Annotated in this window: 37 protein-coding genes, 1 tRNA gene and 2 pseudogenes (2 of these 40 cut by a window edge); 17 read left to right on the plus strand and 23 right to left on the minus strand. The window is 72.1% G+C overall.

Features of this window, described 5'->3' with window-relative positions; genetic code table 11:
• Window positions 1-2,185, minus strand: partial view of an alpha-xylosidase gene (gene yicI / locus SNR22_RS06020; protein ID WP_320065458.1) — the 5' portion only. The gene continues 95 nt to the left of window position 1, outside the view; only the first 2,185 of its 2,280 coding nucleotides appear in the window; the start codon lies at window positions 2,183-2,185; its stop codon lies off the left edge, out of view.
• Window positions 2,186-2,547: 362 nt separating this feature from the next.
• Between yicI and SNR22_RS06025 the strand changes: the two genes are divergently transcribed.
• Window positions 2,548-3,834 (plus strand): glycosyltransferase, encoded by a 1,287-nt coding sequence (locus SNR22_RS06025; RefSeq protein WP_320065459.1) that lies wholly within the window; start codon window positions 2,548-2,550, stop codon window positions 3,832-3,834.
• A gap of 100 nt (window positions 3,835-3,934) precedes the next feature.
• Here the strand turns inward: SNR22_RS06025 and SNR22_RS06030 are convergent, their stop codons facing one another.
• Together SNR22_RS06030 and SNR22_RS06035 are read right to left on the minus strand one after the other, a co-directional pair.
• A complete protein-coding gene (locus SNR22_RS06030) occupies window positions 3,935-4,744 on the minus strand; it encodes a metal-dependent hydrolase (RefSeq protein WP_320065460.1) in 810 nt (269 codons plus the stop codon).
• Between the two features lie 220 nt (window positions 4,745-4,964).
• Window positions 4,965-6,908 (minus strand): amylo-alpha-1,6-glucosidase, encoded by a 1,944-nt coding sequence (locus tag SNR22_RS06035; protein ID WP_320065461.1) that lies wholly within the window; start codon window positions 6,906-6,908, stop codon window positions 4,965-4,967.
• A gap of 42 nt (window positions 6,909-6,950) precedes the next feature.
• On the opposite strand from SNR22_RS06035, the gene SNR22_RS06040 reads away from it, so the two are divergent.
• Window positions 6,951-9,671 (plus strand): MGH1-like glycoside hydrolase domain-containing protein, encoded by a 2,721-nt coding sequence (locus SNR22_RS06040; protein ID WP_320065462.1) that lies wholly within the window; start codon window positions 6,951-6,953, stop codon window positions 9,669-9,671.
• Between the two features lie 519 nt (window positions 9,672-10,190).
• Here the strand turns inward: SNR22_RS06040 and SNR22_RS06045 are convergent.
• The 3 genes from SNR22_RS06045 to SNR22_RS06055 all read right to left on the minus strand — a co-directional run bounded on the left by SNR22_RS06045 (window position 10,191) and on the right by SNR22_RS06055 (window position 12,011).
• Window positions 10,191-10,466, minus strand: coding sequence for a hypothetical protein (locus tag SNR22_RS06045; protein ID WP_320065463.1), 276 nt, complete (start codon window positions 10,464-10,466; stop codon window positions 10,191-10,193).
• Between the two features lie 203 nt (window positions 10,467-10,669).
• Window positions 10,670-11,344 (minus strand): VOC family protein, encoded by a 675-nt coding sequence (locus tag SNR22_RS06050; RefSeq protein WP_320065464.1) that lies wholly within the window; start codon window positions 11,342-11,344, stop codon window positions 10,670-10,672.
• Between the two features lie 88 nt (window positions 11,345-11,432).
• Complete coding sequence (locus tag SNR22_RS06055) at window positions 11,433-12,011, minus strand: DsbA family protein (protein WP_320065465.1); 579 nt, start codon at window positions 12,009-12,011, stop codon at window positions 11,433-11,435.
• Between the two features lie 203 nt (window positions 12,012-12,214).
• On the opposite strand from SNR22_RS06055, the gene SNR22_RS06060 reads away from it, so the two are divergent.
• Complete coding sequence (locus tag SNR22_RS06060; RefSeq protein WP_320065466.1) at window positions 12,215-13,762, plus strand: N-acetylmuramoyl-L-alanine amidase; 1,548 nt, start codon at window positions 12,215-12,217, stop codon at window positions 13,760-13,762.
• 111 nt (window positions 13,763-13,873) lie between these two features.
• A complete protein-coding gene (locus tag SNR22_RS06065) occupies window positions 13,874-14,035 on the plus strand; it encodes a hypothetical protein (RefSeq protein ID WP_320065467.1) in 162 nt (53 codons plus the stop codon).
• A 19-nt stretch (window positions 14,036-14,054) separates the two neighbouring features.
• On the opposite strand, the gene SNR22_RS06070 is transcribed toward SNR22_RS06065, so the two are convergent.
• Together SNR22_RS06070 and SNR22_RS06075 are read right to left on the minus strand one after the other, a co-directional pair.
• The gene (locus tag SNR22_RS06070; RefSeq protein WP_320065468.1) at window positions 14,055-15,197 is read right to left on the minus strand and encodes a winged helix DNA-binding domain-containing protein; all 1,143 of its coding nucleotides are present in this window, start codon (window positions 15,195-15,197) and stop codon (window positions 14,055-14,057) included.
• A 96-nt stretch (window positions 15,198-15,293) separates the two neighbouring features.
• A complete protein-coding gene (locus tag SNR22_RS06075; RefSeq protein ID WP_320065469.1) occupies window positions 15,294-16,013 on the minus strand; it encodes a YsnF/AvaK domain-containing protein in 720 nt (239 codons plus the stop codon).
• Between the two features lie 192 nt (window positions 16,014-16,205).
• On the opposite strand from SNR22_RS06075, the gene SNR22_RS06080 reads away from it, so the two are divergent.
• Window positions 16,206-16,601 carry a DUF4190 domain-containing protein gene (locus tag SNR22_RS06080; protein WP_320065470.1) on the plus strand — a complete coding sequence of 132 codons (396 nt, stop codon included), beginning with the start codon at window positions 16,206-16,208 and terminating at the stop codon, window positions 16,599-16,601.
• A gap of 139 nt (window positions 16,602-16,740) precedes the next feature.
• A complete protein-coding gene (gene wrbA / locus SNR22_RS06085) occupies window positions 16,741-17,361 on the plus strand; it encodes an NAD(P)H:quinone oxidoreductase (RefSeq protein ID WP_320065471.1) in 621 nt (206 codons plus the stop codon).
• 68 nt (window positions 17,362-17,429) lie between these two features.
• Here wrbA and SNR22_RS06090 read toward each other — a convergent pair whose 3' ends face one another.
• A complete protein-coding gene (locus tag SNR22_RS06090) occupies window positions 17,430-19,382 on the minus strand; it encodes a chorismate-binding protein (protein WP_320065472.1) in 1,953 nt (650 codons plus the stop codon).
• Window positions 19,383-19,660: 278 nt separating this feature from the next.
• On the opposite strand from SNR22_RS06090, the gene SNR22_RS06095 reads away from it, so the two are divergent.
• The 3 genes from SNR22_RS06095 (at window position 19,661) to SNR22_RS06105 (ending at window position 24,187) form a co-directional block, all read left to right on the plus strand.
• Window positions 19,661-21,073, plus strand: a complete 1,413-nt coding sequence (locus SNR22_RS06095; protein ID WP_320065473.1) for an FGGY family carbohydrate kinase — start codon at window positions 19,661-19,663, stop codon at window positions 21,071-21,073.
• Between the two features lie 211 nt (window positions 21,074-21,284).
• On the plus strand, window positions 21,285-23,768 hold the full coding sequence (locus SNR22_RS06100; protein ID WP_320065474.1) for an ATP-binding protein: 2,484 nt from the start codon (window positions 21,285-21,287) through the stop codon (window positions 23,766-23,768).
• Window positions 23,769-23,773: 5 nt separating this feature from the next.
• Window positions 23,774-24,187 carry a roadblock/LC7 domain-containing protein gene (locus tag SNR22_RS06105; RefSeq protein ID WP_320065645.1) on the plus strand — a complete coding sequence of 138 codons (414 nt, stop codon included), beginning with the start codon at window positions 23,774-23,776 and terminating at the stop codon, window positions 24,185-24,187.
• 104 nt (window positions 24,188-24,291) lie between these two features.
• Here SNR22_RS06105 and SNR22_RS06110 read toward each other — a convergent pair whose 3' ends face one another.
• Complete coding sequence (locus SNR22_RS06110) at window positions 24,292-25,779, minus strand: GH1 family beta-glucosidase (RefSeq protein WP_320065475.1); 1,488 nt, start codon at window positions 25,777-25,779, stop codon at window positions 24,292-24,294.
• 929 nt (window positions 25,780-26,708) lie between these two features.
• Between SNR22_RS06110 and SNR22_RS06115 the strand changes: the two genes are divergently transcribed.
• On the plus strand, window positions 26,709-29,606 hold the full coding sequence (locus tag SNR22_RS06115) for a glycoside hydrolase family 48 protein (protein ID WP_320065646.1): 2,898 nt from the start codon (window positions 26,709-26,711) through the stop codon (window positions 29,604-29,606).
• Between the two features lie 305 nt (window positions 29,607-29,911).
• Here SNR22_RS06115 and SNR22_RS06120 read toward each other — a convergent pair whose 3' ends face one another.
• Window positions 29,912-30,688: a DUF3159 domain-containing protein gene (locus tag SNR22_RS06120; protein WP_320065476.1), complete on the minus strand. Its 777-nt coding sequence runs from the start codon at window positions 30,686-30,688 to the stop codon at window positions 29,912-29,914.
• A gap of 85 nt (window positions 30,689-30,773) precedes the next feature.
• Between SNR22_RS06120 and SNR22_RS06125 the strand changes: the two genes are divergently transcribed.
• Window positions 30,774-31,661 carry a phosphatase PAP2 family protein gene (locus SNR22_RS06125; protein WP_320065477.1) on the plus strand — a complete coding sequence of 296 codons (888 nt, stop codon included), beginning with the start codon at window positions 30,774-30,776 and terminating at the stop codon, window positions 31,659-31,661.
• 10 nt (window positions 31,662-31,671) lie between these two features.
• On the opposite strand, the gene SNR22_RS06130 is transcribed toward SNR22_RS06125, so the two are convergent.
• Complete coding sequence (locus SNR22_RS06130; protein ID WP_320065478.1) at window positions 31,672-32,124, minus strand: YbhB/YbcL family Raf kinase inhibitor-like protein; 453 nt, start codon at window positions 32,122-32,124, stop codon at window positions 31,672-31,674.
• Between the two features lie 96 nt (window positions 32,125-32,220).
• Between SNR22_RS06130 and SNR22_RS06135 the strand changes: the two are divergent.
• Window positions 32,221-32,433, plus strand: a pseudogene (locus tag SNR22_RS06135) (maleylpyruvate isomerase N-terminal domain-containing protein); the annotation flags it as partial.
• Between the two features lie 164 nt (window positions 32,434-32,597).
• Here SNR22_RS06135 and SNR22_RS06140 read toward each other — a convergent pair.
• On the minus strand, window positions 32,598-33,443 hold the full coding sequence (locus tag SNR22_RS06140; protein WP_320065479.1) for a DUF1028 domain-containing protein: 846 nt from the start codon (window positions 33,441-33,443) through the stop codon (window positions 32,598-32,600).
• 92 nt (window positions 33,444-33,535) lie between these two features.
• On the opposite strand from SNR22_RS06140, the gene SNR22_RS06145 reads away from it, so the two are divergent.
• Together SNR22_RS06145 and SNR22_RS06150 are read left to right on the plus strand one after the other, a co-directional pair.
• A complete protein-coding gene (locus tag SNR22_RS06145; RefSeq protein WP_320065647.1) occupies window positions 33,536-34,510 on the plus strand; it encodes an LLM class F420-dependent oxidoreductase in 975 nt (324 codons plus the stop codon).
• Entirely contained in the window at window positions 34,507-35,298 is a 792-nt protein-coding gene (locus tag SNR22_RS06150; protein ID WP_320065480.1) for an SDR family oxidoreductase, read from the plus strand. Before SNR22_RS06145 ends, SNR22_RS06150 begins: the two co-directional genes overlap by 4 nt.
• A gap of 73 nt (window positions 35,299-35,371) precedes the next feature.
• Here SNR22_RS06150 and SNR22_RS06155 read toward each other — a convergent pair whose 3' ends face one another.
• The 5 genes from SNR22_RS06155 to SNR22_RS06175 all read right to left on the minus strand — a co-directional run bounded on the left by SNR22_RS06155 (window position 35,372) and on the right by SNR22_RS06175 (window position 44,691).
• Entirely contained in the window at window positions 35,372-37,810 is a 2,439-nt protein-coding gene (locus SNR22_RS06155) for a transglutaminaseTgpA domain-containing protein (RefSeq protein ID WP_413775599.1), read from the minus strand.
• On the minus strand, window positions 37,786-39,075 hold the full coding sequence (locus SNR22_RS06160) for a DUF58 domain-containing protein (RefSeq protein ID WP_320065481.1): 1,290 nt from the start codon (window positions 39,073-39,075) through the stop codon (window positions 37,786-37,788). The genes SNR22_RS06155 and SNR22_RS06160 overlap by 25 nt, the downstream gene beginning before the upstream one ends.
• Before the next feature lie 16 nt (window positions 39,076-39,091).
• The gene (locus SNR22_RS06165) at window positions 39,092-40,093 is read right to left on the minus strand and encodes a MoxR family ATPase (RefSeq protein WP_320065482.1); all 1,002 of its coding nucleotides are present in this window, start codon (window positions 40,091-40,093) and stop codon (window positions 39,092-39,094) included.
• A 27-nt stretch (window positions 40,094-40,120) separates the two neighbouring features.
• Window positions 40,121-42,751, minus strand: a complete 2,631-nt coding sequence (locus SNR22_RS06170; RefSeq protein ID WP_320065483.1) for a fibronectin type III domain-containing protein — start codon at window positions 42,749-42,751, stop codon at window positions 40,121-40,123.
• A gap of 152 nt (window positions 42,752-42,903) precedes the next feature.
• Entirely contained in the window at window positions 42,904-44,691 is a 1,788-nt protein-coding gene (locus tag SNR22_RS06175) for a fibronectin type III domain-containing protein (protein WP_320065484.1), read from the minus strand.
• A 220-nt stretch (window positions 44,692-44,911) separates the two neighbouring features.
• On the opposite strand from SNR22_RS06175, the gene SNR22_RS06180 reads away from it, so the two are divergent.
• Window positions 44,912-44,995: transfer RNA gene (locus SNR22_RS06180), tRNA-Leu, on the plus strand.
• A 22-nt stretch (window positions 44,996-45,017) separates the two neighbouring features.
• On the opposite strand, the gene SNR22_RS06185 is transcribed toward SNR22_RS06180, so the two are convergent.
• Together SNR22_RS06185 and SNR22_RS06190 are read right to left on the minus strand one after the other, a co-directional pair.
• A complete protein-coding gene (locus SNR22_RS06185; protein WP_320065485.1) occupies window positions 45,018-46,388 on the minus strand; it encodes a recombinase family protein in 1,371 nt (456 codons plus the stop codon).
• A gap of 679 nt (window positions 46,389-47,067) precedes the next feature.
• Complete coding sequence (locus SNR22_RS06190) at window positions 47,068-52,179, minus strand: hypothetical protein (RefSeq protein WP_320065486.1); 5,112 nt, start codon at window positions 52,177-52,179, stop codon at window positions 47,068-47,070.
• Window positions 52,180-52,272: 93 nt separating this feature from the next.
• Here SNR22_RS06190 and SNR22_RS06195 point away from each other — a divergent pair, with 93 nt between their 5' ends.
• The gene (locus tag SNR22_RS06195; protein WP_320065487.1) at window positions 52,273-52,479 is read left to right on the plus strand and encodes a hypothetical protein; all 207 of its coding nucleotides are present in this window, start codon (window positions 52,273-52,275) and stop codon (window positions 52,477-52,479) included.
• 168 nt (window positions 52,480-52,647) lie between these two features.
• Here SNR22_RS06195 and SNR22_RS06200 read toward each other — a convergent pair whose 3' ends face one another.
• The 3 genes and pseudogenes from SNR22_RS06200 to SNR22_RS06210 all read right to left on the minus strand — a co-directional run.
• Window positions 52,648-56,193, minus strand: coding sequence for a hypothetical protein (locus tag SNR22_RS06200; protein WP_320065488.1), 3,546 nt, complete (start codon window positions 56,191-56,193; stop codon window positions 52,648-52,650).
• 30 nt (window positions 56,194-56,223) lie between these two features.
• A complete protein-coding gene (locus tag SNR22_RS06205; protein WP_320065658.1) occupies window positions 56,224-56,601 on the minus strand; it encodes a hypothetical protein in 378 nt (125 codons plus the stop codon).
• Window positions 56,602-56,679: 78 nt separating this feature from the next.
• Window positions 56,680-56,805, minus strand: a pseudogene (locus SNR22_RS06210) (IS5/IS1182 family transposase); the annotation flags it as partial.
• A 315-nt stretch (window positions 56,806-57,120) separates the two neighbouring features.
• On the opposite strand from SNR22_RS06210, the gene SNR22_RS06215 reads away from it, so the two are divergent.
• Window positions 57,121-57,671: the beginning of an AAA domain-containing protein gene (locus SNR22_RS06215; protein ID WP_320065489.1), read on the plus strand. 3,850 nt of this gene lie beyond the right edge of the window; 551 of the gene's 4,401 nt are visible here — the first part of the coding sequence; its start codon is at window positions 57,121-57,123; its stop codon lies off the right edge, out of view.

Genomic DNA, 57,671 nt, shown 5'->3' on the forward strand with positions numbered 1-57,671 from the left:
CAGCCACCAGTTCGGCGGCAGCCGCGCCGTCGGCGTAGCGGACCTCGAACTCCGCGCCGGGGCCGTCGCCGGGCGAGGGCACCCGCACCCGGGTCCGCTGCCCCGGCCCGGGCGCGAAGAGCCGCAGCCGTATGCCGTCGGCCCACTCGTAGTCGGGCCGGTCGTCGGTGGCGCCGAACGGGATCACCGAGCCGGGGCGGGCCAGCACCGGCAGGCTGTCGAAGGCGTGCTTCTCGGTCACCCAGGCCGGCCCGGTGAGCTGCTCGCCGGTGACCAGGTGGGTCCAGGTGCCGGCCGGCACGTAGAACGTCACCTGGTCGTCGGCGCTCAGCACGGGCGCCACCAGCACGTCGGGGCCGAGCATGTACTGCCGGTCCAGGTAGGCCGCGGCCGGGTCCTCGGGGAACTCCACCACCATCGGGCGCATCACCGGCACCCCGTCGCGGTGCGCCTCCTCGGCCGCCGCCGCGAGGTACGGCATCAGGCGCAGCTTGAGCCGGGTGAAGTGGCGCAGCACCTCGACGGCCTCGTCGTCGTACGCCCACGGCACCCGGTACGAGCCGGAGCCGTGCAGCCGGGAGTGCGAGGAGAGCAGCCCGAACGCGATCCACCGCTTGAACACGGCCGGATCGGGGGTGCCCTCGAAGCCGCCGATGTCGTGGCTCCAGTAGCCGAACCCGGACGCGGACAGCGACAGCCCGCCACGCAGCGACTCGGCCATCGCCACGAAGGTGGACTCGCAGTCGCCGCCCCAGTGCACCGGGAACTGCTGGCCGCCGGCGGTGGCCGACCGGGCGAACACGACTGCCTCGCCGACCCCGCGTTCGGCCTCCAGCAGCGCGAAGACCGCCCGGTTGTAGAGGTGGGTGTAGTAGTTGTGCATCCGCTGCGGGTCCGACCCGTCGTGCCAGACGACGTCGGTGGGGATGCGCTCGCCGAAGTCGGTCTTGAAGCAGTCCACGCCCATGTCGAGCAGGGCTCTGAGCTTGCCGGAGAACCAGGCCACCGCGTCGGGGTTGGTGAAGTCGACCAGCGCCATGCCGGCCTGCCATTTGTCCCACTGCCACACCGACCCGTCCGGGTTGCGCACCAGGTATCCGGCCTGGCGGCCCTCCTCGAACAGGTGGGAGCGCTGGGCGATGTACGGGTTGATCCAGACGCACACCCGTAGGCCGCGCTCGTGCAGCCGGCGCAGCATCCCCTCCGGGTCGGGGAAGGTCGCCGGGTCCCAGACGAAGTCGACCCAGTGGAACTGCCGCATCCAGAAGCAGTCGAAGTGGAACACCGACAGCGGCAGGTCCCGCTCGGCCATCCCGTCGACGAACTCGGTGACGGTCTTCTCGTCGTACGAGGTGGTGAACGACGTCGACAGCCACAGCCCGTACGACCAGGCCGGGACGCGGGCGGGCCGGCCGGTCAGCGCGGTGTAGCGGCGCAGCACGTCCTTCGGGGTGGGCCCGTCGATGACGTGGTAGGTCAGCGACTGGCCCTCGACGCTGAACTGGGCCTGCGACACCACCTCCGAGGCGACCTCGAACGACACGTGTTCCGGGTGGTCGACGAAGACGCCGTACCCGGCGCTGCTCAGATAGAACGGCACGTTCTTGTACGCCTGCTCGGTGGCGGTGCCGCCGTCGGCGTTCCAGATGTCGACGGCCTGCCCGTTCTTGACGAACGGACCGAAGCGCTCGCCGAGCCCGTACACCGTCTCGCCGACCCCCAGCGCCAGCCGCTCGTGGACGAAGGTGCGGCCCGCGCCGTCGGTGACGATGCCGATGCTGCGCTCGGTGGACGAGGTGACCGGGTGGCCGCCGCGCAGGAAGTCGACCCGCCACCGGTCGACGAGGGTGACCCGGGCGGTCAGTTCGCCGGTGGTCAGCGACGCGCTGGCCCCGGTGACCGCCACGGTGACCGGGTGGTCGTCGCCGGCCGAGAGCGCGAAGCGGGGCTGCTCCGGGGGCCCGCCGAGGTGGTGGCCGATGCTCACCCCGACGACGCCGGGGGCGGGGGAGAAGAACCGGACGGTGACGACCGGCATGTTGAGGGTGTCGCCCCGCCCGGTGATCCGACCCGTCGGCGCGAAGACGGTGAAGCCGCGGGCGTCCGGCTCCACCGATTCGACCGTGCCGGGGCGCAGCACGCTGACCCCGGGTCGCAGTTGCCAGTACCCGTCGGTGAACTTCACGTCTCGGCTCCTGCCGTGATGCCGCGGTTCAGCGTGCGCACGCTCTGGACGACGGTGCAGGCGATGATCACCACCGTCGCGGCGGTGGTTCCCGGACCGCTCGAAACGCCCAGTCGAAGCGTTTCGACAGACCGTAGGCCACCCGTTACGAAGGCGTCAACAGTCGATGGCGAGCGGGGTCGCCGGTGCGGTCCGACGCGGCGTTTCGGACCTCCCGGGAGGGCAATGCGGAAAGTTGGGGATGACCGGATTCGGCCCGGCCGCAATCGTCGTGGAGAGAAATGAAAAAATCCTCACGTATGATGTTCCGGGCGTTCGGCGGCAACTAGATTTTGACGCCCAACCACAGTGGAGCCGCCACGATGCCAACTGGCGCCGCAACGCCGTTGATCTCCGTGATCATTCCGACCTACAACCGTTCCCGCCTGCTGCACGACACCCTGACGGCCCTGGCCGACCAGCGGATATCGGCGGACGCCTTCGAGGTCATCGTCGCCGATGACGGTTCGACCGACGAGACCCGACAGACGGTGGAGGCCTTCCGCGACCGGCTTCGCCTGCGGTACCACTTCCAGGAGGACCTGGGCTTCCGGGCCGCCGCCGCCCGTAACGCCGGCGCCCGCCTCGCCGTCGGCCCGATCCTGGCCTTCGTGGACAGCGGCATTCTTCCCGGCCCCGACTTCGTGGCCGGGCACCTGGCCGCACACCGCGAACCCGGCGCGGCGCGAGTGGTGCTCGGCTACACCTACGGCTTCCGTCCCGACGACCCGACTCCCGGGTTGGCGGAGATCCTGCGGACCCACACACCCGAGGAGACCGTCCGCGACTACGGGGCTGTTGCGGCGTTCCAGGACTCCCGGCACTCACTCTTTGTGGAAAACCGGTTCAGCCTCTCCCGCACCATGCTGCCCTGGCAGCTCTTCTGGACGTGCAACGTCTCCGTTGCGGCCAGCGACTTCTGGGCCGTCGGCGGATTCGACGAGGATTTCCGCTCCTGGGGCTCCGAAGACACCGAGCTGGGACTCCGCCTGTTTCGGCAAGGCCTGTCGTTCGAAGTCAGCCGCGAGGGTTGGGCGGTTGACACCCCGCACCCGCGGCGATCGGAGCCGGACCTTAGCGACAATCGCAGCAACATGCTCACGTTCCTGCACAAGCATCCCGAGCCGGTGCTGGAACTGCTGTGGGCCTGGTACTCCCGGCACCTGCCGCAGCTCGAAGACAGCCGAGCCTGGCACGTCAGACTGGAGCTACCGTCCATCCGGCGGGCGGTCAACCGGGCCCGCAGGGTGGACGTCACGGCGGAGCTGGCACACCTGCGCGACACCGTGCCGCTGGGCACCCGGATCGCCGTGTTCGGCTGCGGCGGCGACCTGCCGGCCGGGTTCCCGCCCGCCCACCTGTTCGACTATGACGAGACGCTGCTCCAGCGGCTGCCCCCGGACCCGGGGTACTCGGCCCACCACGCCGTCGGCATCCGTACCGTGCTGCCCGACGATGCCTTCGACGTCGTCCTGGTGACCTCCCGGCTGGCCCCGCTGTTGCGGCACTGGCGCGCCCACGTGCTGGCCGAGGCCCGGCGCATCGGCCGGTCGGTGCGTGGGCCGTTGGTGGAAGTCGCCGTCGCGGTGGTGCCGAACCCCGTCACCTGAGGCCGTCGAGCCGAGGACAGTGCCGCCGGAGTTCGACCGGCGGCACCGTCGCCCGCCTGTCCGTCCGGCGAGCCGGCGGGGCAGGGCGGCGGGGCGGGGCTCAGATTTCGATGTTGAACCTGCGGAGCACGGAGGGGGCCACCAGTCCCACCGTGGCGAGCACGGAGATCGCGGTCAGCACGCTGCGCAGCACGACCACCTCGGTCTTGCTGCCGGTGCGCAGGGCGATGCTGTTCGGCAGGCCCACCATCATCCACATCCGGCGCTTGATCGGGATCGGCCAGAGGATCGGCACCCCGGCCCGGGTGATCATGTCGCCGAGGATGTGCACGAAGCAGCCCACCCCGACGGCCAGCCCGATCAGCGGGTACCCCCGGTCGCCCGGCAGGTTGGCGAAGGTGAACCACGCGGCGGCGCCCGAGGTCAGGGTCACGATGACCCAGCCCGCGCGCTCCGCCCACCTGTCGAACAGCCCGCGCAGGGCCAGCCCGAACATGAAGAACAGGATGCCGACCACAGCCCACTTGCCGTACGCGGTGCAGAGCGCGGTGGTGCCCCAGCCGACCAGCCCGGTGAACGGGATGGTGTGGGTCAACGTGCGGTGGCCGTTGTTGCGGCGCGGATCCTTGCTGAGCTTGGTGGCGTAGTAGACGCCGAGCGAGATCTTCTCCATCACCTCGGCGACGAAGAGGCTGAACACCCCGAACGTGCGGGCCACCGTGGCGCCGCCCTGGTTGCGGGTGACCTTGCCGGACAGGTCGAGGTCGGGGAAGAGCGCCCCGCCGGCGCAGACCGCGGTGCCGACCGCCAGCGCCAGCGGCGACTGCTGATAGTCGGCGAACTGGTCGAGCGCCCAGGACCCGGTCAGCCACACCGCCGCGCCTGACAACGCGTGGGACGGTCCCATCATGACGCCTCGCCCTCCCCAGGGATCTTGATCGACAAAACTACGCCACTCTGGCAGAGCCGTCGCCGGGAGGCAATCACCCGGACGGTCCACTTAAGACAGTGTCGGGTGACCGGCGACGTGCCCGCGTCTCCCGCACCGTATCCGGGGGAGCCGACAATCTCCCGCATCGCGCGCCCGGGGAACGACCCACGGCCGGGTGGACGGCGCTCAGCCCGCGGCGCTACCGGCGGACCCGCCGGGCCCGCAGCACCTCGGCCACCGACCACGCCTGGAACGGGCAACCGGTCGCGCCGTGCGGGGCCGCCCCGTCGGCGGTTTCGCTGACCGATCCCAGGCCGTACTCGGTCAGGTGCGCGTCGACGCCCACGAAGAGGCCGTCGACGTCCATCTTGGCCCGCCGGGCGGCGTCCACGAACGGCCCGAGCAGCCACGGCCAGACCGTGCCCTGGTGGTAGCCGCCGTCCCGTTCCGGCGGCCCGCCCCGGTGCCGCGAGACGTAGCCGGGGGAGTCGGGGGAGAGGGAGCGCGGCCCGAGCGGGGTGAGTAGCCCGGCGGCGATCCGGCGCAGGGTCCGCTCGTCCGGCACCAGCGGCGCGTACGGCAGCGACCAGGCCAGCAGCTGGTTCGGCCGCAGCAGGTCGTCGTCGTGCAACGGCGCCCCACCCAGCGGGTACGCCGGAGCGGGCGTGTCCACCACGTCGTGCAGCCAGCCCACGGGCGAGGGGAACCGCTCGGCGAACGACGCGGTGGCCAGGGCGTGCAGCCGCCACAGCTCGCCCGCGTCAGCCCCGGCCAACTCGGTCAGCTCGGCCAGCCCCGCGAGGCCGCTTACCCACAGCGCGTTGACCTCCACCGGCTTGCCGACGCGCGGGGTGATCGGCATCCCGTGCACCCGGGCGTCCATCCAGGTCAGCGCCATCCCCGGGGTGCCACCCTGGGTCACCAGGCCATCGGCCGGGTCGACGGCGATGCCGTACCGGGTGCCGGCCAGGTAGGCGTCGACGATCCCGCGCAGCGCGGGCAGCAGCTCGTCGCCGAGGTCGGTGTCGCCGGTGACGGTGACGTGCCGGCTCACCGCGTGCAGGAACCACAGCGTCGCGTCGACCGTGTTGTACTCCACCCGCCCGGTGTCGGCGGTGTTGGCGAGCATCCCCTCCGAGAGCGTCGCCGCGTGCGCCCGCAGCAACTCCCGCCCCTCGTCGGCGCGGTTGGTGCTGAGGAACAGCCCCTCGTACGAGGTCATGGTGTCCCGCGACCATGCGCCGAACCACGGGTAACCGGCCACCACGTCCGGGCCGACGCCGGTGCGCACCACGAACGCGTCGGCGGCCAGCGCGAGGGTGGCCTCCACCGCGTCGGCCGGTCCCGCCTGGGCCACCACCTGTCGGTTGCGGCGCCGGGCCGCCGTGACGATCTGCTCCGCCGGGGGCGGCCCGCTGGCCAGGTCGCCGGCCCAGGCCAGCACCGACACCGTGTCGCCGGGGCGCTCCAGGGTTCCGTAGAACCGCCCGGCGTACCAGACGTCGTCGTCCGGGTGCAGGCCCCGGGCCTTCTCCTCGCGGTGGTGCACGCCGAGCCACCACTGCCCCTCCGGGGCCCAGCCGGGCCCGGCGAGGCGGAACGCCCCCTCGACCACCGCGCCGCCGTCGACCGACTCGACCCGGGGCGCCGGGCCATCAGCGCGCCGCTCGCCGTGCGCGTCCCGCCACGTGCAGGCCGCCGACAGGTCGAGCCGGACCGGGCCGCCGGAGACCAGCCGGTGCACCACCGCCACGCACGAGCGCCCGTACGCCATGGCCACCTCGCGCTCGATCACCACGTCGCCGATCCGCCACCGCCAGCGCGGCAGACCGTCGGTCAGGTCGAAGCGTTCCAGCAGCTCGAAGCCGCGCGGGTCGATATCGCCGGAGGACCACTCGTGCGCACCGAGGCGCACCCGCGCCCCCGACGGCAGGGTGAGCGCCGGGTCGAGACTGACCAGTCCCATGCTGCGGGACGCCGGTGTCTGGCCGGGGACCACCAGCAGCCCGTGGTACCGGCGGGTGCGAAGCCCGCTGACGGTGCCCATCGCATACCCGCCCAGGCCGTCCGGGACCAGCCACTCCCTGCTGGCCCCGGCGGTGAGCTCGCCGCAGACCTGCGGGCCGAACCGAATGTCGATCAACTTTCCTCCAGCGGCGGCGAGGTGTGACACGCCACGACGAAGATGGCCACTGTGGTGAAGTACCCCAGCGGCGTCGAAGATAGGCAGGTGATCACCGACGTGCCCCCTTCCTCCGCGTCCGCACCCGACGCCGAACGGCTCCGGCTGGCCCAGGCCGGCTCGGGGGAGCAGGACTGGCGAGCATGGGGTCCCTATCTGTCCGAGCGGGCGTGGGGGACGGTACGGGAGGACTACAGCGAGCACGGCACGGCGTGGGACTACTTCCCCCATGACCACGCGCGGTCCAGAGCCTACCGGTGGAACGAGGACGGCATGGCGGGCGTCTGCGACGACCGGCAGACGTTCTGCTTCGCTCTCGCCCTGTGGAACGGACGCGATCCGATCCTCAAGGAGCGCATGTTCGGCCTCGGCGGGGACGGCGGCAACCACGGCGAGGACGTCAAGGAATACTGGTGGTACCTGGACTCCACGCCCACCCACTCCTGGATGCGCTGGCGCTACCACTACCCGCAGGCGCCCTTTCCGTACGACGAGTTGGTCGCCGTCAACGCGCTGCGCGGCCGGGACGACACCGAGTACGAGCTGGTCGACACCGGCATCTTCGACGACGACCGGTACTGGGCGGTGTCGGTCGACTATGCCAAGGCGTCCCCGACGGACATGTGCATCGTGGTGACCGTCGCCAACCGGGGGGACACCGCCGAGCGGCTGCACGTGTTGCCCTCCCTGTGGTTCCGCAACACCTGGGCGTGGGGGCTGCCCGGCGGCGACCGGGTCCCCCGGATCGTCGGCACCAGCACCTCTGCGGGCGCCCGGCTGGTCGGCGAGCACTGGGTGCTCGGGCAGATCGTCCTGGAGGGCGATGGCGACCCGGTCCCGCTGCTCTGCGACAACGACAGCAACGCTGAGCGGCTGTGGGGGCTACCCGGCCGCTCCCCGTACCCGAAGGACGGGATCAACGACCACGTCGTGGACGGCGCGGCGACGGTCAACCCGGAGCTGGAGGGCACCAAGGGCGCGCTGCACTACGTGTTCGACGTGCCGGCCGGCGGTCAGCGGCAGATCCGGCTTCGGCTGACCCGTACCGCCGGTCCGCCCGCCGCGCCGCCGCCGCCCCGGGCCGACCTGGGCGACGGCTTCGACGCGGTGGTGTGGGCCCGGCGGGCCGAGGCGAACCGGTTCTTCGACAGCGTCATCCCGGCCGCCGCGACGCCGGACGAGGCGCTGGTCGCCCGGCAGGCCATCGCCGGGCTGATGTGGGGCAAGCAGTTCTACCACTTCGACGTCAAGCGGTGGCTGACCGGCGACCCCGGCTCCGCGTCCCCGCCGGCCGGTCGCCGGCACGGGCGCAACAGCCACTGGTGGCACATGACCAGCTTCGACGTGATCTCCATGCCGGACCCGTGGGAGTACCCCTGGTACGCGGCCTGGGACCTGGCCTTCCACTGCGTGAGCATCGCCCGGGTCGACCCCGGCTTCGCCAAGTCGCAACTGCTGCTCCTGCTGCGCGAGTGGTACCTGCACCCCAACGGGCAGATTCCCGCGTACGAGTGGGCCTTCGGGGACGTGAACCCGCCGGTGCACGCCTGGGCGGCGCTGAAGGTCTTCGAGATCGACGGCTCCCGCGACCACGAGTTCCTCGCCCGGGTGATGCACAAGCTGCTGCTCAACTTCACCTGGTGGGTCAACCGCAAGGACACCGGCGGCAACAACGTCTTCGAGGGCGGCTTCCTCGGCCTGGACAACGTCGGCCCGTTCGACCGCTCGGCGGCGCTGCCGGTGGCCGGGACGCTGGAACAGTCCGACGGCACCGGCTGGATGGGCATGTACGCGCTCAACCTGCTCGACATGGCCGTCGTGCTGGCCGAACACGACGCCACCTGGGACGACACCGCCACCAAGTTCTTCGAACACTTCGCCTACATCGCCGCCGCCGCGTACGAGCAGGGGCTCTGGGACGACGAGGACGCGTTCTTCTACGACGTGCTGCGGCTGGCCGACGGCAGTCAGGTGCCGCTGAAGGTCCGCTCCGTGGTCGGGCTGCTGCCGCTGGCGGCCACCACCCGGCTCACCGCGCGGACCCTGCACCGGCTGCCCGAGCTGGGGGCCCGGCTGCGCTGGTTCCTCACCCACCGCCCCGAGTACGCCGACGTGATCGGCGCCCGCCGGATCGGCTCCGACGGCCGTCAGCAGCGGCTGCTCTCCATGGTCGGCCCGGAGCAGGTGGTCCGGCTGCTGGCCCGGATGCTGGACCCCGACGAGTTCCTCTCCGAGTACGGCCTGCGTACGCTCAGCCGCGCCCACCTGGACAAGCCGTTCACCGTCACCCTCGGCGGGCAGGAGTTCAGCGTCGGCTACGAGCCCGCCGAGTCGACCAGCGGCCTCTTCGGCGGCAACTCCAACTGGCGCGGCCCGATCTGGATGCCGACCAACTTCCTGCTGATCAGCGCGCTACGCGACTACGCCGCGTTCTTCGGCGACGACCTCCAGGTGGAGTACCCGACCCGGTCGGGGGTGAAGCGGACCCTCGACGAGATCGCCGACGACCTCTCCGCCCGGCTGATCTCGCTCTTCACCCAGGACGACTGGGGCCGCCGGCCCATCTACGGCGCCGCCCAGCTCTTCCAGACCCACCCGGACTGGCGGGACCTGATCTGCTTCCCCGAGTACTTCCACGGCGACAACGGCGCGGGACTCGGCGCGTGGCACCAGACCGGCTGGACGGCCCTGGTCGCCGACCTGATCCTCACCCTGCGCCGCTGACCGGCACCAGACCACGCAGTTCAACGCCCGCCTGACCGACCGGCTTCACGCCAGACCAGCTACCGGTCCTCACCGGTCAGCTGATCGTGGCGAGCAGGTCCCGGCAGGACTGCTCGCAGGAGCGGCACATCTCGGCTCAGCGAACAGCGCAGGCCACGCGAACAGCGCCGGCCACGACGGCCGTGTTACCGCGACACGCCGTTCGGCGCATAGACATCAATCACCGCCGCAGGGTCGGCGGAAACCTTGCCCCAGCTGCGACGACGGGCCTAGCCTGGTCCGGCGTTCGGGGCTCTTCGGGGGTGAGCCGGGAACGTGCCGAAGTCCGGCGGTGGAGCACCGTGGAGCTGAGTGCGGGCGGGCTGACTCGCCGCGTCGAGCCCAGTGTGGGCGGCAGCATGTCGCGCCCACACTGCTCGTCGTGGCGGAATTCCGCTGCGCTGCCGGACGGGCTGGCGGGTCAGGGCGGGGAGTTGCGGCCCCGGTCCTGACCCGTCCGCTGACCCGTCCGCCGGGCCGTCAGTCGATCTCGTCCCGCACGATCGCCACGGCCACCCGGCAGAACTCGTCCATGTCCGGCTGGAAGCCGGCGGCGATGTCCGGATGCAGCCCCGAGCGGGTCTCTTCCAGCAGTCGCTGACAGACCTGTTCGACCGGCTCACCCGCGTAACTCGCCCGGATCCGCCCGGTGGCCGCCTGTAGGGCCGAGGTCAGCTGATCCTCAAGTGGGCCCCGCAGCTTCTGCTGCACGGGGTCGAGCCCGCTCGGGTCGAGCGTGACATGTGGCTCCGACATCGGCGCTCCCTTCGTCGGCGTCCGCGGTACCCCAACGCGGGCGTCGGTCAAACCACAGCCCGGCGGCACCTCCTCGTCGACAACGATCCTGCCGACCCGGTGATGCGGCAGCGGGGGTTCGCTTGATTTCCCACCGATCGGGTTCCCACCGGTCGGGGCAGCCTCGCCGCGCCCACCGGCCGGGGCGTGTCGGGCCGGGGTGCTCAGGAGGCGGGGCGTGGTGCGAAGGCGCAGAACTCGTTGCCCTCCGGGTCGGCAAGCACCCACCAACCGATGTCGGCGTCGGGCTCGCGCAGCAGCGTCGCGCCGGCGACGATCAGCCGGGTGGCGTCGGGGCCGGTCAGGTCGACGTCCCAGTGCAGCCGGTTCTTCACCTGCTTGCGCTCCGGCACGGAGTCGAAGACCCAGTGTTCCCAGGGGAAGCCGGCCGCGTCGGAGACCGAGGCGGTGCCCTCCTCGGTCGTCTCCACCCGGCCACCGACGATCCCCGCCCACCAGGTGGCCTGGGCGACCGGGTCGGCGCTCCCCACCACCAACTCGAACGGGCCAGGCCGGGTGCCCTCCCCGGGCGGAAATGCGCGGAACAGGTTGCCCTCGGGGTCGGCCAGCACCCACCAGTCGACCTCCACGTCCGGCTCGCGGACCAGCCGGGCACCCGCAGCCAGCAGTTCCGTCGGCTCCGGCCCGGCCAGCCGCAGGTCGAGGTGCACCCGGGTCCTGGCTGCGCGCGGCTCGGGCACCCCGTTGACCCAGATCGACTCGGCGCCGAGACGGCCGCGCGGATCGACTCGGGCGTCCCCATCGCCGGTGTCGACCACCTCGCCGTCGAGCACGCGGGCCCAGAAGCCCGCCAGCCGGGGGATGTCAGAGGCGTCCATGCAGAGATCCTTGAAGCGCGCGATCATCCGGCCATCATGTCGGCCGGGTCCGACACCCACCGACCCGTCGCGGCGCACACCGTGATCGTCAGCGGCGACCGCGTTTGATCTCGTGGAAGGCCGGCAGCCGCAGCAGCGGCAGCAGCGAGTCCCAGAGGGTCAGCGCGTCCTCGGTGCCGGGGACCTCCGTCAGGATCGGGCCGTGGATGCCGCGTTCCGCGCCGGGCACCGTCAGCACCGGCGAGCCGATGTCCGGGCCCGCCGAGGAGTACGCCAGCGCGTGTGACTCGCGTACCGCCTGGTCCCAGCGGTCGTCGTCGAGGGCCGGCGCGGCGTCGCCGAGGCCGGCCGCCTCGACGGCCGCCTCCACCAGCTTGTCGGAGATGGGGTTGCTGGCGTCGTGGGTGCGCGTGCCCAACTCGGCGTAGAAGCGTGCGGTGTCGTCGCCCCGGCCCTCGGCGCGCAGCGCCTCCACCAGCCGCAGCGCCCGGCCGGAGGCGGCCATCGCCTCGGCGAACTGCGGCGCCACCTTCCCCTCGTTGAGGATGGCCAGGCTGAACGACCGCCATTCGACGGTCAGCCCGCGGGCGTCGGCGACGGCCACCAGCCAGCGCGAGGTGCGCCAGGTCCACGGGCAGGCAGGGTCGAAGAAGAAGGTGGCGTCCATCGGCCGAGCGTACGGCGGGACGGGCCGGACCGCAGCGGCGACGGTGGCCCCCGGTGGCTGACTGATGTCGGTCGGGTGAAGGAATTCTTCACCATCGTCATTGCCGATGCAAGGTCTCGACATAGACAGATATCGCGCTGTATGGTGCGGCGACCCGGGCGACATGATCACAGTCGCCCCTTTTGTAGTCACGAGGAGTGACGGTGACTGTTCGGAAACCCTCGCGTCGGGTGAGCCAACTGCTCGGCGGCGCAATGATCCTGATGATCGGCCTGGCCGGCCAGCCGGCCCAGGCTGCGCCGCAGCAGGACGCGGAGACGCTGGCTGCCGCCTTCGACCGGGCTGCGGTTCGCTCCGATGTGCCGCGCGACCTGCTCGCCGCGCTCGGGTACGCGGAGACCCGGCTGGACGGTCACCACGGCGAGCCCAGCGCCTCCGGCGGGTACGGCGTGATGCACCTGACCAGCAACCCGAAGGTGCGGACCCTCGACGAGGCCGTGCGCCGTGCCCGACTGGACCGCACCGAACTGCGCACCCGTGACGCGGCGAACGTCGCCGGCGCGGCGGCGGTGCTCCGCTCGTACGCCGATCAGGCCGGGCTCACCGCGGCGCAGCGCGACGACGTCAACCAGTGGTACGGCTTGATCGCCCGCTACGGCGGCTCGTCGGACAAGGCCACCGCCCGGTTGTACGCCGACGCCGTGTACGACCTGCTCGGCAGCGGCTTCAGCGCGACCACGGCCGCCGGCCAGGTCACCGTGGACGGCCGTCCGGTCGCGCCCCAGCGGGGCGACTACGCCAACGTGGCGCCAATGGGCGCCGCCGACATGGGCACCCAGAGCACCGACTACGGCCCGGCGGCCTGGGTGGCGGCGAACTCGTCCAACTACACGGCCTCCAGCCGCGAGTCCGCGTACCCGATCAACTACATCGTCATCCACACCATGCAGGGCAGCTACGCCGGCTCGATCAGCTGGTTCCAGAACGCAGCCGCCGGCACCAGCGCCCACTACCTGCTCCGTTCCTCCGACGGCGCGGTGACCCAGATGGTGCGGGACAAGGACGTCGCCTGGCACGCCGGCAACTGGACCTACAACACCCAGTCGATCGGTATCGAGCACGAGGGCTACGTCGCCGACGCCTCCTGGTACACCGACGCGATGTACCGGTCGTCGGCCGCGCTGACGCGGTTCCTGTGCGACAAGTACGGCATCCCGAAGACCCGCAGCAACATCATCGGTCACAACCAGGTGCCGGGCGCCACGCACACCGATCCGGGTCCGAACTGGAACTGGACCTACTACATGCAGCTCGTCACCGGCACCACGCCGCCCCCGACCTCCTGGTCGACCATCGTGGACAACACCACCGCCGGCCGGTTCACCGCGAGCGCCAACTGGAGCACCTCGTCGTACTCGGCGCAGCGCTACGGCGCCGACTACCGGTACGCCAACCCGGTCGCGGCCAGCGACGCCGCCTGGTACAAGGTGAACATCCCGGCTACCGCCACCTACCGGGTGGAGGTCTGGTACCCGGCCGTCGCCGGTTACAACGCCACCACGCCGTACATCGTGGCGACCAGCAGCGGCAACCAGACGGTCAACGTGAACCAGTCAGCCAACGGTGGCGGATGGCGCTCGCTGGGCAACTTCACCCTGGCCGCCGGGGACGCCAACAAGGTGGGCATCAGCCGTTGGTCCGGTAGCACCGGCTACGTGATCGCCGACGCGATCCGCATCACCCGCGTCTAGCGCGGCAGCAATGTGAGTAAGAAAGGGCCCCTGCTATCGCATTCTGGATAGCAGGGGCCCCTTCGCGCTACCGCAACGGTAAAGTCGTGCGGGTCTTCGAGCTCGAGATGGGTGGGTGGAGACGGCCGCGCCCTGGTCACCGCCGACGGCATCGTCCCCGCCGAAACCCGCACCCGCCCCACCGCACGCACCGCCCTGACCGTCCTCCGCGCCGGCCACACCGCCGCCGACGTCACCCGCCTCGCCGTCATTGTCAGACTGACGCGGCAATGACCCCACCGAAGGCTGCGGGTCAGGCGGTGACCCACTCGACGGCGAGCGGCAGCCCGACGAACGCGGCGTACGCCTCCAGCGCCGCGTCGACCCGCGCCCCGGTGGCGGCGTCGAGGTCGACCAGCGGGCGCACCGCGACCTTCACCCTCGTCCTGCCGAGCGCACGCTTCCAGGTGCCGACCACCCGGCCGCCGCGCACCACCGTGGACTGGAAGACCCCGTTGTTCCCGGGGATGATCGCCTGCTTGTGCTCGGCGTCGAGCATCAGCGACCGGTCCTTGTAGCCCAGCAGGTATTCGTCGAAGCCGGGCAGCGTGTGCACGTCGTCGACCGCTGGCCGGGGGGCGTCGAGCAGGGCCGGGTCGACCACCGCCTCCACCCCGTCGACCGTGACAGTGGTCAGGGCGTCGCCGGCGGCGGCGATGCCCCGCTTCGCGTCGGCGGCGGTGAGGCCCGTCCAGCCGGCGAAGTCCTTCCGGGTGGTCGGGCCATGGCTGCGGAAGTAGCGCAGCGCCAGGATGCCCAGCGCCTCGTCGCGCTCGGGGCGGTGCGGCTGCAGCACCCACTCGTTGAGCAGGACGAAGGTCTGCTCGGTGCCGACGTGCGGGGCGACGCAGGTGACGCCGCGCTGTGCCGCGTACCAGAGCAGGTGGTAGCCGCGCTGCTCGGTGGTGTCGAGGCCGGCCGCGCCGAGCGTGGCCAGGCACTCCGCGCGGGTCATCCGGCCGCCACCGGCGAGCGCCTCGCCGAGCACGTCTGCGGCCCGGTCGGTCTCCTCCAGGCTGAGGCCGAGGACCGCCCGCCGGGGCCCGGCGGTGTCCAGGATCCGTTTCCCGGTGACCTCCAGCATCCACCGGGCGTCCCGCGAGGGCACGAGGTGCACGGTGCCCCGCATCGGCCAGGTGCGCAGCGCCTCCCGGCGCTCCAACGCCGCGCTCACGTCGGCCTGGGACCACCCGGGCAACCGCAGTCCCAGCGACCACAGCCCGCTCGCCAGGTCCTGGGCCTGCATCGCGCCGAACCACTCGACCACCCCGGCCACGTCGGCGGGGCGGGCGGTGGGGTGCGGGCGCAGCAGCAGGCTGGCCATCCGTAGCGCGAGCGCGTCCGTGCCGGTGAGTTCCACAGGTAGAGCACCTTCCGTCCGGTTCGGCGAGAGCATAGGGCCACCCACCGACACCGGACGGGCAGGCGCCCGGGCGGGCGGATCCCGCACGGATCCACCCGCCCGGTCCTGTCGGCTGTTGACCGTCGCGCGTCAGCGTCGCCGACGTGCCGGTTCCGGCACGTTCGCGTCGACCTGCTCCCGCCGCAGCCGCTCATCGACGGGCTGGTCCTCGACCACCTCGTCCTTGGTCAGGTGGACCCGCTCGACGGGGACCTGCTCCTTGCTGACCACCGGCCGCTCGGCGCGCAGCTGCATCTCCCGCTGCTCGTCGCCGATGTCGGCCCGGGCGCCACGGTCGCCGGCCGCGACGGGCTCGTGCTCGACCCGTACCTCGTCGTGTTCCACGGGGACGGTGGTGTGCACGTCCTCGGTGACGACGTGTTTGGTCAGCTTGGCCATGCCAGCCGGCTCGCTCCGGGTGCCGACCCGCATCCGTTCTTCGGAGCGGGTGACCTCCGACCGGTCCGCTGGCTGTCGGTCCGCCGGGCTCGGCTGCTGGAGCTGGTAGTGCGCGTAGAGCTGGTTGAGCTGGTCGGCGTCGAGCGGCTCGTCAGTACCCGTCTCGACGCTGGGCGCGCTGCGCACCGTCGCCTTGTCGTACGGGAGAAGCAGCTTGCTCTGCTCCATCCGGGCCCCGTCGAGCGGGGCCATCGACTCGTGGTGGCCCATCACCCCGGTCTTGACGCTGACCCAGGTCGGCTCGCCGACGGCGTCGGCCCACACCTGGCCCACGCTGCCCACCTTTGCGCCCGAGCGGTCCTGGACATCCTGTCCGTACAGCGAACGGATCTGCTGTTCGGTCAGTCGCATGACTTGTCCTTCCTCTCGTGGTCACGACGTGGCTACCCGAGCGACGGGAAGCACATTCCCCGGGACCGCGGTGGATAGGAGCAGCGGGCCGATCGAACGCCGGGGCGGCGGATCCGGCGGGTCGGCGCGGCATGAGTGGCGACGCAGTGGGGAAGCCCCGGCGGGATTATCGTGACGAGAGCGAGGTGTGGGATGACCGCGTCCAACGAGCCGGCCCGGGGTGCCGGCACGACCACCGGCCGGCGACCGGCCCATGCCGGCACCGGGGCCAAGACCAGCACCGCAGCCACTTTCGCCCTGGTGTTCGGGGTCGCCGCGCTGTTCAGCACGCTGACCGCGATCCTGGCCTGGGTCGGGCTGCTGTTGGGCATCATCGGGGTGATCCTGGGCATCGTCGGGCTGAAGATGTCCCGCCGACCCGGGGTCACCGGCCATGGGGTGGCCATCGGCGGGCTGGTGCTCAGCGCCCTGGCGGTGCTGCTCGGGCTCGCACTGGTGGCCGGGATCAGCACCTTCGTCAACAACGAGAAGGCCGTCGACCGGCTGGAGCAGCGGGTGGAAGACCTGCGCTACAAGCTGAAGGACTGACTGCCGGGCTCGGTCCGCCCTGGCCGTCCGGCCGGAGTGGCCCCCGCAGCGTCCTCCCGAGGGGCCCCGCCCCCGGCGTTTGACGTCGCGACCACCGGGTAGGCGCCGAAGTTGGCCCGAATCGAGGAGGGAACATCTGATGGACGGCCAGATCAAGGTCGCGGTGATCTACTACAGCGCGACCGGCATCACGTATCAGATGGCGCAGGCAGCGTGCGAGGCCGCCGGCGAGGCCGGCGCGGAGGTCCGGCTGCGCAAGGTGCGTGAGCTGGCTCCGGACGAGGCGATCCGCTCCAACTCGGGGTGGCAGGCGCACCGGCTGGAGACCCAGGACGTCATGGAGGCTGAGCCCGACGACCTGACCTGGGCCGACGTGGTGATCATGGGGGCGCCAACCCGGTACGGCATGATCGCCGCGCAGCTCAAGCAGTTCATCGACACCACCGGTCCGCTGTGGGCCCAGGGCGCGCTGGCGGACAAGGTCTACTCCGCGTTCACCTCGACGGCGACGTCGCACGGTGGGCAGGAGTCGACGCTGCTGTCGCTGTTCACCGTCTTCTACCACTGGGGTGGCATCGTGGTCACCCCCGGCTACACCGACCCGAGCCAGTTCGTCGCCGGCAACCCGTACGGCGCGTCGCACACCAGCAACAACGGCGAGATCCCGCCCGACGCCATGGCCCTGGGCGCGACCGCGCTGACCGCGAAGCGGGCGGTGCGGATCGGTGCGGCGCTGAAGCGGGGCCTGGCCGCCGGCTGACCGGCCCGGGGGACCGGCGGCGCGGACGGGGGCTCTCGGCCCGTCCGCACCACCGGTCGTCGTCATCCCTACCCCCGATCTGCCGGCCCATGCGTCGGCGCCGCCGGCCGGGGGTGGACGGCGATCGGCGACCGACCCGGCGGGACCGCCAGCAGGTGCCCCAGTAGGTCGGCCAGGACCGCCATGCCGTCGCGGCTGAGCACCGACTCGGGGTGGAACTGCACCCCGGCGAAGCCGGGCCCGCGCAGCGCGTGCACCGCGTGGTCGACCGGGTCGCGGGCCAGCTCCACCGGCCCGTACGCGGTGGCGACCCGGTCGGCGCCGGCGACGGCGGTGAAGGTGGAGTAGAACCCGACCCGCCGGCTGGCGCCGAAGATCATCACGTCCCGCTGCAACCCCTGGTACGGCGCGTCCCGGCGGTGCAGCGGCAGCCCGAGCAGCCCGGCCAGGAGTTGATGGCTCAGGCACACGGCCAGGGTCGGCGCCCCGTCGGCGAGCCGCCCGGCGAGCAGGTCGCGCAGGGCGGCCATCTTCGGTTGGCCCACCGCCCGGGGGTCGCCCGGGCCGGGGCCGGCCACCACCAGGTCGTGCCCGTCGTCGGGGACGGGACAGTGCCACGGGGTCAGCTCGACGGTCAGCCCGAGGGCGCGTAGCTGGTGGGCGAGCATGCCGGTGAAGGTGTCCTCGCCGTCCACGATCAGCGCCCGGCGGCCGGCCAGTCCGGGCAGCGCCACCGCCCCGGGGGGCCGCTGGTCGAGCCAGAACCGGGCCAGCGGCGCGTTGCGGGCGGCCAGCGCGTCCCGTACCTGCGGGTCGTCGGCCAGCCGGTGCGCCGAACCCGGGCCGGGGTCGGGGGCGTCCGGGCGCAGGCCGAGGGCAGCCAGCACCCCGGCGGCCTTCGCGTGGGTCTCCGCCACCTCGCCCTCGGGCGTGGAGTGGCGTACCAGGGTCGCACCGACCGGCACCCGCAACTCGCCGGCGGGGGAGATCTCGGCGGTACGGATCAGGATCGGCGCGTCCAGGGTCTGCCGGCCGTTCTCGTCGCGCCCCAGCAGGGCAAGCACCCCCGCGTAGTAGCGCCGCCCGGTCGCCTCGTGCCGGGCGATGACCCGGCAGGCGTTCTCCATCGGGCTGCCGGTGACGGTGGGGGCGAACATCGTCTCCCGCAGCACCTCCCGCACGTCCATCGAGCCCCGCCCGGCGAGCAGGTACTCGGTGTGCGCCAGGTGGGACATCTCCTTGAGGTACGGGCCGATCACCTGCCCGCCGCCCTCGGCCACCCGCGCCATCATCTTCAGCTCCTCGTCGAGGACCATGTACAGCTCGTCGACCTCCTTCGGGTCGGCGAGGAACCGCAGCAGCGACGCCCGGTCCACCGTCCCGCCGTGCCGGAAGGTGCCGCTGATCGGGTTCATCATGACCAGCCCGTCGTCGACGCTGACGTGCCGCTCCGGGCTGGCCCCGACCAGGATGCGGGTGCCGGTGTGCACCACGAACGTCCAGTACGCGCCGCGCTCGCGTAGCAGCAGCCGGCGCAACGCGGCCAGCGCGGCAACCAGTGGGGAACCCTGCACGGTGGCCCGCATGGCGCGGTGAATGACGAAGTTCGCCCCCTCGCCCCGGCCGATCTCCTCGGCCAGCACGCGGGCGACCGTGTCGGCGTACTCGGCGTCGGCGATGTCGAACCCGGCGTCGGTGGTGGTCACCGGGGCGTCGGGCAGGGCGGCGAGCGCGTCGGCCAGGGACAAACGGGTGTGCTCGGCGATCTCCAGGCACTCCAGCGGGGCGCCGTCGTCCACGCAGGCGAACCCGCGCTCGGTGATCTGCCGGTAGGGCACCAGCGCGAGGGTGCGTGGCCCGGCCGGACCGGCGGGCAGCGGGACGTCGGCGAGCCGGTCGACGGGGCGTACGGTGCCGGTGAAGAGCTCCAGGTGGTCGGTGCCCTCGCGGCGGACGAGCGCGAAGGGGCCGGGGTCGACGCCGTCGGCGACGGCGGAGAGCAGGTCGTGCGGGCGGGTCATTCGGGGTCTCCTGGGGGCCGGGCCGCCGTCGGGGGCGGCCCTGGGCCGGGGGAGCACCGGCGACCGCCTCGTGGGGCGGCCGCGTGGGAAGCTACGCGCGGGGGTGGGCCGCCGGGTCGGCGGGCCACCAGCAGGTCGGATGCGCGAGCATGCGATCACCCTACGCGCCGGGCCACCTCCCGGGAACCCGATCCCGGCTTACGGGATCAGCCGGCAGCCACCTGCGGCGACGCGGTCCGGCCGGCCGGCGGGCCAACCTGCGGGTACGGTGATCGACGATGAACATCCTCGCCCTGGACCTGGGCACCTCCTCCGTGCGCGGCCTCGTGCTGGACGCCGACGCGGCTCCGCTGCCCGGCGCCCTCGCCCGCCGCAAGGTGCATCTCACCGTGGACGACGACGGCGCCGGCACCCTGGACGGCCCCGCCTACCTGGCCTGCCTCGCCGAGTGCCTGGACGAGCTGGCCGCCGGCGGTCACCTGCGTGACGTCGGCCTGGTCGCCGCCTCTGCCCAGTGGCACTCGGTGCTGCCGGTGGACCGCTCCGGCGAGCCGATGGGGCCGGTGTTGACCTGGCTGGACACCCGCCCCGAGCCGCCGGCCTCCTCGGCCGGACCGGCGGACCCCGCCGCGTACCACCAGCGCACCGGCACCTGGTGGCACCGCTGCTACTGGTCGGTGCGGCTGCCCTGGCTGCGGCAGCGCTCCTCGACCCCGCCGGCCCGTTTCGTCGGCCTGGTGGAATACGTGCTGCACGCGCTGCTGGACACGGCGCCGATGTCGGTCTCCCAGGCCTCCGGCACCGGGCTGCTCGACCTGCACGCGTTGACCTGGGACGCCGAGGCGTGCGAGCTCGCCGGCGTGGACCCGGGGCGGCTGCCCGAGCTGGCCCCCGACGACTGGCGGGGCCGGCTGCGGCCGGAGCACGCCCGTCGTTGGCCGCAGCTCGCCGACGCACCCTGGGCGCCGCCGGTGGGCGACGGGGCGGCCTCGAACGTGGGCTCCGGGTGCGTGGACCCGTCCCGCGTGGCGGTGACTGTCGGCACCTCGGCGGCGGTGCGCCTGTTGCAGCGGGTGCCGGCCGGTGGCGAGTTGTCGCCGCTGCCGCACGGGCTGTGGCGGTACCGGGTCGACCACGACCACGTGGTGACCGGGGCCGCGTACTCCTGCGGGGGGAACCTGTTCGCCTGGGCCGGACGCGAGCTGCGGCTGCCCGAGGGCGCTGAGCTGGAGGCCGCGCTGGCCCGGATCCCCCCGGGCGGCGGCCCGGAGACCAACCCGCGCTTCGGTGGGGACCGCCCGCCCGGTCACGCCCCGGCCGGTGCCGGGACGCTGCGGGGGCTGAGCTTCGGCATCGGCGCGGTCGACATCCTGGCCGGCCTGATGTCCAGCGTCTGCGGGCTGGTCGCCGCCGATCTCACCGAGCTGGAGTCGACGGTGGACGGGGCGGTCGAGGTGGTGTTGGGCGGGGGAGCGATGGCGGCCTCCGAGTGGTGGCGCAGGTCGTTCGCCGTCACCCTGGCGCCCCGGCTGGTGCGCTACCAGTCCGATCCGGAGATCGGCGCGATCGGCGCCGCCCGGGTGGCGCTCGGGCGGCTGGACGAGCCGGTTGCGCTCCTGCACATCGGCCGGACGGATGAGACTGCCTCACCGGCCCTGTCAGGTCCGCGCGACTCTCGGTATCTTTCCTGAGCCATCGCTCAGGTGACCCCGTTGACAGCGCCGTCCTGACTGGTTTGATGGACCCCGCTCCCCGGTGCGGCGGACGCGAGGGACCTAGGAGGCATGCGTGGGCGTAGGTCCCGACCCGGCGGGGAGTGGGGGGTCGAACCGCCGTCGTCGATTCGACGTCCGTGTCGTGGTGCACCGTCGCCGTTCTCCGCTGCGCCTGCGGGACTGGCGGATGGGAACCAAGCTCGTCACCGTGCTCGTCATTCCCTCGGTGGCCTTCCTGGTGCTGGCCGGCGTGCAGACCCGAGGGCTGGTCGGGCAGACCACCGCGCTGAGCGACTTCGCCGAGCAGGTGGGCATCGGGCGGGAGATCACCGCCGCGGTGCACCAGCTCCAGCAGGAACGCGATCGCACCGCCGGCGAGCTGGCCGGGCTGCGCCGGGTGGGTGGTCAGGCCGACCGGGACGCCGCGGTCGCGGCGCTGAAGCCGTCGCAGTCCGCCAGCGACGACGCCGTGGCGGACCTGCGACGGGCTGCCGGCCCGCTGGCCGACGCCGACGCGGCCTGGCGGGTCGCGTACTCGAAGGTGCTGGAGGCGTACGACCAGATCATCTACATCCGGTCGGCGGTGCCCCCGGCGGTGCTGGCCAGCGACAACATCCTGGCCCACTACCACCGGGCCGTCGACTCGCTGCTGACGCTGCTCGCCCAGCCCTCGCCCGGGGAGAGCCAGCGGGCGCTCAACGACGCCGTGCTGCGCTACGTCCACCTGGCCCGGGTCAAGGAGTTGTCCTCACGGGTCCGCGCCGAGCTCTACGCCGCCGCCCGCGCCGACCGCTACGGGGTGGAGGAGCAGGTCGCGCTGACCGACCTGCGGGCCCAGCAGCTCACCGCGCTCGGCGCGTTCCGGGTGACGGCCACCAGCGACCAGATCCGCCGGTACGACGCCGCATCGGCGGACCCGGCCTTCAGCGCCGCCATCAGGCTGGAGGAGCAGACCCTACCCATCGGCGGCTCCGTGCCGCGGGCGTTGCCCGCCGCCCAGTGGTGGGCGGCCAGCGAGCGCCGCCAGGAGGTGCTGCGGCGACTGGAGGCCAGCGTCCTGGGCGACGCGGTGAACCGGGCCGACGACGCCAGCGCCGACCAGCTGCGGACCACCCTGCTGGTGGTCGGCGGGATCGGCGCGGTGCTGCTGGTCGCCCTGCTGATCTCGGTGGTGATCGGGCGGTCCGTCGCCCGCTCGATGCAGCTGCTGCGCGGTCAGGCGCTGCGGATCGCCAAGATCGAACTGCCGGAGGCCCTGGAACGGCTGCGGCAGGTCAACAGCGGGGTGTCCGACATCGAGGTGCCGCCGGCGGTGGTCCGCTCGCTGGACGAGATCGGCGAGCTGGCCGAGGCGTTCGTCGCGGTGCACCGCAGCGCGGTCAGCGTCGCGGTGGAGCAGGCGACCATGCGCCGCAATGTCAACCTGATGTTCGTGAACCTGGCCCGGCGAAGCCAGGTGCTGGTGGAGCGGCAGCTGGAGCTCCTCGACGGCCTGGAACGCGACGAGAGCGACCCGGACCAGCTGGAGAACCTGTTCAAGCTCGACCACCTCGCCGCCCGGATGCGACGCAACGACGAGAGCCTGCTGGTGCTCGCCGGCAGCGAGTCGACCCGGCGCTGGAACCGGCCGGTGGGGCTCGGCGCGGTGTTGCTGGCCGCCAGCGCGGAGATCGAGCAATATCAGCGGGTGCACCGCGAGCAGGTGGCGGACCTGCACGTCGTCGGGCACGTCATCGGTGACCTGGTGCACCTCTTCGCCGAGCTGCTGGAGAACGCCACCGCGTTCTCCCGGCCGGACACCATGGTGCAGGTCATCGTCCGGCCCGACGGCCTCGGCGCGTTGGTGGAGATCACCGACCAGGGGCTGGGTATGACCCCGACCGCGCTGACCGAGGCGAACGCGGTGCTGGCCGCTCCGCCGGCCGCCGACGTCGCGGCGTCCGAGCGGATGGGTCTGTTCGTGGTCAGCCACCTCGCGGCCCGGCACGCGATCGAGGTGCGTCTGCACCCCCGCCAGGACGGTCTGGTGGCCCTGGTCCGGATCCCGCCGGCCCTGCTCACCACCGCCGCACCGGCGGAGCTGGGCCTGCTCCCGTCCCGGCGGATGCTGAGCACCACGCTGCCCGGCGGGGCCCGTCCGACGGGCGTCGTCGCCACTTCGCGGTCGGACCTGGCCGCCGCGGCGCACGCCGGCGCGGCCGCTTCGGCGCGGTCGGACGTCGCCGGGGCGGCGGACCCGGAGGAGCTGCCGGTGGCCGGTCGACGCCCGCGGAGCGGGATCGTGCCACGGCAGCCCCGGGCGGTGCCGGTCCGGGCCGAAGACGTGCTGGCCCCGGCCAAGGGGCGACCCGCGCCCGTCGGGGACGTCTGGTGGTCGCGGCAGCATCCGACCGCGGGCACCGCGGCGGCGGCCCCTGCGCCCCCGGCCGTGCCGGTCACTGGCGGCATCAACGAGCGCGGACTGCCGATGCGGGTACCGATGGCGCAGTTGTCCGCCGTGACGCAGCCCGCGCGGCCCCAGCAACAGACCCCGCGCCACGATCCGGACCCGGACGCCGTCGGCGGCATGCTGTCCCGGCTGTACAGCGGGGTTCGGCGGGCCGAGGCGGAGGAGACCACCGAGATTTTCCTGCCGCCGGACGGCGGCGCCACCGAAGGGGGACAACAGTGATGACCTTGAGCCAGGAGGCCCGGGACCTGAGCTGGCTGGTGAGCGGGTTCGCGCAGCGGGTGCCCGGTGTGGCACACGCGATCGTGGTCTCGTCCGACGGGCTGCTGGTAGCGATCTCCGACCACTTGCCCCGCGACCAGGCCGACAAGCTATCCGCAGTGACATCGGGCCTGATGAGCATTACCGCCGGTGCGGCGCAGATGTTCGACGGCGACATCGTCAAGCAGACGGTGGTCGAGATGGGCCGCGGCTATTTCCTGGTGATGCAGATCCGCGACGGCTCGATCCTGGCCACCCTGGCCGGGGGCGACGCCGATATCGGGGTGGTGGGCTACGAGATGGCCCGGCTGGCCAAGCAGGCCGGCGAGATGCTCACCCCGGCGCTGCGGGCCGAGCTTCAGCAGGCGCTGCCCCGTTGAGCCTGCCCGGCCCGCCCCGCCCGGTCCCGCCGGGTGGGGCGGGCCGGACGCCCACCGGGCGGACGCGGGGCGTGCCGCTCCCGCCCGGTGGGGCTTTGCTCGGGCTACAGGCCGTTGGCCCGGATCACCTCGCGGTACCAGTGGGCGCTGCGCTTGGGCACCCGGCGCTGGGTCGGGTAGTCCACGTAGATCAGGCCCCAGCGCTGGTCGTACCCCTCGGCCCACTCGAAGTTGTCCAGCAGCGACCAGACGTGGTAGCTCTCCAGGGGCACCCCCTCGGAGATGGCCCGGTGCGCGGCGGCCATGTGGTCGCGCAGGAAGCTGATCCGCCCGTTGTCGTCGACGGTGCCGTCGGCGGAGAGGGTGTCCGCCTGCGGCAGGCCGTTCTCGGTGACGGTCAGCGGGACGGGGCCGTAGTCCCGGGTGATCCGGGTCAGGATGTCGTACATGCCGTCGGGGTAGATCTGCTGCCAGTCCGCCTGCGAGGTGGGCCAGCGCGTCACGGTGCCGCCGTCGCCGGTGACGTAGTACGGCGTGTAGTACTGGACGGCGAGCAGGTCGATCGGCGAGGAGATGGTCTCCAGGTCGCCGTCGGCGATGCCCCGGGCCATCCAGCTGTCGGCGCCGAGGTCGTCGAGCACGTCGGCGGGGTAGCTGCCCTTGAGGATCGAGTCGAGGTAGAGGCGGTTCTCGTACCCGTCGTAGAGGTGCGCAGCCCGGCCCGCCTCAGCGCTGTCGTCGGCCGGGTAGCAGGGGTGCAGGTTGAGCGCGGGGCCGATCCGCCCGGTGCTGCCGGTGGCGCGCAGTGCCCGCACGGCCAGCCCGTGGGCGAGCTGGAGGTGGTGGGCGACCAGGTATGCCGCCTGCGGGTTCTGGAAGCCGGGGGCGTGGTGGCCGATGAGGTAGCCGTTCTGCACCACGGTCTTCGGCTCGTTGATGGTCAGCCAGGCCGGCACCTGGTCACCGAGGCCTCGGAAGACCGCGTCGGCGTACTCGGCGAACCGGTAGGCCGTGTCCCGGTTCTCCCACCCGCCGGCGTCCTGCAACGCCTGCGGCAGGTCCCAGTGGAACAGGGTGGCCATCGGGGAGATGCCCCGCTCGTGCAGCCCGTCGACCAGCCGCCGGTAGAAGTCGAGGCCGCGTTGGTTGGGCGCCCCGGTCCCGTCGGCCTGGATGCGCGGCCAGGAGATGGAGAACCGGTAGCTGCGCAGCCCCAGGTCGCGCATCAGGTCGAGGTCGTCGGCGTAGCGGTGGTAGTGGTCGGCGGCCACGTCGCCGGTGTCGCCGTTGCGGGTCCGGCCGGGGGCGCGGCTGAAGGTGTCCCAGACGGACTCGCCCCGGCCGTCCTCCTTGGCGCCACCCTCGATCTGGTACGCCGAGGTGGCCGCGCCCCAACCGAAGCCGGTGGGGAAGCGCAGGTCACCCCGGGGCCCGCCGGTCGGCTGGGCGTCGGGGTCCGACCCGGTCCCGCGGCCGGCGGCCGGGCCGCCGGTGGTCGCGGGGGCGCCGGCGTGCGGGCCCGCGCCGGCGGCCCTGGCGGTGGCGGACAGTGCGGCGCGGCTGTTCAGCTGCTGCCGGGTGAGCATCGACATGGGGCGTTCTCCTTGTGGTGGGTGCCCGCCGCAACCGGCCGGGAGCGCTCCCAGCATAAGGCAGGCGGGGGCGGCCGACCGCGCCCGCGGGCGCGGTCGGCTCTGGTCTGGGCGGAACGGTCCGCGCGGCCAGCGTGCGCGGACGCGGGGGAGGACCGAGGCGCTGCCGAGGTGGCGGTCGGGGGAGGTGAGGTGTCCGCCGACGTGCGCCGACAGCGAGCGAGGCCGGCCGGGTGGCGTGAGACGCCTGACCCGTCGGCCTCTTTTCCCATCGTGGCAGGGGGTTTAGTGTGGGGACGGAGGAGGGCAACCCCCGTCCCCACCTTTGATGCAAACACGCACGAGTGGAATTGGCGTCCTGCCGTGCGTGTCGCGCGGGAGCCGGGCCACGCGAGTGGCTCTGGTTCTACCTCCCTCCATTGCCGGTGGGTGGTGGCTGGCGGCGGCGTCCGGGCTGGCCCGCCGTCAGCCTTCGGGTGGTGTGCCGAGACCGCCGCGGACGACGACCCCGGTCGACATATCTGTGGATCTCCGTCGATGGAAGCGCTCCCATCGGCGATGCTGCGACTGTAACGCCCGTCACGGGTTTGTGAAAGACCCCTAACGAGATCGAAACATCTAACTGCTTCTTGCGGAGCGCTCCTTGTTGTGGGAGCGCTTCCATGCCACACTGTCGAACACCGCGACAAGGAGCCAGCTCGCGTGAGCGCGGGTCGCCGAGGGCATCCGGGTCTTCCGGACGGCACCCCAGGAGGACGGACAGACGCTGCGTGCCGGCGCCGGCGCCACCGTCCTGCGAACCCGGCCGGGCCGGATCGACCACCATCCCGAGCGCCTCCGTCCCCCCGTGCGAGCAGCACGTGGAGGCGTCTCCGCCGGGGCCCCGCGGCCCCGGCCTGGTCCGAGGAGACACCGCGCACATGAGACTCATGGCAAGACGTCGCCGAACGGCGATGCTCGCCGCCGCCACGTTGGTCGTCGGCGGGGTCGCCCTGCCGGCCGGCGCCGCGCAGGCCGCCCCGGCCTGCGACGTGGTCTACGCCACCAACGACTGGGGCAGCGGCTTCACCGCCAACGTCACCATCAAGAACCTGGGCGACGCCATCAACGGCTGGGCGCTCAAGTGGACGTTCCCCAACAGCACCCAGCGGGTGGTCCAGGGCTGGTCGGCGAAGTACAGCCAGTCGGGCAGCGAGGTGACCGCGACCAACGAGTCGTACAACGGCAGCCTCGGCACCGGGGCGTCGACCACCATCGGGTTCAACGGCAGCTACTCCAGCAGCAACCCGAAGCCCACGGCGTTCACCCTCAACGGCGTCGCCTGCAACGGCACCCCCTCCAACCAGCCGCCGACCGTCTCCCTCGACGTGCCGACCGGGCCCTTCGAGGCCCCGGCCGACGTCCCGCTGACGGCCACCGCCAGCGACCCCGACGGGACGATCAGCAAGGTCGAGTTCTACCGCAACGGGCTGCTGGTCAACACCGACACCACCGCGCCGTACGGCTACACCCTGGAGGACCTGCCGGCCGGCAGCTACACCGTCCAGGCCAAGGCCTACGACAACGCCAACGGCATCGCCGTCGCCGAGAAGGCGTTCACCGTCGCCGCGGCCTCCGGCCCGAGGCTGGTGGCCACCCCGTCGGCCGTGAGCGTCAACGAGGGTGGCACCGCCGCGTTCAACCTGAAGCTCAGCGCGGCCCCCAGCGCGAACGTCCCGGTGACGCTGACCCGCACCGGTGACGCCGACGTCACCGTCACGCCGGCCTCCGTCACCCTGACGCCGGCCAACTGGAACACCGGCGTCACCGTCACCGTGGCCGCCGCCGAGGACTCCGACACCGCCGGCGGCACCGCCACCGTCACCGCCGCCGGCACCGGCCTCGCCCCCCTGGCCGTCACCGTCACGGAGATCGACAACGATGTCCCCGGCGGGGACAACGTCTACATCACGCGGTTCCTCGACCAGTACGGCAAAATCAAGAACTCGGGCTACTTCAGCCCCGAGGGGGTGCCGTACCACTCGGTCGAGACCCTGATCGTCGAGGCGCCCGACCACGGCCACGAGACCACCTCGGAGGCGTTCAGCTTCTGGCTCTGGCTGGAGGCCCAGTACGGCCGGGTCACCCAGAACTGGGCCCCGTTCAACAACGCCTGGACGGTGATGGAGAAGTACATCATCCCGTCGCACGCCGACCAGCCGACCGCCGGTGCGGCGGGCACCCCGCAGTACGCCGCGGAGCACAACCTGCCCAGCCAGTACCCCTCGGCCCTGGAGGCGTCCGTCCCGGTCGGTGTGGACCCGCTGCGCGCGGAGCTCCAGTCCACCTACGGCACCGGCGACATCTACGGCATGCACTGGCTGCTGGACGTCGACAACACCTACCGCTACGGCCGCTGCGGCGACGGCACCACCAAGCCGGCGTACATCAACACCTTCCAGCGGGGCACCCAGGAGTCGGTGTGGGAGACCGTGCCGCAGCCGTCCTGCGACACGTTCAAGCACGGCGGCCAGTACGGCTACCTCGACCTGTTCGTCAAGGAGTCCGCAGCCCCCGCCAAGCAGTGGAAGTACACCAACGCCCCCGACGCGGACGCCCGCGCCGTGCAGGCCGCGTACTGGGCCCTGACCTGGGCAAAGGCGCAGGGCAAGCAGGCCGACGTCGCCGCCACCGTGGCCAAGGCCGCGAAGATGGGTGACTACCTGCGGTACGCGATGTTCGACAAGTACTTCAAGAAGATCGGCAACTGCGTCGGGGCCTCCGCCTGCCCGGCCGGCACCGGCAAGGACTCGGCGCACTACCTGATGTCCTGGTACTACGCCTGGGGAGGCGCGTACGAGGCCAACCAGAACTGGTCGTGGCGCATCGGCTCCAGCCACAACCACTTCGGCTACCAGAACCCCTTCGCAGCCTGGGCGCTGACCAACGTGCCCGAGCTCAAGCCGCAGTCCCCGACCGCCGTCGCGGACTGGCAGAAGAGCCTCGACCGGCAGTTGGAGTTCTACACCTGGCTCCAGTCCGCCGAGGGCGGCATCGCCGGTGGCGCCACCAACAGCTGGGACGGCAGCTACGCCCAGCCGCCGGCCGGCACCGCCACCTTCTACGGCATGTACTACGACGTCGATCCGGTCTACAACGACCCGCCGTCGAACCAGTGGTTCGGCATGCAGGCGTGGTCGATGCAGCGGATCGCCGAGCTGTACCTGCAGACCGGCAACGCGAAGGCCAAGGCCCTGCTCGACAAGTGGGTGCCGTGGGCGATCGCCAACACCACCGTGGGCACCAACTGGTCCATCCCGTCGGACATGAAGTGGACCGGCCAGCCCACCAACTGGAACCCGGCCAGCCCGCAGCCGAACACCAACCTGCACGTCGAGGTCACCGTGAAGGGCCAGGACGTCGGCGTCGCCGCCGCCTACGCCCGGACCCTGATCGCGTACGCCGCGAAGTCCGGCAACGCGGCGGCCAAGACCACCGCCAAGGGCCTGCTCGACGCGCTGTACGCGGCGAGCGACGCCAAGGGCGTCTCGAAGCCGGAGAAGCGCGGCGACTACAAGCGCTTCGACGACGTCTACGACGCCAGCACCGGCCAGGGCCTCTACGTCCCGTCGGGCTGGACCGGGAAGATGCCCAACGGCGACGCCATCGCCGCCGGCAAGAGCTTCCTCGACATCCGGTCCTTCTACAAGAACGACCCCGACTGGCCGAAGGTGCAGGCATACCTCAACGGCGGCGCGGAGCCGACGTTCAACTACCACCGGTTCTGGGCCCAGGCCGACGTCGCCATGGCGTACGCCGACTACGGAAACCTGTTCCCGAACGGGTGACCCTGATCCTCCGGGTGGGCGGCGCGGCCCGCCCACCCGGAGTCCGGCCGGGCCCGGGGGAACTGAGAGCCCGGCCGGCGGACGGCCTGACTCCCCACGGTCGGGCCGGGACGGGCCGGCCGCCCGGCCGACGCAGCGGACCAGCCGGCCCGTCCCACCGCCCGAAGCCGAACTTGCCGCGAAAATGCTGGGAAAAATATTGGCCGTCGAGGTATCACGAGACGGTCCCCGACGGAGTAACGTACGTGACCGGAGAGGCCGCTCCCCCCGTGGCGGCCTCTCCCTTTACGTCCCGTCCTCTTCCTTCACGTTCCGGCCCGCCGCTCATCCGGCGGCCCGCCGGGTTCCCGGGAGAACCGCGCCGTGTTCCCGGCAGCGCCCGTCGCGGCCGACGGCGGGGCGGGCGCGGTGACCGGGTGCCGCAGCCCCGGATGCCCGGCCGGCAGCGACCGGCGAATCACCAGCCAGCTTCCCGCCAGCGCCGCCGCCACCAGCGGCCAGGTCAGCGCGACCCGCATGACCACCAGCGCCACCACCTGCCCGCCGAGGTAGAGCGGCACGAAGACCGCGACCCGCAGCACATAGCTGGCCGCCCACACCCAGCTCGCCCGCGAGTAGGCCCGCAGCAGCGCCGGATCGCGCCGCCACCGGCCCCGCTGGCGCAACGCGGCACCCGCCACCACGCCCAGCAGCGGCCAGCGAACCACGATGCTGACGATCCAGGCCAGCGCGCTGGCCGCGTTCGACAGCACCTGGATGAGGAAGAAGTCGGCGGCCCGCCCGGTGCGCAACGCGATCAGCGCGGCCACGCAGACCGCCAGCAGGCCGATCAGCACCGAGCGCGGCCGGTGCCCCCGGCGCAGTCGCCACCCCGCCACGGCCGTGCCGGCCAGCACGGCGGCGGCCACCCCGCCGAGCAGCGAGTGGCCGGTGACCAGCCAGCCGACGGCGAACGCCACCGGCGGCAGGGTGGCGTCGACCGCGCCCCGGCGGCCGCCGAGCAGGTCCGCAAGCGACTCCGGGCGGTCGGCGGGAAGCGCCGGACGGGTGGACGGCCCCTCGGGCGTGGGTGTGGCGGTCACCGGTAACCTCCTGTCGGTCCGCCCCAAACTAACGCCAGGATGCCGGCGGGCCACCGGGAGGCGCTCCCGGGCGTGCCGCTACGGTGTGCGGGTGCGTGCGACGGCGAGGGGTTGGACGGCAGTCTGGTTGGTCGTACTGGCCCTGGCCCAGACGGCCGCTTTCGTCGTGTTGTGGCGGGCCGCTCTGCACACCGAGCTCGGCCAGTGGCTCGACACGGTGGCGTTGACCGGCAACCAGATCGGCCAGGACACCATCGCCTCGCCGGTCAACCGCATCCTCAACACCATGTCGGCGCTGTCGTTGCTGGTGGCGACCGCGGTGATCGGCTTCATCGCGTTGATCCGCCGTCGGGTCGCGCTGGCCATCACCGCCACGCTGCTGATCGCCGGGGCGAATGTGACCACCCAACTGCTGAAACACGCCCTGGTGCGCCCCGAGTTCGGCATCGACCCCGAGCGGACCGCCGCCGGCAACAGTCTGCCCAGCGGGCACACCGCCGTGGCGGCGTCCGTGGCCCTCGCGCTGATCCTGGTGCTCCCGCCCACGGTGCGGGTGCTCGGCGCGTTCGTCGGCGCCGGATACGCGGCCATCGCCGGGGTGGCGACCCTGTCCGCCGGCTGGCACCGCCCGAGCGACGCCGTGGCGGCGTTCCTGGTGGTCGGGGTCTGGGCGGCGCTGGCCGGCCTGCTGCTGCTGGTCACCCAGCGGGAACAGGCCCAGGTGGAGGCGGCCGACGCCCACCGCGTCGCCGCCGTGGTGCTCGGCCTGGCCGGCGCACTGGCCGTGGTCTCGTCGGCGCTGGCGCTGTCCTGGCTGGTCGACCTGCCCCGGCTGGATCCCGAGGGCATGGGCCGCCGCTCGCTCTTCGTCGGCTACGCCGGCAGCGCCGCCGGTATCGCCGGCACCATGGCGATCGTCGCGGCGCTGCTGCTGGCCGTCGTGCACCGGCTCGTCCCCCGGATCAAGGGCTGACCCGCGTGGATCAGCGGCGGTAGGTGCCGACCATGGTGCCGCTGGCGATCTCCCGGCCGTCCAGTGCCCGGTGCACGTCGCCTACGGCGGGCGCGGCGGGCAGCTCCAGCGGTTGGCCCAGCGCATACAGCCGGAAGAAGTAGCGGTGCGCGTCCTCGCCCTGCGGCGGGTGCGGGCCACCCCAGCCGGACGCGCCGAACCCGTTCGGCCACTCCCGCCCGCCGTCGGGCACCGCGCCCTCGGCCACCCCGCCGGAGTCCGGCGTGATGCCGGTGACCAGCCAGTGCACGAACGGCTCCCGTCCCGCGTCCGGGTCCTCGACGAGCAGCACCAGCTCCCGCGCCGAGTCCGGGACGTCGGCCCACTGCAACGGCGGCGACACATTCCCACCGTCGCGGGCGAAGCGTCCCGGCAACTGGTCATGATCGGTGAACCCGGTGCTGCGCAGCATGATGCCGGCCATCTCTGGGCGCCCCTCTCCTCGTCCGGGCGCGCCTACCCGCCGGGGACGGCGCGAAACGGCCCGTGAGAGGGTTCGCCGGTGACGCGGGGGAGGGCCATGCCGACGGTACGGGCGGCGTTCCGCGCCGAGTGCGCGACGCTGGGCGCGGTCCTGCGCGGCCTGAGCCCCGCCGACCTGGACCGGCCCACCGGATGCCCGCCCTGGACCGTACGGGAGCTGATCGCCCACGTCAGCACCGGAGCCGGCCGCCTCACCGGCATGCTCGCCGCGCCGGCCCCCGGCGTCGCCGAGGTGGACGCCGCCGGATACCTCGCTGGGACTGGTGGGGCCAGTGGCCGGGTGCCGCTCACCGGCCGGGAACGAGCTGTGCTCGCCGGCGCCGGGGTGCGCTGGCCCGCCTTCGGCGGCTACCGGCCTGGCCCGCCTGGGCATGGCCCGGGTAGCGCCAGGGCGGTGGGATCGCCGGGCTCCGGTCAGACGCTGTCGGGGGCGGCGCGGCGCAGGTGCGCCAGGACGATCGGGTCGATCCGGCCGGGAACCAGGCGTTGCTCCAGGTTCTCCACGCCCGCCCAGGAGTCCAGTGCGTCGTACACCCCGGCCGCCCCGACCGGATGCCCGGCGGCGGCCAGCAGCGCGGTGACCTCCCCGGCCAGCGGGCCGGTCAGGTCGAGCAGCGTCGCCGGGTCCGGCCTGCCGAACAGCAGCGTGTGCGCGTCGAGCAGCCGGCCCAGCTCCGCCACCGGATCGGGATGGTCGTCGACTCGCAGGTCGACCAGGTTGTCGCCGGTGCCCGCGTACCCGCCGCGCCGCTCGACCACGAACAGGCCGGCGCTCTGCCGGCCCCGCCGGTCGCCCCCGGCCTCGTCACCGGCGCGCAGCGCGGCGAGCAGCCGGGCCGGCAGCGGCAGCGCCGCCCCGGCCAGCCAGGCGTCCCGGACGGCGTCGATGACGTGCGGGCCAGCCAGGATGTTGCCCTGGGCCGCCCAACCGTCCCCGGCCTGGCCGCCGGCCCAGCCGTAGCATCCCGGGCCGGTCCAGGTCGCCCCGTCGCCGCCCGTCCCGACCACGCCGAGCTGACGGTCGTCGCGCCCTGGGTCGGCGGCCACCAGACCGGCGACCACGTCGGCGGCGGTTGCCCCGGTACGCAGCAGCGCCAGCCCCTGCTCCCGGTAGGCGAGGTTGACGTGCGCCTGGGTGGCCAGCGCGCCGACCTGTGCCGCTGCGGCCGGCACCAGCGCCCCGGCGGCGAGGAACCTGCTGGCCACGGCGACGCCGTGCTGCCGGCCGTCAGCGGAGCGGCCCACGATCGAGAAGGTCACCCGAGGAGGTTAGCGCCGTCGGGCCACCCGGCGGCGCCTTGCCGAGAAGCCCGGGCAGCGGGCAGGATCGACCGGTGACGAATCGATGGGGCATGACCGTGCCGCTCAGTGGCATTCCGCTGGTCGACCACGCCGCCGTCTACGCGGCCCTGCACGAGGCGGGCTTCACCGACGTCTGGTCGTCCGAGGTGAACGGGGCCGACGCGTTCACTCCGCTGGCGCTTGCCGCCGCCTGGCAGCCCGGCCTGCGGCTCGGCACCGCGATCGCCCCGGTCTTCACCCGGGGGCCGGGACTGCTGGCGATGAGTGCCGCCGCGCTCGCCGAGGCCGCCCCCGGCCGGTTCGCGCTCGGCATCGGCGCGTCCTCGCCGGTGGTGGTCCAGGACTGGAACGGCGTGCCCTTCGACGAGCCCTTCAAGCGCACCCGGGACGTGCTGCGCTTCCTGCGGGCCGCCCTGGCCGGGCAGAGCGTCGACGGCGCGTACGACACCTTCGCGGTGCGCCGGTTCACCCTGGACCGGCCGCCCGCCGTGCCGCCGGCGCTGCTGCTGGCCGCCCTGCGACCGGGAATGTTGCGGCTGGCCGCGGCCGAGGCGGACGGGGTGATCCTCAACTGGCTCGCCGCCGACGACGTGCCGACCGTCCTCGCCGAGCTGGGGCAGCGGCGGGACGGGTTCGAGGTGGTGACCCGGATCTTCGTCTGTCCCACCTCCGATGCCGCGCATGCCCGCGCACTCGGCCGCCGACTGATCACCAGTTACCTCTCCGTGCCCGCGTACGCGCAGTTCCACCGCTGGCTGGGCCGGGCGGAGACGCTGGAGCCGATGTGGCGGGCCTGGGCGGCCGGCGACCGGCGCGGGGCGGGGGCCGCCGTGCCCGACGAGGTCGTCGATGCGCTGGTGCTGCACGGCTCGCCCGAGCACTGCCGCGAGCAGGTCCGCCGGTACGCCGACGCCGGTGTGGACGTACCGGTGCTGGCCCTGCTGCCCACCCCCGAGCTGGCCGGCGGCGGCGCGGCGGCGCTGGGTGACCTGATCGCGCGCCTGGGCGGGGGCGAGCCGCGGTGAACCTGACCGACCGGATCGTGGTGATCACCGGCGGGGCCGGCGGCATCGGCTCCGCCCTGGCCCGCCGTTTCGCCGCCGAGGGGGCCGCCGCCGTGGTGGTGGCCGACCTCGACGTCGACGCGGCCCGCGCGGTGGCCGACCGCGTCGGCCCGGTCGCCCACGCCGTCGAGCTGGACGTGACCGACGAGGAGCAGGTCCGCGCGCTGGTCGCCGACACTGAGCGGCGGTACGGGCGGATCGACCTGTTCTGCGCGAACGCGGGTGTCATCTCCGGCGGTGGGATGGAGGTCGACGACGCCGGCTGGGATCGGCTCTGGCGGGTGAACGTGCTCTCCCACGTCTACGCCGCCCGGGCGGTGCTTCCGGCGATGCTCGCCCGGGGCAGCGGCTACCTGCTGCACACCTGCTCGGCGGCGGGCGTGCTGACCTCCGTCGGCGACGCCCCGTACGCCGCGACCAAGCACGCCGCCGTCGGCTTTGCCGAATGGCTCTCCATCACCTACCGCGACGAGGGGGTCCGGATCAGCGCGCTCTGCCCGCAGGGGGTGGACACGCCGATGCTCGCCGACGGCCTGGCCACCGGCCACCTGGGCGCCCGGGTCATCGCCGCGTCCGGCCCGGTGCTCACCGCGGACCAGGTCGCCGACTCGGTGGTCGCCGGCCTCGCCGAGGAGCGCTTCCTCATCCTCCCGCACCCCGAGGTCGCCGACTACGCCCGGCGCAGGGCGGAGGACCCGGACGGCTGGCAGTCCGGCCTCCGCAAGCTCGTCCGTCGCCTCCGCTCCTAGCTTCGCCGCGTCGCGGCCCCGCGCACTGCCGTCGCTCGACCGTAATCCCACTCGCGGCCCGGTTGGTGCGGGCTCAGTGGTGCCAGCGGAGCGGGCCGGGGTGGACGGACCAGAGGAGGCGGCGCCATCGGGGGCGGCCGGCGCGCAGCGCGGCGACGTAGTCGTTGGCGGTCGCGACGGCCCGGGCGGCCTGCTCGGCAGTGGCCGTGCCGGGGGCGAAGGCCATCTGATTGAGCAGACCGGCCAGCTCCGTCAGCCGTGCGTCGAGTCCCCCGGCACCTGCCGTGGTGCCTGGTGGGCCAACGCCTGCCGGGGCGGCACCGGCGTCGGCGGCCGGGACGGACGTGGGTCCGGCACCGGCGTCGGTGACGGCCCGGTGGGCATGGGCGGCGACCTCGGAGGCGGAGAGGTCGCCACCGACCGGCCGGCCGGCCAGCCGCAGCGCGTCGGTGACCTCCCGCCAGGCGCCGGCGATCCGCTGGCCGGGGTCGCCCCGTTCCAGCCGCTCACGGGTCCGCGCCCGGCGCATCAGCAGCAGCGTGAGCAGCGCGGCCACGACCAGCAGCAACGTGCCGCCCGTCGCGCCGCCCACCAGCAGCGCCGTCGACGGGCCACCAGCCTCGGCCGGCCCGCCCGGCCCGGCCACCGGCTCCGGCGTCGCGGTCGGCTCGACCGTCGGCTCCGGCATTTCCGACGGGGGCGGATCCTCCGGCTTCGGGCGGAAGTCCTCCTCCACCGGGCGCGGCTCGTCATCGGGCCGGGGCAGCGGGTCGAACGGCACCCAGCCGAGGCCGGAGAAGAGCACCTCCGGCCAGGCGTACGCGTCGCCGGCCCGGACCGGACCGTCGCCGGCGGCACGGAAGCCCACCACCACCCGGGTCGGCAGCCCGGTCAACCTGCCCAGCACGGCGAACGCCGCCGCGAACTGCTCGGAGGTGCCCCGCTGGCCGCCCGCGTTGCGCGGTCCGAAGAGGAAGAAGTTCAGATTCGGGTACGCGTGCCCGCTCGGCGCATCCGCCACCATCCGGTAGTGCTCGGCGAGGAACTGCTCGATCGCCGCCGCCCGCGCGTACGGTGCGCCGTTCTCCTCGGCGAGTTGGGCGGCGAGGCGGCGCACCGGGTCGGGCACCCCGTCGGCCACCCGCAGCACCCGGGCAACCTCCTCCCCGGCCGGCACGTCGGCCATGCCGAGCAGGTTGTCGTCCGGCCGTTCGGCCGTCGAGGTGACCGCGTACCGCAGCCCCGGCGTCAGCCCCTCCGGCCGGATCAGCGTCCCCGTCTGCGGGTCGTACGCCACCCGGGCGCCGCTGACCTCGCGCGGGGTGGCCACCGCGGGCAGCAGCCGACCGCTCAGGTCCGCGACGGTGATCTCCTGCCGGACCGTCTCCACCGTCGCCCCGGGCGCCGGCTCGACCGCCGGGAGGATCCGGCCTGCGTTGCGGTACGTCGCACCGACCCGCCAGGTCACCCCGTCGTAGTCGCTGAGCACCGCCAGCCGGATCCGCACCGACCGCCGCTCGTCACCGCCCCCGGGGCCGTCACCGTCGCCCGGGCCGCCGTCGCCCGCATCGCCGTCGCCCGTCGGATCGCCTGACGCTGACGGGTCTGGGTCTGGGCCGTCCGAGCGGGCGTCGGGGCGCCGCGTCTCTACCTCCAGCAGCTTCTGCTCCGGGTTCAGCGCCCAGCCGGAGATCCGGATCAGCGGGTTCTCGTCCAACGACTCCACCTGCGGTGGCTCCACGTACCGCCGGGGGTCCACCGGCCGCTTGTCGATCTGCCCGGCCAGCACCGGACCGAGCAGGGCGGCCAGCCCCACCACCACGACCAGCCCGGCGGCGGCGGTCGCGGCGAGCCGGGCCCGTACCGCCGCCCGTGCCCCGGGAGCCAGCCCGGCGGTCGGGTCCGGGCCCGACGGACCCGGCCCCTTGGACGGCACGGCCAACCCGAGCGCGGCGGTCGCCGCGAAGGCCACCGTCGGCCAGATCGCCGGGTCCGCGTTCGGCCCGACCACGTACACCGCCCCGGCATAGAGCAGCGTCGGCGGCAGGCACCCCAGCAGCACCCGGCCCGCCCGCAGCGCCACCTCCGCAGCCGCCAGCCCGGCCAGCCACACCGCGACCAGCGGCACCAGCACGGTGTCCGGGGTCGGCTCGACCGGGATCATCGCGGTCAGCAGCCGGGGGATGCCGTTGCGCGCCGCGTCCGCCGACACCTCGGCCAGCGAACCCGGCAGCCCGGCGGCGTCGGCGGACAACTTCAGCGACCACGCCGTGAAGCCCGCCATGGCGGCCACCGACAGCGGCGCGACCAGCCAGGACGGCAGCCGCCTGGCGGCCACGCTGACCAGCACCGAGCCGGCTGCCGCGAGCACCACCAGTCGGGTCAGCAGGCCCCCCGCGTACACCCGGCCGAGCACCACACCGGTCAGCGCGACCATCGTGACCAGGGCGAGCGGAAGCGGCACGGCCCGCAATGCCCGGAGCACCCTCACCACCGGCGGACCCTGTCCCACTCGGCCGCGAACGCGGCCGCGTCGGCCGCGTCGACGACCACCATCCCGGCCGGGGCGGAGGGCGCCGGCCGGGTCGCCGCCCCGAACACCCCCACCAGCACCGACGGGTACGCCCCGCGCAGCGCACCGAGGTGCCCCAGGTCGCCCCGGCCATCCGGCCCGGTGAGGAAGACCAACGTGTCGCCGAGCCGTTGCTGACGCAGCCGGGCCGTCGCGGCGCGCAGCGCCGACCCGGCGTCCCCGGCGTCCAGCCGCACGGCGGCGAGCCGGTCCAACGGCCCGCTGCCCGCGTCGACCGGCTCTCCGGCAGCCGGCGCGGCGACCCGGCCGCGCAGACGTTTCGCGACCGGTGTGCTCATTCGCTCCGCGAACCGGGTGCTCGGCCGTCCCGCCGACCGCGCGCGCGGTCGATCACCGGTCGGCGCCCCCGCCCCGTCCTCGGTGGGCCGCTCCGCCGCGACCAGCAGCAGCACCACCGGCAGGTCGGCGCGCAGCGCCGCCGTCAGCACCGACGCCGCCGCCTCGCAGGCCGACTCGAACGACTCCGGGTCGGGGTGGGCGGCGGCCCGGTCGTCCAGCAGCACCACGATCCGGGGCAGACTGGTGTCCACGTTCTCCCGCACCATCAGCTCGCCCACCCGGGCGCTGGTGCGCCAGTGCACCCGGCGCAGCTCATCGCCGACCACGTACTGCCGCAGCGAGTCGAAGGTGATCGACCCGTGCGGCACCCCGTCCACCCGGCCGTCGAGGCTGCGCCCCGCCCCGGTCGGCACCGCCGTCAGCGGGTGGACGCGCGGGTGCACCCACACCGGCACCGTCCCCGCGTACGAGCGGGCCAGCGCCACCAGCCCGAGCGGGTCGCGCCGGGTCACCCGCAGCGGCCCGACCGGCACCACCCCCCGCCGGTCGGTCGGCACGTCGTAGCCGACCGTGGTGTCCCGCCCCGGGCGCAGCCGCAGCACCGGCACCGGCACGCCCCGGTCGCCGCAGCGGTCCTCGGCCAGCAGGTTCGCCGCCCGCAGCCGCCCCACGTTGCGCACCGTCAGCACCATCCGCGCCGGTGCGCCCCGCGACACCCGGTCCGGGTCGGCGTGCCGGGTCACCGCCAGCCGGGGCCGCCACAGCGCCACCAGCAGGGCGTACCCGACCGCGACGGCGGCCGCCACGCCGAGCAGCATCAGCTCCGGGTACGCGAACCGGAACCCGGTGACGAGCAGCGCCACGGCGGCCACGAGCAGCCCGACGCCCCGGGCGGTGATCCCCACGTCTGTACGGCCCGACTCAGCCCTGGGCCGGGGCCGGGACGACCTGACCCGACGGCAGCGGCACCGGCACCGAGGCCACCGCCTGGCGCAGCACCTCGGCGGCGGTCACCCCGCGCACCTGCGCGTCCGAGGTGAGTAGCAGCCGGTGCGCGAAGACCGGCTCGGTCAGTGCCTTCAGGTCCTCCGGCATGATCCAGCCCCGCCCGTCGATCAGCGCGTACGCGCACGCCGCCCGGGTCAGCGCGATCACCCCCCGAGGGCTCACCCCCACCCGCACCTGCGGATGGCTGCGGGTCGCCGCGGCCAGCCGGACCGCGTACGCGTACAGCGGCTCGGCGATGTGCACCCGCCGGGCCACCTGCACCATCTCGCCGACCGTGTCGGTGTCGGTGATCGCGGACAGCGCCTCGGGGGAGCGGACCGTCGCCCCGCGCAGCACCTCCACCTCGACCGCCTCGTCGGGGTAGCCGATGGAGAGCTTCACCAGGAACCGGTCCAGCTGCGCCTCCGGCAGCCGGTACGTGCCGTCCATCTCCACCGGGTTCTGCGTCGCCACCACCAGGAACGGCTGCGGCACCGGGTGCCGGACCCCGTCCACGGTGACGGTGCGCTCCTCCATCACCTCCAGCAGCGCCGACTGGGTCTTCGGCGACGCCCGGTTGATCTCGTCGGCGATGACGATGTTGGCGAACACCGGCCCCGGGTGGAACTCGAAGCCCCGGGTGGCCTGGTTGAAGATCGTCACCCCGGACACGTCGGAGGGGAGCAGGTCCGGGGTGAACTGGATGCGCCGCCACCGCCCCTCGACGGTGGCGGCGATCGCCCGGGCCAGGGTGGTCTTGCCCACCCCCGGCACGTCCTCCAGCAGCACGTGCCCCTGCGCGAACAGCGCCGTCAGCGCCAGCCGGACCACCTGCGGCTTGCCCAGCACCACCGAGTTGACGTTCTCCGCCAGCCGGGCGGCGAGGGCGGCGAAGCCCTGCACCTCCGGATGGGTGAGCGGTTCTTGGGTGTTCACGGTGGTGCTCCTTGCCTGGTGGCGCGGTCAGCAGGTGGGCAGGACGTTGATGTTGTCGCCGCCCTCGAGGTTGAGCCAGGCCCAGGGGATGTAGTTCTTCCCCTCGAACTCCACCCGCACCCACCAGGTGCTCCGCTTCTGGTCGTTGTAGACGTAGGAGTCGACGTCCTCGCCCTTCACGCGGCAGTACGCCTTCAGCCGCCGGCCCGGCTTGGCCCAGCCGGCCTGCTGGTCGTCGTCCTGCCGGGCGACCTTGAAGACCTCGTTGCCGTTGCGGCCGTCCACTTCCTTGTCGCAGTACGTCCGCTGGTCGTCGGCGGGCCCGTTGTTGCAGGTCGCGATCCCGTAGAGCGCGTCGGTGCCCTGCGCCCGGGTCGCGGTGCCCCGGCCGGCGGCGTTGCTCGCGGTCACCGTGGCCGTGTACTTCGTGCCCGGGGCCAGGCCCGACACGGTCGCGCTGGCGCAGTTCCTCGCGGTGACGGGCGCCTTGCCCGGGACGCTGACCGTGCAGGTCGCCTTCCCGCCCCCGGCGTCCACGGTGAAGGCCACCGTGACCGCCGTGGCCGTCGCCGACGAGCCGGTGACGGTGACCCGGGGCTCGGCGACCGTGCGCGCGGTGGCGGTGGCCTCCGGGCCGGGACCGGCCTCGTTGACCGCCCGCACCGTCACGGTGACGTTCTGCCCGTCGCCCAGGCCGTCCACGGTGGCCCGGGTGTCGGTCACCTCGCTCGCGCGGCCGCCCACATCCACCAGGTATTTCGTGACCGGGCGGCCGTTGGCCGGTGCCGGTGCCCACTGCACCGCCACCGCGCCCGGCTTCTCCGGCACGGTCGCCGCCCGCAGGTCCACCGGCCGGCCGGGCGCGGCGAACGGCACCACGGTGTTGCTCACCGGGGAGGCCGTCGAACCGGCGCCCCGGTCGTTGACCGCAACGACGGTGAACGCGTACTGCGTGCCGTAATCCAGCTCGCCGGCCGGCACCACCAGCTCGGTCTGCCGCGACTCCCCGGCCGGGGCGTTCGCGCCGGCCGAGGTTGCCGTCACCGCGTACTTCGCGATGGTGTTGCCCTGGCCGTCCGCGGCCGGCCACCGCACCAGCACCGTGCCGTCCGGGCGGGCCTCCGCCGTGGCGCTGGCCGGCGGGTCCGGCACCGCCGCGGTCGGCATGACCGGGTTGCTGGTGCGCGCCGGGCCGTCACCCTTGGCATTCACCGCGTGCACCGAGAACCGGTACGTCTCGCCGTTGGTCAGACCGGTGATTTCCACCGACCGCTGGTTGGCGCCCACCTCCCGACGCTGGCCGGCACCCTCCACCACGTACCGGATGATCTCGGCGCCGTTCGCGGCGGCCGGCCGCCAACCCACCCGGGCCTGCGCGTTGCCGGCCGAGGCGGTGACGCTGCCCGGCGCGCTCGGCTTGCCCACCTTCGGCTTCTTCGGCGGGGGCGGCGGCGGGGGCACCGGCGGCGGGTCGCCCCCGAGCACGTCGTTGGCGTACTTGTCGACGTCGCGGACCTGGTGCTTGTCGTCGACCACCCGGGCGGTCGACGAGTCCGGCGCGTTGATGAACAGGCGGTTCTCCCGCACCTCCAACTCGAGCGGGCCGGTCGAGCCCTTACCGCCGATGGTGTTGACGAGCTGCCCGCCGGCGTCGAAGGAGTACACCGTGCCGGTGGCCTCGTCGGCGCAGTAGTAACGATCCGCCCAGGCCACGGCGGGGCCAAGCTTGTCGCCACGGCCCGGCACGGTGAACGACCGCTCCTCGCCGCCGGCACCGATCACGTGCACCGTGCGGTCACCGGGCACCGTCACCGGCACCTTGGGCCCGCTGGTCCGTGCCGGCAGGGTGCCCGGCCCCGCGATCGTCAGCGGCGCCCGGCTGACCTCGCCCCGCTGCACCCGCACCAGCGTCCCGGCCGTGCGGTCGAGGATCGCCACCCCGTCGTCCAGCGTGGAGACGACCAGCTCGTGGGCGGGATCGGCGATCTCGTACGTCTCGATCTTCTTGGGACTGAGACCGGCGTCGGCCGGCGCGGCCGAGGCGGGCTCGGCCGGCAGCTTCGCCGCCGTGACTGCGGAGACGGTGCCCTCCGCGGGGACGGCGATCCAGAGCCGGCCCTTCCCGTCGAACGCCCCACCGGTGATGCCCGGCAGGTAGCGCACCGGCTCGCCGACCGGGGCCAGCGAACGCGGGTCGAGCTGCCGGACGATGCCCTGCACGGCGTCCACCACGAACGCGGCGTCCTCGTGCAGCGCCACGTTGACGCCCAGGCCGGGGGTGGTCCGGGTGGTGGCGGTGATCTGGAGGGTGGCCAGGTCCAGCGAGCTGACCTGCCCGGTGTGCAGATCGCGCAGGATCAGCAGCCGGTCGGTCTGGATGACCTGCATCGGGTGCCGGCGGGCCTCGGGGATCTCCACCCGGGTGTCCACCCGGGCGGTAACGCCGTTGACCCGGGCCATTTCGCTGCGCGTCGCGCTCCACAGCCAACTGCTGGCGTCGTAGTTGGCCACCGCGTTGTCGGCGGCACCCAGCCCGAGGACGGTGAGCCCCATCGCGGCCAGCAGCGCCGCCACCGTGCCGATGGTGACCAGGCCACCCCTCCAGCGACGGCGAGGGGCGGCCGGCCCGGTGCTCACGGCGTCGTCGATGGTGGCCACAAGCGGCTGCCTCCCGTGTCGTCCTGCCCGGCGACGTGCCGGTCACCGGCGACCCTCCCCGGAGCCGGGTGCCATCATATGGCCACGCTGAGACAGGGGAAACCCGCACTGTCCCAGTGTGGACACCCAGCGTGTGCGCTGTGGACGACCGGTCAGCGCGGGGTCGCGGTCGGGTTCCGCTCCGTGCAGACCTGCCCGGAGGTGGCGAACGTGTCGGTGGAGTAGACCGCGAGCACGGTGAAGCAGTAGTCCACCCGGGCGTTGAGGCCGTTGACCGTGTGGCTCGTCCGCCCCGGGTCCACCGTTGCGATCACCCCCAGCTGCTTCCCGGCCCGCCCACCGGCCACCACGAACGGCACCGCGCCGGACGACGGATCCGACCAGGTGAGGGTGATCGTGCTGCTGTCGTCGCGCAGCTTCAGGTCACCCGGCGGGGGACCGCTCAGCGTCGGGCCGGGCGTCGCTGACGGCGGCGTCGCCGCCGGGGGAGCCGCCGAGTCGCGGCCGAAGACCAGCACGGCGACGCCGACCAGGGCCGCGAGCACCACCAGGGCCACCACCACCGCGACGCCGACCACCGTCCGGCCGCGCCCGGCCTTCCCCACCTCCGGGTACGCCGTCTGCCAGGCCTCCTGCGGCGACGGGTAGTCGTCGCCGTCCCGCCAACCCTGCTGCTCGTGCCACGCCTGCCCCTGCCGCCCCGGCTCGGCCGACCCGTCGTGCTCGGCCGACCGTCCGGGTGACGCCTGCCGGGCGTCTGACCGGGGCCACGTCGACACCGGGCCGGCCTCCGCCGGGTCGACGGCCGGACGGATCGATTCGACTTCCGGAGCCGGGTCGGCCGTTGGAGCCGGCGGCGGAGGCGGCGCGAAGCTGCCACTCATCGGGGTGCCGCTCACCGGCGGCCCACTCGCTGGAGCCATCGGTCCGCCGCTGACCGGCGCGGCCTGCGCACCGGCCGTTCGGGCGGCCTCCTCCAGGAGGAGCGCGTCGATCTGTCGTACCGGAATGGTGGGCTTGTCCCAACCGCGGGTCGGACCGGGCGGTGGCGTCGGCTCGACGGGCTGGCGTGCGGCGGGCTCGGCCGGTCGTGGGCGGGGCGCCGGTGGGGCGGACGTCGGCCGGCTGTCGCCGGCCGGGGGACGCGGGGCCGGCACCGCCGGTGGGTACGGCTGCTGCGGTGATGGCGTGGGCCGGGCGCCGGGGGTCGGGGACGGGGGAGCCGGGACCTGCGCCGCCGGAAGCGGAGCCGCCGGGGCCCCCGCCCACGGTGGCGCGGGCTGCCCAGGCGGCAGGTTCAGGCGGGGAGCGGCCTGCTGCGGGGGAGGGAGAGTCCGGGGCGCGGGCGTGGCCCCCTGCGTCGCCGGCGCACGCTGCGGCTCGGGACCACGCTGGGCCGGGGGCCGGGGCGCGGATGGGTCGGGCTGCGGCCTGGGCGGGCCGGGTTGAGGGGCGGGCGGGCCCGGTTGAGCGGTGAACGGGTCGGGCTGCGGGACGGGTCCGGCCGACCCGGGTGCGCCACTGAGGTAGTGCCGCGCTTCGCGTACCGCCGGATGGTCCGCGCCGAGCACGGCGGGCCCGGCGCTGGCGACCCGGGAGTAGTGACGACGGGCCTCGTGCCGGTTGCCCAGCTCCTCGGAGACCGAGGCGAGGTCGAGGGAGAGCGCGAGCATCAGCGGGTCGGCGGGATGCCATCGCCGCTCGCCGGCCGCGAGAGCCTCCTCCAGTACGCGCCGCGCACCGGTCAGGTCGTCGGCCTCGCGGTGCAGGCGGGCCAGCAGGTGCGCGCTGTGCAGCACCTCCGGATGGTCCTCGCCGTAGCTCGCCCGGAGCGGTACGAGCGCGTCGTCCAGCAGCCGACGAGCCCCGGCGAGGTCGCCGGCGGAGCGTTGAGCGAGCGCCCGGTGCTGGAGGGCGGCCAGGGGAGAGGGCTGCGACACAACAGTCATGCTGCCCGGAGAGGGCGGGCCGACGCCACCCGCCCCACCGATCATGCCGCTTTGGAGCCGTTGCCAGCCCTCTGACCTGGGCTAACGGGTGGGTGGGAAGGTGATGTGCATGATCCACCTGGGCCGTGTAAAGTAATGCCCCGTGCAGCCCTCCGGGGCGGCCGACGGTGGTTAGGCCACCTCCGGTCGACACGGTAGGCTGGGCGAGTAGGTCCGGGTGGCGGAATGGCAGACGCGCTAGCTTGAGGTGCTAGTGCCCGTATAGGGCGTGGGGGTTCAAGTCCCCCCTCGGACACGTTAACCCCCACGGGTGGTCTTCACGGTAGATGAAGCGACTCGGTGGGGGTTTCTGCTGACCTGCGCTGGCGCGGGATCGCGGGTAGTCGATGCGTGGTGGCCGTCTCGGAGATCTTTGTGATGGTCAGTGTCCCGCCGATCGCGCAGGTGACGTGGAGCTCGTGTTCGAGTAGCGCGTCGGTGACCGTGTGGGGGTCGGCGGCAGGGATGCCGATCCACTCGGCGAATTGTGTGATTGCTTTGGCTTCGTGGATGTAGACGTTGCGTGGCCGGGGCGCGTCACCTGTTGAGGTGCTGCGGTGGCCGTGGCGGCAGCGGTAGGCGGCGTGCTTGTTGACCCAGTGGGCGTCGAGGATCCGTCCGCATTCCTGGCAGCGGATCAGTCCGGTGAGCAGGTAGCGTCCGCTTTCGTTGTCGGCCGGTGCGGGCCGGGCGTCGGCCTTTTGGGCGGCGACGAAGTCGTGTTCGCTGACCAGCGGCGGATGCGCGAGGTCCCGGGAGATGACCCACTGTTGCATCAGGTTCCAACGCCGTACCTCCGATTGACCGAGCAGATCATCGGCGGAGTCGAGCGGGCCGCGGTCGGTGTGCTGCCGGTTCCAGACTTGCCGGCCGGTGTAGCGAGGGTTGGCCAGGATCGACGCCACCGTGCGCAGTGTCCATCCCGTACCGCTGCGGTGCGGGTTGCGGTCGGGGTCAACGCTGGACGGGCATGGGACGTGCCGGTCGTTGAGGTCGCGGGTGATCACGGCGACGCTGCGCCCGGTGAGGCGTTGGGTGAACATCCACTGCACGTGCGGCGCGGTGGAGGGGTCGGGTTCCAGTCGGTGGGCCACGCGTCCCCACTTGGCGTGGGCCGGGTTCGGGTGCGGTCCTGCCGCCACGAGGCGGTACCCGTACGGCGGCCGGCCGCCGAGATGACGGCCTTGCTCGATCACCTGGGCGCACATGGCCGCCTTCGCCCGAAACCGCGAACGCTGGACCTCCCGCCTGGAGTGCACGCCGAGCAGGGCCAGTAGTGACAGGTGAAGCTCGTTGCCGGCGTCGACCGGGCCGTTGACCTCGGGCAGCCACAGTTGCACCCCGTACAGCTTGAACAGCGGCGCGAGGTCGCGGAACTGGTTGCCGTAGAAGGCCCGCTCGAACTCGCCCACGACCACCGCGTCGAACCCGCGGTCGGGATCGGCCAGGGCTGCAAGCAACCGCGCGGCTTGCGGGCGACGTGGCCAGGGCACCTGCCGCGAGACACCGACGTCGAAGAAGTCGGCCACGATCACGCCCCGCCCGTCGATCATCTCCTCGGCGAAGTCGCGCTGCCACCGCGCCGACGACAACCGATCCTGGAAGTCTCGGGTCGACATCCGCCCGTAGAACGCGAACCGTATACCCACGGGATCTGGTGATGTCGGGCGCCGTGTCCGTAGGCGGCCTCGCTGGTCCGGCTGCCGGAGCCACCAGCCGAGCAGGTCAGGACCGTTCAACTCCGGCGCGTACTGCATCAGGACCCTCCCCATGTCGAGGCTTCGCTAACAGCTGCAGCCGTCGATATGGATAGACAACGATGCGGCCCTCCGCAGGACTCGGCCACTTCCACGATTGCCGGCCTGACCTCCTGCGCTCGGAGGGGGTGCCGTTCATCGAGGGTGATGAAGCAAGGACGCCCGAGGTGCCTCCGGCGTGGCACCAGCCGCTACTACGCCGTCAGGGCTCCGCATAGCCCCGTTTCAGGATGTCGACGCGCTCATTGCTGGTGAGGCCGTCGGCCCGCTGGTACCGGCATCAAGGTCGGCTGCTTCCCCCCAGTCCCGCACCACGGTCTTGGTCAGGTCGAAATCCTTCGCGACCTGACCAACCGTCCGGCCCCGCGCCTGCACACCTCGACGATCTTGGCCTTGAATCTCCGGCATGCACGCCTACGAGGCCGGCGCGGCTTCTTACCCATGTCTACATGATGAACATCCTCCCGAGGAGCACACAGCCCCTCTGAGCTGGGATGTCCGTCAAGCCGGCTCAGGCCCACCGCCGTTGCCTGGACAAACGCCAATGTGGCTGGCCGGTGGTGGGATGCGGTCAGGTCAGGCTGTTGAGGAGCTGGCCGGCCACGGCGTTGCCTCGACCGTGGAGGCGGGCGAGGAGTTGCCGGCCGTTGTCCGGGGTGGGGCCGGAGCCGCGCAGCGGGTTCGGGGTGCGAGTGGAGATGGTGACCAGGAACTCGGTGACTGCGGTATCCAACCGCTTACTGGTGGGGTCGGAGGAACGTTCGTGGTCGGCGAGCCAGCCGACGGCGTCGTGGACGAACGCTGCCGCGGCCGGCTCTTGAAAGAAGCGGACGGCCGCGTAGGCGAAGTCGTCGTGGCCCATGTGCTCGCCGAACCACGTAGACCACGCCGGCACGGCTGCGCGGATGGCGGCTGTCTGCTGCTCGCTGACCGGCGAGTGCCCCCACTTGCCGAGGCCGGCGACGGCGAGCGCCAGGACGCCGGTGCCGGAGCGGCCCTGCCAGGTGCTGGCGGTGGTGGCGAAGTCGAGCATGTCTGCGACCAGGGTGGGGAAGGCTGCTGGCCACGGGTCCTTCGCGCAGGCGGTCTTCCAGACCTGGCTCAGGTAGTTGTCCACCCAGGAGGAGGCGGTGGCGCCGAGGGTGAGGATCGGCTCCCAGATCGTCCGGGCCTGTGCGGCGTTGGCGCTGATCGTGACGTCGGCGAGTAGCTCAAGAGCACGACGTTCCTCGTCGTTGGGGTAGCGGGGGGAACGATTGGCGGCCGGGGTCGGGGTCAGCCCGGAGGCGAGGAACGTCGCGAGGTCGGCGGCGAACTCGACCGCCCGGGCTCGCGTGCGCGTATCCGCCGCAGCAGCAAGGGTTGCGAAGTGCGGGCGGGAGGCGACGAGGTAGCCGAGGTCGAGGGTGCGCAGTATGCGGGAGCGGTCGTCGCGGGCGTCGGGGAATCTGGTCGCGAGGGTAGTGGCGATCCAGTCCGCCAGCCGGGGAACCTCGGCGGGCAGGCTGCCGTTGGCAAAGGCGTCGAATGCGGCCTCGGCGGCCGCCCCCAGCTCCGGGAGGTCGTCGATCGGGCCGTGACCGGGCTCGTCGTCCTCTTGGTCCACGTCGAGTCCATCGGCTTCCTCCGGGTCGGTGTCGAAGTCGAGGTCGTCGGCTTCTTCAAAGTATGGGTCGATGTCGTGGTCCCACATCGACAGCCGCGCGCGGTGCAGCGTCAGGTGCTCGAGCCGGCGCAGGTCGTCGGCGAGGTGGGGGTGTGCGGCGGCGGTTCGCATCACGGTGGTGAGGGTGAGGCGACGCGCAACGAGCAGCAGCCGTGCGATGGCGGCGCGCACGGTGACGTCGTCGGGGGTCTCGGCCCACAGGGCGGTGAGCCCTTCGGCGCAGAAGACGTCCCATTCATCGTCGGAGGGGCTGTCAGGGTATGCGTGGCACCACGTGGCGGCCGGGTCGGTGAGGGGGCGCAGCAGCACGGTCTTGCACCACGTCTCACGTTCGGGGTGGTTCCGCAGCCAGTCGCGGGCGCACAGCACCAGCCATGCCGCGTACCCGCATCGCAGGTCCTCCACACTGCTGATCGAGCTCGGCGACTCAGCGTCCGGGGCGAGAGCGTCGAGTTGGGGCTGGACGATGGCCCACTGCTCCTCGAGCTCGGTGTCGCTGGGGCGGACATGGTCGGTGATGTTGCGGCGCATGGTGTGGGCGAACATCATCCAGGCGCGATCGCGGTCGAGGTGGTTCCGTATCTCGCGGGCTTCTTCCTCAAGGGCCGCCGGCGGGGTGTATACGAGGTAGGGTTTTCCGTCCGTGGCGCGGACGGCGTGGTAGTTCGCGATGTCGGTCGCGGCGAGCATCTCCCGCCATCGGTGCGCGTCTGTCGCGGCCCAGTGCTCTCGGGCGGCGGTGAGCTGCTCGGTGAGCCGGCGGGTGACGAATGCGCCCAGGTGCACCAGGTGCAGGAGCGGGGTCTTGCGGTGGTCCATGGTTTGCCACTTGCGGGCTCGCATCGCTCGGGTGGGATTCATGACGAGCGGGAGCAAACTGAAGGAGTGCATCTGCACGCTCATCCGGTCGTGATCGAGCAGGTCGGCGCTGGTGACCAGGGGCGCAAGCGGGCCTTCCAGCAGTGCAGGAGTGTGGCGAGCGATGTCGGCGAGCAGCCCCCACGTCGCGACCGATCGGCTGCCGGTGAGCTGGGAGAGGAGCGTGGTGATGTCGCGGCCGTCGTCGAGGGCCTGGTAGAGGTGAGCCTCCAGGGCCATCATCGCCGCCGCCAGGATGTCCGGTACCCGGTGGCCACCGTTGCTCCAGGCCAGGACTGTGGCGTCACCGACCAGCGCGACGGGCGCGCCGTCGATGAGCAGCTCGAATGCCGGCCGCTCCTGTGCGGGTTCCTGGCCGCCTGGCATTGGGGCGTTGCGGGTGCGTGTCCAATGGGTGGTGGCTCGTTCGACGAGGGCGAGCACGAGGTCGACGCCTTGCGGTTCGGCGTTGATGAGCATCGCGCGGAACGGCCCGGACTCGGGGATCGGATCGAAGGAGCGCGGGGCGCTGGCGATGCCGAGGCCGTCACGCAGCCGGTGGTGCGAGTAGTGGCGGTGATGATAGTCGGAGTTGACGGCTGCTCGCAGCACCAGGTCCCGGGCCAGCTGCGCGGACGCCGGCAGCAACGGCATCACGGTGTCGACGTCCAGCAAGGCTGCACGGAGTCCCGTCTGGCCGCGACGCTGGCGGCCCCTGACCTGGCCCCTGTGCTCGAGCTGGCTGTCAACAGGGGGCAGCAGCGCGTCAAGGAAGGTGGCGACGGCGTCGGGTTCGACCGCGCCGGCGGCGATGACGCACCGCCACAGCACCGCCTCGACCGTGTCGTCGAAAAAGCCTCCGCCGTCGATGTGCGCGACGATGTGTCGTCCGACCGCCAGGCCGATCACAGCAGCCTGATCGCGGGCCGGCCACGTGTCGGGAGCGTGTCGCAGCCACAGGTCGGCGATCGCGGCGACCCCCGTGGCGGCCGTGGCGACCGCGGTCTCATGCTCCGCCGCCAAGACGCGCAGGACCGGGAGCCACAGCGGCCATACCGGCAGCCGCGACTGCGCGGCGGCGTACACCGCCACGTCCGGCGTGTCGGCGAGCACAGTGATCCAACCGAAGTCCGGCACGGTCGCGGAGAACCTGAACCTGCGCAGCAGCCGTGCCAGCAGAGCGCTGTCGGCGGCGAGGCGCGACCACAGTTCGCCCAGAAGCCGGTCGGCGTCGTGGGCGTAGAACACCGCGTCGAGGTACAAGTCCGCCACGAGCGGCTGGTCAGCGGCGTCCAGCGCAGTCCGGTCGGCCTCCCATCGGTCGACACCGTGCTCGCGGAGCACGCCGGCGGCATACAGGCGGATGGCTCGGTGCCACGACGGCAGCGCCGCCTTCTCCGCGATCACGCCGATGACGTCGTCACGGGAGCGCAGGTAGTGCAACAGCGTCCAGTCGTCGAACAGGTCGTGGGTGAAGGAGACCCGGCCGTCGACCTCGGAGAGAATCCCATCGACGCGCAGCTGGTCAACGAGCCCAACGGCGTCGACCGGGAGGTCGTCCAGGGGAGAGTGGGCCCGCAGACGGTCGGCCTGCTCGACGGCGATTCGCCGCAGCAACGTCTGGCAGGTGGCGCCGTTCGGGCCCGCGCCAGCCAGCCGCTGCCACCACAAGCCAGCGATCGACGGCTCGTCACGAATAGCGGCAACCGTAGCCCCGGGCATCCGCAGCACCAGGTCGAGGACCTTCGGGCGTCGAAGGACACCACGGAGCCCACCGGCGACGACCACCGCAGCCAGGTCCGGATGCCCGCGCAACACCAGATTGACGTCGGCGTCAGACAGGTCCCCCATCACGAGCGGGGCGGCCCGCGGGCCGTTGGCCTGCACAAGGTGCTCCGACACTCGGGGGAACTCCGCTTGCTGCGAGGTGATCAACAATCGGATCCGACCGCCGGTGGCGGCGGCGAGGCGTGCCAGGGCGGCCGTCACGGCGAACGGCTCGTCGGTGTAGACCCGGTCGAGGCCGTCGACGACGAGGCGGACCTCTCCGGAGGCAAGCGTCAGGACCTCCTCCAGGCCCCGGGTCAGCCTGAGTCGCGCGCCGACGCCGGCCTCCAGGTCCGCAGCCGACAGCCACACCGCCTGGTGCGTGCCCGGGGCGGCCAGCCACCTCTTGGCGGCCACGGTCTTGCCGCAGCCCGACGGCCCGGACAGCACGCTGACCGCCCCGGCGTTGGCGAGCACGGCGGTCACGTCCTCACGGGCCAAGACCACGTCGTCGCCGAGCCGGTCCCGGACCCGGGCCGTCATGCTGGCGGTGTGCGTGGCGAGAAGGCTCCAGTCGGGGGCGACATCCGGACGCAGCTGAAACGCGAACTGCCCGCCCAGTCGCTCAGCCAGAAGCTGCCAGGTGACTGCCCCGCCTCTGGGCCGCAGGTCGGCAACCACCTCGAGCAGCGCCGTCCACAGATCCACGACCCTCCCGGCCTGCTGCGGCACGAGCGCGGCGCGGCACCACCGGATCGCGTCCGAGATCGCCTGCGAAGTAGGGGTGAGGAAATCCAGACGCAGAGGAAGAAGCAAGGCCAGCAGCCGGGCGGGAGAGGAGTCCACGTTGACCCCGCGCTGCTCGGCGAGCTCAGTCGGACACTTCGCCGACTCCCACAGCGAGCGCTTCGCCTCGTTGAACGCGCCAGGCACGCCGATCCGCGAGGCGATCCCAGCCTGGTCGGCGGCGGCTTCCCCGATCAACTCCCCGAGCTCGACCCAAGTGCCCTGCGCCGCTGACCCTGACACCAGGCCGACCCGGTCTGCAGCGGGCCGGAACCTGTCGGCGAGAATGTCGCGCCAAGCGGCCTGCACGAACTCCGTGTGCAGCCTGGCCCCGGTCAACATGTCGAAGGACTTCACCGACGCCGACCACCGCGGCCTGCGGGCCGCGTCACCGGTGACAACCATATCGTCGAGGAAGAAACCCGACGCACCGCCCTGGAACCGCACCTCCACCGGGACCGCCACCCCGACGCCCAGCGGCATCTCGCCAGCGGCCATCCCAGCGGCGAGCCACGCACCAACACGGTCTTCGAAAGTGAAGCCGCCACCGCCCGTGATGAACGCCGTCGCCACCGACCGCCCGTCCGACGCCTCGCTGCTCGACATCGCCTGAGGCTACCGGCCCCCACCCACCCAACCGCTCACCTGCCCGAGACGAGCCACCCCACTCAGGGACCACCGTTGTGTCGAGCACCCGCCTTGCCGTTCGTCCGTCCGCGCGTCGGCCTCAAGCCGCCCGCCCCGTCCCCACAGGTGGAGGACCTGTTCAACACCATGAGCAGGGAGGGCCGCAAGGACGAGGTCACGAAGGACTTCGAGTACACCCGTGAGTACGCCGAGGTGCTAACCATCGCGTCAGCCGGGATGCTCAAGCGGCTCTCCGCTGAGCACAGCGTCGTCGTCTAACAGTAACGAAACGCGAATTTGCTTTCGCATATTTGTTGTCATCGTTGTGTTGTGTAGACAGCTTGACTGATGCTGATCCCCCGGTGAAGAACCGCTCTTCACAACAGTCAATCGTGCACGAGGTCGTTAGAAAGGGTGAAACGGCGGGGCCCCTTTCTCGCCGTACGGCTAACCTGGATGGGACCTGGCTCGGGTGGCTCTGTCACTCAGCATGTGATCGGCGATAGCCTCAACAGCCGTCGGGCAGACCATGGCGAGTAGGTCGAGAATCTCGGACAGGCGCCTTTGGCGGATGGGTGATACGAGGAATGGCTTGGCCCGGGCTGGCTCAATCTTGCGTGCGACCGCGATCGATGCCCGAGCCTGGCTGAACCCGTCCTCTATGCTTTGGATGGCCCGCTCGGCCGCATCGGTGGCTCCCTGCTCGACGAAGATCTCGGCGAGTTTCTGGAGGCACTGGCCCTGCTGATAGGAAGTACCGCCGGTCCGGGCAAGCACGTCAGCGCGGTCACCGTGGCCGGCTCGAGCCAGGGATACAACGAGCCTCGTTCGCCCTTCGGCCTGAAAATACGGGTCCACAATAGAGTTGATCAACGTCTCCGCGCGCGTGAAGTTTCCGGCCTGGGCCACGGCATCGACCGCCTCGGCCAGGCCTTGGTCACGTGCCTGAGCCGCCAGCGAGGTCTTCCGTTCAGTAGTGCTACTGAACGTCGGCCAGCTGACCGGCGTGGTGATTGGAGGCGAGGGCTTGTCGGTGCCTTCGTTGTCGGCCATCCAGTTTGCGAGTGCTTCCGCACGTTCGTCCTCGCCGAGTACCCACCACGCGGTCAAGATCTTCTGCATCGCGCGGTGAGGGAGGTGTTGTCCGCTTTTGGCGGCCTTTTCGGCGGCGGCCAGTGGTCCGATGGCGAGCCGGAGCTTGTGAGTTCCTTTGGTGGATGACGCCAGTTCGATCAACATTGCCGCTTGGCGCTGCGGTTCGCTGATCAGTTCAGTGGCTTCCAGTGCTGTCTCGAGATCTTCTGTCAGGGCTGCCCCGCGGGCGAGTTTCTCGAGGTCTAAGTTGCTTGGACTCGTCTTGTGACCCATCCGGAAGAGTAAGGTGGCGCGCTGAGCAGTTTTGCGGGCGGACTCGACGTGGCCCAAGGTAACGAGTGCCGAGACCAGGGGCACGAGAAGCTCGAGTTCGGTTCGGGAGTCGTTGATGGAACGGCTGATCGTCTCCGCTCGTTCGGCGAGTTCGGTCGCGGTTTGCCTGTCGCCACGCCTCGCTATGCGATAGCCCCAACTAGTCAGCGCGGCCGCCCGCTTCCGGCGGTTGGTGATCGCGTCTATCAATCCGGCCAGATCTTTGTCGTCGACTTCATCAGCTGCTTGGACGATGATCCTGCCGTATGCCTGGTCTCTGACGTCGGCGTCGGGAAGGGCGTCAGCGAGCCGTCTGGCGTAATCAAGATCGCCCGCCGCGGCAGCGGATCCGATCACCTCGAGCATGGCCTTTGCCTGATCAGAGTTCTCCACGATGGAATTGACCACTGCTGCAGCACGTTCGGGCTCGCCCGCTTTGTACCAAGCCGACCCAATGGCGGCGGCGAGCCGCACTAACACGTAATCCGGAAGGGCTTCCCCCTTGTCTCGGAAATCGGTCAGTGCCGCCTCGGCGAGGCTAGCGAGGCTCGCCAACTCGGCACGGTCAACGATGGTCGCCAGAAATGGGCCGATCTTTGTCAGTGAATCGATGCGCCGCCGTGGTTCATGCACACGTGCGGCTTCCCGGATGGCGTGGTCCGCGACTTGACGAGCCCGGTCTGGCCGACCCGAGCGGATGAGCCCATCCGCCAGGTAGGCGTAAATAAGGGCCTTGTCGTCGCTGTTCGTCAATGCGTCGACTTCAGCCATAGCGCTGTCGGTCAGACGGTCAGCGAGGCCGGGTTCGTCACAGCGGGCAGCCTCCTGTCCCAGAGTGCCCAGCGCCTGGGCTCGCCAGTATGGCATCGGAGTCTGCCAGACCAGTTCTTCCGCCTCGGCCAGGCTTGCGCCGGCGCGGGCAACACCGATGGCGACTCCGGCGAGTGCCCGCGATTGCCAGAAAGGCGCCGGTGCGCTGAGCGCCACCCGGAGCGCTCGCTCACGTTCACCGCCCTCGGCGAGGCGGCGGGCGACTTCGCCGATCGCTTTGCCAGGCTCATCCTCGGCTACAAGGAGACGAGACGGTATTAGGCTGACGAGCCGTTCGGCATGGGCGTGGTGGCCTGCCGCCGCAGCTTCGGGCGCGAGAAGTGAGAGCGCGCCACCGCGCATCCCACCGTCTTCGGATATCGACCGGACCAGTGCCTCGGCGCGCGTGACGTTGCCGACGGCGGCCCACAGGCGGGGTAGGTCAAGGGGTATGTGGCTGTTGCGCCTCTCAAGGTCGGCGCGGTGCAACGCCAGCCGGCACAGCGAAGCCAGGTCACAGTCGTCGGCCGCCGACAACGCCTCCTCAGCGAGCGCGACCTCGTCCAAGGCAACGGCATCACCGCCGGTGTGGTCCAGCATCCGGTCGTGCCGGCCTGCGTCGGTGGCCTGCTGCACCATCCGCGTGTGGTCGCCCTGGTCGGAGAGCATCCGGAAATAGCCGAGCAGGAGGTACTCCGGGGTGTCGACGGGCCAGCCTCGCTCGCGATAACGGTCAGCCCACTCGTGCAGCCGTTGCCGGTAGTCGCGTAGGCGCGACGGGCCGAGAAGCTTCCTCGCCGTGGACTGCAACTCCTCGTGAGCAAGCACGTAGGAATCACCCGCCCGGCTGAAGGTACGTCCAGTGAAACTGGTCAGAGAGTCTTCCACCACCCACTGGTCCTCGTCGGCCAGTTCCGCAAGGTCCGCCACGGACAGACCGCTGGACGCGGCGGTGATCAACCCGAGGATGGCCCGTTCGGTGCCGTTGGTGTACATGATCCTCTTCAGTTCCCGTTCGGCGTCGGCCCGTACTACCTCTGCGTAAGTCGACTGCCCGAGCTCACGGACTACGCATCGAACCCGCAACGGATGGTCGGACGACACATCGGGGGGCAGCGGCGGGTCCGGCCGACTGGACACGACGACACGCAGACCGCTCGGTGGGTGTCGGGGGAGGGTCGCGGCGATGCTGTAGGAATCAGGCCCGCCCGTGACTCCTCGATCCTCGTCCAGCCCGTCGACCAGAAGGATCAGCCGTTCATCCGCCGCTTGGCAGGCGGCCGCAGCTGAACTGAGCATGTTCAACAGGTGCGCCTCCTGCGTCGATTCGGTCAGGCCGACGGGAAGTCCTCGATGTTCGAGCAGGTCGGCGAGCTGTTCGAGGACGTTGTCGAGGAACGCCCTACGGTCGTTCTGCTGGTGATGGCGTGCAGTCACGAAGAAAGAGACGATTCGGACTCCTACCGGCGGGTGTAGCACGAACCATGACATCAGTGCAGACTTGCCGGCCCAAGCCGGGGCACGCCACCACGCATAGCGGTAGTCGGGTTCGCCTGTGCAGAAGGCCCCGAGCTCGGCCAATTCGGCGTCCCGACCCTTCAAATCGGGCGGGACGATCCGGCGTATCTGCTCGACGTAGGCGGAGCGGACGACCGGCGGCACGTAGCCGTACGAGTTGTACTGCGTGTTGTTCGCGCCAACCTGCACGCCGTAGGCGTGGTCCGCGTCCAACCCGACGACCGTGCCGTTCCGCCAACCGGGTGTCGTGTCCGTCATCGTGTTCGAGGTGGCTGCCGAGGCGGTGGCTCAGTTGAATGTGTTGGTCTGGGTGTTGTGGCTGCCAAACTGAACTCCCTTGGCATAGTCGGCTGACACCTGGTAGCTTGCCGCCGCTGCCCCGTCCGGCTCTGCCAGGCTCAACAAGCGGCGCGCTGCGGTGATCACTTGCTCGTCGGCGGCAGCGCCGGATTCTGCCAGGTCTGCAATGAGCAGCGCCTGCCATTGATCGGATTCGACCTCCGCTGCGTCGAGTGCTTTCTGCGCCCGATCCCGACCCAACAGGCGCCGTCGCAGCAGGTTCTTCAATCCGATGTAAGAATCCGAGATTGCGGATTTCGTCACGTCCGTCGAGCCCGCCGCCGCACCGGCAGCAAGCGCTGCGACAATCAATTCCACACCCGTCACAGCACCCATCCTATGACAGCAGAGCCTCACGGACGTACACCTGATCAAGCGCAACTCGCGGTCAAGCACAGTCCAGTCTCGGACTACGAGCAGGAGCTTCAAGGTCTTGAGCAGGGTGATCGCTCGTTCACCGCGGAGGTGGATCTTCGTCTGAACCCGGGTGACCGCCTTCCGCCGGCGTGACAGCTTCGGCCGGAAGCGGTGCGCCTGCACGGAGGCGGCCGCTGCCCAGGGGTGTGGAGGCCATGGCAGGACCCTTGCGGCCAGCGGTGGTTGTGTCGGCTGCAGGGGCAGCGACTGTCCAGTCCATCCTGGACGGCCCTGCAGGGTCGCTTCGTGCCCCGCTGGCTCCGTTCGGTGCTCTCAAAGGCGGGCGGTCTCGATTTTCACTCCTTGAGGATGTTGCGTTGCGTGGTGGTCTGCGTGCATCCTGTTGGGCTGCGCTAGCCCCGAGGAGGCAGTGTGTCGGAGCCTGTGTCATTGATGAGTCCGGACGTGAAACGACTAACCCGTAGCCTTGTGGCCTACCTGTTGGAGCAGGTCAAGGCCTACCGCCAACAAGATCGGAATCCGCTCGACGACGGTGTCGTCTACTGGTTGGGTGCCTTGCAAGAGCCCAAAGTGCAATCAAGCGCGCCCGTGCTTGTGGAGATTGACTCCCCATCGCCGTCCGACCCTCCCGTACTGCCGACGGCCCTGCGGGGTTTGATCGATGAGACGCAGTGGATCAACCCTGAAGGCCCTGCGCCCCAGTTGAGCGATGGGTTCAGCGGTACGGTATCCGCTGAATCTGTCCAGTCTGACTCCGTGAAGCGAGCCTACGACAGCGTGCTCCTCCGCTGGATGAGATGGGCTGAGTATGAGCGTGGCACGCGTGCGAAGCGTGCGAGGTACGACCAGCTGGAGCGGCTCGAACGCGAAGCTCTGCAGCGAATTGACACCGAGGAGCTGGTTCTGGGTGTCGGCCTTCTCAGCTCCTGCTTCGAGGGACGGTGGATCGTTCGTCGCCATCTGCTCATCTGGAACGTAAGGATTGCCCGCAATCCGGAAACCGACGCACTGCAAGTTGT

The sequence above is a fragment of the Micromonospora sp. RTGN7 genome, from assembly GCF_033804645.1.
GTDB lineage: Bacteria > Actinomycetota > Actinomycetes > Mycobacteriales > Micromonosporaceae > Micromonospora.

Coding starts and splice junctions, on each gene's coding strand:
- SNR22_RS06080 (WP_320065470.1), top strand. CDS start 16,206: ATGACCGCGTCCAACGAGCCGGCCCGGGGTGCCGGCACGACCACCGGC.
- SNR22_RS06055 (WP_320065465.1), bottom strand. CDS start 12,011: ATGGACGCCACCTTCTTCTTCGACCCTGCCTGCCCGTGGACCTGGCGC.
- SNR22_RS06030 (WP_320065460.1), bottom strand. CDS start 4,744: ATGATGGGACCGTCCCACGCGTTGTCAGGCGCGGCGGTGTGGCTGACC.
- SNR22_RS06095 (WP_320065473.1), top strand. CDS start 19,661: ATGAACATCCTCGCCCTGGACCTGGGCACCTCCTCCGTGCGCGGCCTC.
- SNR22_RS06190 (WP_320065486.1), bottom strand. CDS start 52,179: ATGTCGAGCAGCGAGGCGTCGGACGGGCGGTCGGTGGCGACGGCGTTC.
- SNR22_RS06200 (WP_320065488.1), bottom strand. CDS start 56,193: ATGACGGACACGACACCCGGTTGGCGGAACGGCACGGTCGTCGGGTTG.
- SNR22_RS06115 (WP_320065646.1), top strand. CDS start 26,709: ATGGCAAGACGTCGCCGAACGGCGATGCTCGCCGCCGCCACGTTGGTC.
- SNR22_RS06100 (WP_320065474.1), top strand. CDS start 21,285: ATGGGAACCAAGCTCGTCACCGTGCTCGTCATTCCCTCGGTGGCCTTC.
- SNR22_RS06075 (WP_320065469.1), bottom strand. CDS start 16,013: ATGCGACTGACCGAACAGCAGATCCGTTCGCTGTACGGACAGGATGTC.
- SNR22_RS06025 (WP_320065459.1), top strand. CDS start 2,548: ATGCCAACTGGCGCCGCAACGCCGTTGATCTCCGTGATCATTCCGACC.
- SNR22_RS06040 (WP_320065462.1), top strand. CDS start 6,951: ATGGCCACTGTGGTGAAGTACCCCAGCGGCGTCGAAGATAGGCAGGTG.
- SNR22_RS06050 (WP_320065464.1), bottom strand. CDS start 11,344: ATGGACGCCTCTGACATCCCCCGGCTGGCGGGCTTCTGGGCCCGCGTG.
- SNR22_RS06070 (WP_320065468.1), bottom strand. CDS start 15,197: ATGCTCTCGCCGAACCGGACGGAAGGTGCTCTACCTGTGGAACTCACC.
- SNR22_RS06145 (WP_320065647.1), top strand. CDS start 33,536: ATGACCGTGCCGCTCAGTGGCATTCCGCTGGTCGACCACGCCGCCGTC.
- SNR22_RS06110 (WP_320065475.1), bottom strand. CDS start 25,779: ATGTCGATGCTCACCCGGCAGCAGCTGAACAGCCGCGCCGCACTGTCC.
- SNR22_RS06130 (WP_320065478.1), bottom strand. CDS start 32,124: ATGGCCGGCATCATGCTGCGCAGCACCGGGTTCACCGATCATGACCAG.
- SNR22_RS06045 (WP_320065463.1), bottom strand. CDS start 10,466: ATGTCGGAGCCACATGTCACGCTCGACCCGAGCGGGCTCGACCCCGTG.
- wrbA (WP_320065471.1), top strand. CDS start 16,741: ATGGACGGCCAGATCAAGGTCGCGGTGATCTACTACAGCGCGACCGGC.
- SNR22_RS06090 (WP_320065472.1), bottom strand. CDS start 19,382: ATGACCCGCCCGCACGACCTGCTCTCCGCCGTCGCCGACGGCGTCGAC.